Source organism: Pseudomonas tremae (assembly GCF_001401155.1).
GTDB classification, from domain to species: Bacteria; Pseudomonadota; Gammaproteobacteria; order Pseudomonadales; family Pseudomonadaceae; genus Aquipseudomonas; species Aquipseudomonas tremae.
Genome location: NZ_LJRO01000252.1, coordinates 1 through 57,671 on the forward strand (window position 1 = coordinate 1; position 57,671 = coordinate 57,671).

General features: G+C 56.4%; 40 protein-coding genes and 3 pseudogenes. 22 read left to right on the plus strand and 21 right to left on the minus strand.

The genetic code is table 11. The features are described from left to right. Positions 1-738, minus strand: a pseudogene (locus ALO43_RS15725) (N-acetylglutaminylglutamine amidotransferase); the annotation flags it as partial. A 236-nt stretch (positions 739-974) separates the two neighbouring features. Between ALO43_RS15725 and ALO43_RS15730 the strand changes: the two are divergent. Next, entirely contained in the window at positions 975-3,743 is a 2,769-nt protein-coding gene (locus ALO43_RS15730) for a polysaccharide lyase family 8 super-sandwich domain-containing protein (protein WP_005889579.1), read from the plus strand. A 29-nt stretch (positions 3,744-3,772) separates the two neighbouring features. Here ALO43_RS15730 and ALO43_RS15735 read toward each other — a convergent pair whose 3' ends face one another. The 4 genes from ALO43_RS15735 to mnmC form a co-directional block, all read right to left on the minus strand. Beyond that, positions 3,773-4,852, minus strand: a complete 1,080-nt coding sequence (locus ALO43_RS15735; RefSeq protein ID WP_042932177.1) for a lipocalin-like domain-containing protein — start codon at positions 4,850-4,852, stop codon at positions 3,773-3,775. Beyond that, on the minus strand, positions 4,842-7,322 hold the full coding sequence (locus ALO43_RS15740) for an ABC transporter permease (RefSeq protein ID WP_042932178.1): 2,481 nt from the start codon (positions 7,320-7,322) through the stop codon (positions 4,842-4,844). The genes ALO43_RS15735 and ALO43_RS15740 overlap by 11 nt, the downstream gene beginning before the upstream one ends. A 1-nt stretch (position 7,323) precedes the next feature. Next, entirely contained in the window at positions 7,324-7,992 is a 669-nt protein-coding gene (locus ALO43_RS15745; protein WP_005889582.1) for an ABC transporter ATP-binding protein, read from the minus strand. A 274-nt stretch (positions 7,993-8,266) separates the two neighbouring features. Further along, complete coding sequence (gene mnmC, locus ALO43_RS15750) at positions 8,267-10,249, minus strand: bifunctional tRNA (5-methylaminomethyl-2-thiouridine)(34)-methyltransferase MnmC2/FAD-dependent 5-carboxymethylaminomethyl-2-thiouridine(34) oxidoreductase MnmC1 (protein WP_024690183.1); 1,983 nt, start codon at positions 10,247-10,249, stop codon at positions 8,267-8,269. 149 nt (positions 10,250-10,398) lie between these two features. Between mnmC and pap the strand changes: the two genes are divergently transcribed. Next, a complete protein-coding gene (gene pap, locus ALO43_RS15755; RefSeq protein ID WP_024690184.1) occupies positions 10,399-11,895 on the plus strand; it encodes a polyphosphate:AMP phosphotransferase in 1,497 nt (498 codons plus the stop codon). Between the two features lie 58 nt (positions 11,896-11,953). On the opposite strand, the gene ALO43_RS15760 is transcribed toward pap, so the two are convergent. The 3 genes from ALO43_RS15760 to ALO43_RS15770 form a co-directional block, all read right to left on the minus strand. Then, the gene (locus ALO43_RS15760) at positions 11,954-12,187 is read right to left on the minus strand and encodes a hypothetical protein (RefSeq protein WP_054997778.1); all 234 of its coding nucleotides are present in this window, start codon (positions 12,185-12,187) and stop codon (positions 11,954-11,956) included. A 186-nt stretch (positions 12,188-12,373) separates the two neighbouring features. Further along, a complete protein-coding gene (locus ALO43_RS15765) occupies positions 12,374-12,775 on the minus strand; it encodes a YbaN family protein (RefSeq protein WP_024690186.1) in 402 nt (133 codons plus the stop codon). Positions 12,776-12,785: 10 nt separating this feature from the next. Next, positions 12,786-13,373 carry a UPF0149 family protein gene (locus tag ALO43_RS15770; RefSeq protein ID WP_024690187.1) on the minus strand — a complete coding sequence of 196 codons (588 nt, stop codon included), beginning with the start codon at positions 13,371-13,373 and terminating at the stop codon, positions 12,786-12,788. Positions 13,374-13,549: 176 nt separating this feature from the next. Here ALO43_RS15770 and recQ point away from each other — a divergent pair, with 176 nt between their 5' ends. The 3 genes from recQ (at position 13,550) to ALO43_RS15785 (ending at position 18,519) form a co-directional block, all read left to right on the plus strand. After that, positions 13,550-15,679 (plus strand): DNA helicase RecQ, encoded by a 2,130-nt coding sequence (gene recQ, locus ALO43_RS15775; protein ID WP_005889596.1) that lies wholly within the window; start codon positions 13,550-13,552, stop codon positions 15,677-15,679. Between the two features lie 93 nt (positions 15,680-15,772). Next, the gene (locus ALO43_RS15780) at positions 15,773-16,207 is read left to right on the plus strand and encodes a MarR family transcriptional regulator (RefSeq protein WP_005889599.1); all 435 of its coding nucleotides are present in this window, start codon (positions 15,773-15,775) and stop codon (positions 16,205-16,207) included. 95 nt (positions 16,208-16,302) lie between these two features. Continuing rightward, on the plus strand, positions 16,303-18,519 hold the full coding sequence (locus tag ALO43_RS15785) for a FimV/HubP family polar landmark protein (protein WP_024690189.1): 2,217 nt from the start codon (positions 16,303-16,305) through the stop codon (positions 18,517-18,519). Positions 18,520-18,556: 37 nt separating this feature from the next. On the opposite strand, the gene ALO43_RS15790 is transcribed toward ALO43_RS15785, so the two are convergent. Beyond that, on the minus strand, positions 18,557-18,898 hold the full coding sequence (locus ALO43_RS15790; RefSeq protein ID WP_005889605.1) for a topoisomerase DNA-binding C4 zinc finger domain-containing protein: 342 nt from the start codon (positions 18,896-18,898) through the stop codon (positions 18,557-18,559). Between the two features lie 455 nt (positions 18,899-19,353). On the opposite strand from ALO43_RS15790, the gene eprS reads away from it, so the two are divergent. The 3 genes and pseudogenes from eprS to ALO43_RS15805 all read left to right on the plus strand — a co-directional run bounded on the left by eprS (position 19,354) and on the right by ALO43_RS15805 (position 26,219). Continuing rightward, complete coding sequence (gene eprS, locus ALO43_RS15795; RefSeq protein ID WP_054997779.1) at positions 19,354-22,359, plus strand: autotransporter serine peptidase EprS; 3,006 nt, start codon at positions 19,354-19,356, stop codon at positions 22,357-22,359. 91 nt (positions 22,360-22,450) lie between these two features. After that, positions 22,451-25,566, plus strand: a pseudogene (locus ALO43_RS15800) (autotransporter domain-containing protein). A gap of 362 nt (positions 25,567-25,928) precedes the next feature. Continuing rightward, entirely contained in the window at positions 25,929-26,219 is a 291-nt protein-coding gene (locus ALO43_RS15805) for a hypothetical protein (protein WP_024669938.1), read from the plus strand. A 51-nt stretch (positions 26,220-26,270) separates the two neighbouring features. On the opposite strand, the pseudogene ALO43_RS28985 reads toward ALO43_RS15805, so the two are convergent. Then, positions 26,271-26,756, minus strand: a pseudogene (locus tag ALO43_RS28985) (BRO-N domain-containing protein). A gap of 337 nt (positions 26,757-27,093) precedes the next feature. Beyond that, the gene (locus ALO43_RS28990; RefSeq protein WP_024669936.1) at positions 27,094-27,513 is read right to left on the minus strand and encodes a very short patch repair endonuclease; all 420 of its coding nucleotides are present in this window, start codon (positions 27,511-27,513) and stop codon (positions 27,094-27,096) included. Between the two features lie 28 nt (positions 27,514-27,541). On the opposite strand from ALO43_RS28990, the gene ALO43_RS28995 reads away from it, so the two are divergent. From ALO43_RS28995 to ALO43_RS15825, 5 genes are all read left to right on the plus strand, one after another. Further along, positions 27,542-29,140 (plus strand): DNA cytosine methyltransferase, encoded by a 1,599-nt coding sequence (locus ALO43_RS28995; RefSeq protein WP_080268173.1) that lies wholly within the window; start codon positions 27,542-27,544, stop codon positions 29,138-29,140. A 193-nt stretch (positions 29,141-29,333) separates the two neighbouring features. Further along, positions 29,334-30,800 carry an ATP-binding protein gene (locus ALO43_RS15815; protein ID WP_083492180.1) on the plus strand — a complete coding sequence of 489 codons (1,467 nt, stop codon included), beginning with the start codon at positions 29,334-29,336 and terminating at the stop codon, positions 30,798-30,800. After that, on the plus strand, positions 30,797-33,523 hold the full coding sequence (locus ALO43_RS15820) for a Z1 domain-containing protein (RefSeq protein ID WP_054997781.1): 2,727 nt from the start codon (positions 30,797-30,799) through the stop codon (positions 33,521-33,523). Before ALO43_RS15815 ends, ALO43_RS15820 begins: the two co-directional genes overlap by 4 nt. Then, entirely contained in the window at positions 33,504-34,463 is a 960-nt protein-coding gene (locus ALO43_RS29000; protein WP_158491079.1) for a PD-(D/E)XK motif protein, read from the plus strand. The genes ALO43_RS15820 and ALO43_RS29000 overlap by 20 nt, the downstream gene beginning before the upstream one ends. 15 nt (positions 34,464-34,478) lie before the next feature. Next, entirely contained in the window at positions 34,479-36,566 is a 2,088-nt protein-coding gene (locus tag ALO43_RS15825) for an AIPR family protein (RefSeq protein ID WP_024669934.1), read from the plus strand. Positions 36,567-36,712: 146 nt separating this feature from the next. Here the strand turns inward: ALO43_RS15825 and ALO43_RS15830 are convergent, their stop codons facing one another. Together ALO43_RS15830 and ALO43_RS15835 are read right to left on the minus strand one after the other, a co-directional pair. Beyond that, complete coding sequence (locus ALO43_RS15830) at positions 36,713-37,960, minus strand: ribonucleotide-diphosphate reductase subunit beta (protein ID WP_003393710.1); 1,248 nt, start codon at positions 37,958-37,960, stop codon at positions 36,713-36,715. Positions 37,961-38,907: 947 nt separating this feature from the next. After that, positions 38,908-41,820: a ribonucleoside-diphosphate reductase subunit alpha gene (locus ALO43_RS15835; protein WP_024669920.1), complete on the minus strand. Its 2,913-nt coding sequence runs from the start codon at positions 41,818-41,820 to the stop codon at positions 38,908-38,910. Positions 41,821-42,513: 693 nt separating this feature from the next. Between ALO43_RS15835 and ALO43_RS15840 the strand changes: the two genes are divergently transcribed. The 3 genes from ALO43_RS15840 to fhuF are packed head-to-tail and all read left to right on the plus strand — an operon-like array spanning position 42,514 to position 45,576. Then, the gene (locus ALO43_RS15840) at positions 42,514-43,257 is read left to right on the plus strand and encodes a response regulator (RefSeq protein WP_024669919.1); all 744 of its coding nucleotides are present in this window, start codon (positions 42,514-42,516) and stop codon (positions 43,255-43,257) included. 4 nt (positions 43,258-43,261) lie between these two features. Continuing rightward, positions 43,262-44,872, plus strand: coding sequence for an ATP-binding protein (locus ALO43_RS15845; RefSeq protein ID WP_054997782.1), 1,611 nt, complete (start codon positions 43,262-43,264; stop codon positions 44,870-44,872). Further along, a complete protein-coding gene (fhuF, locus tag ALO43_RS15850) occupies positions 44,830-45,576 on the plus strand; it encodes a siderophore-iron reductase FhuF (protein WP_024690300.1) in 747 nt (248 codons plus the stop codon). The genes ALO43_RS15845 and fhuF overlap by 43 nt, the downstream gene beginning before the upstream one ends. Here fhuF and ALO43_RS15855 read toward each other — a convergent pair whose 3' ends face one another. Then, positions 45,577-46,302 (minus strand): 4'-phosphopantetheinyl transferase family protein, encoded by a 726-nt coding sequence (locus ALO43_RS15855; protein WP_217999775.1) that lies wholly within the window; start codon positions 46,300-46,302, stop codon positions 45,577-45,579. Positions 46,303-46,472: 170 nt separating this feature from the next. Then, positions 46,473-47,261: a dienelactone hydrolase family protein gene (locus ALO43_RS15860; protein ID WP_005889638.1), complete on the minus strand. Its 789-nt coding sequence runs from the start codon at positions 47,259-47,261 to the stop codon at positions 46,473-46,475. A gap of 177 nt (positions 47,262-47,438) precedes the next feature. On the opposite strand from ALO43_RS15860, the gene ALO43_RS15865 reads away from it, so the two are divergent. From ALO43_RS15865 to ALO43_RS15875, 3 genes are read left to right on the plus strand one after another with little or no spacing between them, the layout of a single operon-like run. After that, positions 47,439-47,789: a hypothetical protein gene (locus ALO43_RS15865; RefSeq protein ID WP_005889640.1), complete on the plus strand. Its 351-nt coding sequence runs from the start codon at positions 47,439-47,441 to the stop codon at positions 47,787-47,789. Positions 47,790-47,816: 27 nt separating this feature from the next. Beyond that, positions 47,817-48,494, plus strand: a complete 678-nt coding sequence (locus tag ALO43_RS15870) for a response regulator (RefSeq protein ID WP_005889641.1) — start codon at positions 47,817-47,819, stop codon at positions 48,492-48,494. Next, positions 48,491-49,837 (plus strand): ATP-binding protein, encoded by a 1,347-nt coding sequence (locus tag ALO43_RS15875; RefSeq protein ID WP_005889643.1) that lies wholly within the window; start codon positions 48,491-48,493, stop codon positions 49,835-49,837. The genes ALO43_RS15870 and ALO43_RS15875 overlap by 4 nt, the downstream gene beginning before the upstream one ends. 94 nt (positions 49,838-49,931) lie before the next feature. Here ALO43_RS15875 and ALO43_RS15880 read toward each other — a convergent pair whose 3' ends face one another. Further along, positions 49,932-50,654, minus strand: a complete 723-nt coding sequence (locus ALO43_RS15880; protein WP_005889645.1) for a hypothetical protein — start codon at positions 50,652-50,654, stop codon at positions 49,932-49,934. Next, complete coding sequence (locus ALO43_RS15885) at positions 50,648-51,670, minus strand: hypothetical protein (protein ID WP_005889647.1); 1,023 nt, start codon at positions 51,668-51,670, stop codon at positions 50,648-50,650. The genes ALO43_RS15880 and ALO43_RS15885 overlap by 7 nt, the downstream gene beginning before the upstream one ends. Before the next feature lie 676 nt (positions 51,671-52,346). Here ALO43_RS15885 and ALO43_RS15890 point away from each other — a divergent pair. After that, positions 52,347-53,699, plus strand: coding sequence for a dicarboxylate/amino acid:cation symporter (locus tag ALO43_RS15890; RefSeq protein WP_005889649.1), 1,353 nt, complete (start codon positions 52,347-52,349; stop codon positions 53,697-53,699). Positions 53,700-53,763: 64 nt separating this feature from the next. On the opposite strand, the gene ALO43_RS15895 is transcribed toward ALO43_RS15890, so the two are convergent. Then, entirely contained in the window at positions 53,764-54,258 is a 495-nt protein-coding gene (locus ALO43_RS15895; protein ID WP_024669912.1) for a SprT family zinc-dependent metalloprotease, read from the minus strand. A 195-nt stretch (positions 54,259-54,453) separates the two neighbouring features. On the opposite strand from ALO43_RS15895, the gene ttcA reads away from it, so the two are divergent. Continuing rightward, complete coding sequence (gene ttcA, locus ALO43_RS15900) at positions 54,454-55,278, plus strand: tRNA 2-thiocytidine(32) synthetase TtcA (RefSeq protein WP_054997784.1); 825 nt, start codon at positions 54,454-54,456, stop codon at positions 55,276-55,278. A gap of 6 nt (positions 55,279-55,284) precedes the next feature. Here ttcA and ALO43_RS15905 read toward each other — a convergent pair whose 3' ends face one another. The 3 genes from ALO43_RS15905 to arsC form a co-directional block, all read right to left on the minus strand. Further along, positions 55,285-55,956, minus strand: a complete 672-nt coding sequence (locus ALO43_RS15905; protein ID WP_005889655.1) for a DNA-3-methyladenine glycosylase I — start codon at positions 55,954-55,956, stop codon at positions 55,285-55,287. A 101-nt stretch (positions 55,957-56,057) separates the two neighbouring features. Next, a complete protein-coding gene (wrbA, locus tag ALO43_RS15910; RefSeq protein ID WP_005889657.1) occupies positions 56,058-56,663 on the minus strand; it encodes an NAD(P)H:quinone oxidoreductase in 606 nt (201 codons plus the stop codon). Beyond that, on the minus strand, positions 56,660-57,013 hold the full coding sequence (gene arsC, locus ALO43_RS15915; protein ID WP_005889659.1) for an arsenate reductase (glutaredoxin): 354 nt from the start codon (positions 57,011-57,013) through the stop codon (positions 56,660-56,662). The genes wrbA and arsC overlap by 4 nt, the downstream gene beginning before the upstream one ends. 131 nt (positions 57,014-57,144) lie before the next feature. Here arsC and ALO43_RS15920 point away from each other — a divergent pair, with 131 nt between their 5' ends. Next, positions 57,145-57,612 (plus strand): TlpA disulfide reductase family protein, encoded by a 468-nt coding sequence (locus ALO43_RS15920; RefSeq protein WP_005889660.1) that lies wholly within the window; start codon positions 57,145-57,147, stop codon positions 57,610-57,612. Positions 57,613-57,671: the final 59 nt, after the last annotated feature.

Sequence of the window (57,671 nt, forward strand, 5' to 3'; positions counted from 1 at the left end):
CAGCACGCGATCGCGCCAGTCTTCGAGGGTCAGGTTTTTTTCGTCTTCATGTGGGCCGTAAGGCAGGGTCCACCAGACTTTCTGCTCGACCTTGCCGCTGGCGTCGATGCGCATCCAGCTGGCTGGCGGAAGTTTTTCGACACCGGCCAGCAACGTGCGCGGTGCAGGCACCACAGCATGGAAGTTGAGGTAATGATTGAGCGCCACCGGATCAAGCATCCCGCTGATGTCGCCGCCCTTGAGCAGGGCTGGCAGCGAGGACGCGAAGCGCAGGCGCTTGTCGGTCTTGGACAGGTACAACGGCTTGACGCCGAGGCGGTCACGGGCGATGAACAGCTGCTTGCTGTCGCGCTCCCAGATGGCAAAGGCAAACATGCCATTGAGCTTGGGCAGCATGTCTGCGCCCCACGCGTGATAACCCTTGAGCAGTACTTCGGTGTCGCCACCGGAATGAAACTGATAGCCAAGGTTTTCCAGCTCGGCGCGCAATTCCGGGAAGTTATAAATAGCGCCATTGAAAGCCATCGACAGGCCAAGGTTGCCGTCGATCATCGGCTGCGCCGAGCCGTCCGACAGGTCCATGATCTTCAGTCGGCGATGACCAAGGGCAACTGGCCCCTGGCTGTGAAACCCCCACGCATCCGGGCCGCGAGGCGCCAGCTCATGGGTAATTCGTTCAACCGCGGCGAGGTCCGCTGGTTGATGGTCAAAACGTAGCTCACCTGCTAATCCGCACATAAGTCCTTACCGGGTTTCCGTTGGGGAGGTGACTGAGGAAGTGCAGTCACCCAGAAACTGACCTAGCAAGGGCGGGGTAGTTTTAGATCAAAAAGTTATAAGCCTTTGAGATTGGTCCCTTGCTGTAGCCCGGCGTGTGCGACTGGACCTATCAGAATTGCCAGTGATGGGTCGATGGCCGGGCAGCGCATGATTCAGCCAACGACACCCACAGCTACCAAGAAGGGGGATGTGCAATGGATGTAAACACTTGGGTTTCGATGAGAGAAATCAACTCTGAGCGGGACTTGGTCGCAGGGGAGAATTTGCAGGTCACTCTTGTCGATACCGCGACGGGGGAGCCGGTAGAAACCGTGCGGTTCTCCCCGACGCCTGCGGTAGGGCAGTACAACTGGACGAAAGCTTTCGCAGATTACATCAATGCCACGGCTACGCACCTGCGTGCAGGCGTCCAGCAGACCGACGGGACATTCGAGACCGAGCACAGCAGTTATTTGAATAAAATATGGACAGACTCAGCGAGTGCCCGAGTTGCGCTTACCAGTGCGTGCCGTTTCAGTCAGTGGTCGGATCTTTATACCGTCAATTCGGTAGGCGCGTTGCCTGAAGGCACAACGATCACCTGCCGTCTTCTCAACAAGTCGACAGGCGATGTCTACCAGACCGTCCAATGCCATATCCCGATTGAGCGTTTGGGAAAATATTGGTGGCCTGCCTATTTGAGCGAGACGATAAACAGCAGAGGAGAGTTATTACGTGCCGGAGAAAAGGATAACGCCCAGAAAACGTTCGTTCCAATTGGCAGCAGTTTTCGTAACCACCTTTGGGCTCCGGCCGGATTACCGCTGACGCTTGAATTCGATTTCGGCTTCTCGCCAGCCGCATTGGCAAGTGCCGCGCAGGTATTCAAGCGTCTTAGTGATCAGATACCGAAGTCTATTCCGTCTCAGAAGGACATAGACGCCTGGTTGACTGGTTTTTCTGACGGTAAGTTTCGAGACATCACCTACCCCGCGCCAGGTTCGACAGTCGGGGATATCAGTGGGCTCAATCTGCATCTGGACAGGGCCTTCAGAATCGCCTGCTATCTTTTCAGTCAGGCAGCTGCATCGCCTGCGCATTATCTGTCTCATGCGCTGGCAGCACTGAACTTTTACGCCCGGCAGGGCTACAACATCAGTTGGTGGAATCGACAGATTGGCCTTGCCAAAAAGGCTGGCCGCGCGGCTGTACTGCTCGCCAAGCATTTGACCGGCTCAGAGCTGATTGAGCAGTTCATTCCCTACGCCATGAAGACTACAAACACGTATGCCTACACCCAGACTGGCGCCAATCTGGCTGACTTTGCGTCCGTTCAGATTCTGTGGAGTGTCAGCGCGTGGAAGAACTCCGGGCAGGGCAACTATTTACTGTATCTGCGTGCTGCGGCAGATGTGCTGTCCGGACTGTGCCTGCCAGTCGAACGCGAGGGCAAGGAGCATGGAGAAGGGGTAAGCGTGGATTACGCTATCAATCAACACAATGCCCGTAATGGCAGTCAGTACTGCATGCAGCTCTATTCAGGATCCTATGGAGCTGAGTTGTTGAACAGAATAGTTGAAGGTTCTGCGGTGCTGGTTAACGAGTTTTCACTTACAACGACTGCACTGTCTGAGTTGGTAAATGTTGTGGTGGAGGGCATGGGCTGGATGGGTTACGCCAGCCATATGGATTTTCACGTCAATGGTAGGGCGATCAGTCGCGGTATTGCTTTCAATGCTCACATTGCGAAATGGGCTGAAGCACTGTTGCCCGTAGCTGATACTGCCAACAAAGAAGCACTTGATGAACTGATTCGACGCACGGGTGGCGATGAATCGAAAAATCAGCACTACAGAGGTGGACGTCTTTTTTGGGTCAATGACTATCTGGCCCATATAGGCTCGCAATACTGTGTGTGGGCCAAGGCGATTTCCACTCGTACAGTGGGTGGAGAAAGTGGCAATGGCGAGAATCCGAAAGGTTATTACATGGGCGCTGGCACTTATTTTCTGAGTCATCACGGCAAGGAGTATGAGGGAATCCAGCCTGTCTGGGACTGGCAACGTCTGCCGGGGACGACGGTCGAGCAAGTTGCGGATTTCAAATGGCCCAATACTGATTGGGGGGTAAACATGTGGGGATCTCACGACTTTGCAGGAGGCGTGAGTGATGGAAAGAGAACCGTTCTGTCCATGGAGTTGTCCAGAAAAAACGTGACTCATGCCTATAAGACAGTCATGGCGACCGATGATCGTGTGACCTGCCTGGGGACTGGAATTGATACTCGCTCTGCCGTGTTCCCGGTGGTTACCTGTGTTAATCAGTGCATTGCGCGCGGTCCGGTGAGGTACCTGACGATCGACGATCATGAGCATGCACTTGAACAGGGTTCGCTGACGGCTGACAATATCCGAGCGGTTTATCACGATGGTTTCGTCTATACGCTTGGTTTTTTCTGGTCTCGCCCCAGCGTGACTATCGAGGTGAAAAACCGAAGTGGTGCGTGGTCTGACATTAATATCAACGGCTCCCCCGATACCGTGACACTGCCGGTTTTTTCGCTTTGTATCAATCATGAAAAAGGTGAAAACGGCTTTTACCACTATAGCGTCAGTCCTTCAGAAGATCTCTCGGGCAAGGCGCTCCTGGCAACAGCTAGCGTACTCGAAGCCGGCATTGCCGATGTGCACATCGGGGCCGATGGCGAGGCTGTAATGGTGAGTTGTTTCGATGTGGAGTCAACGCGCAGAGGTGTGCAGGAAGCCAGCCATGGCCTCTATCCGGAACAACCTTGCGTCTATATTGCAGAACTACAGGACACGCAGGTTAAATTGACTTGCGCCGACCCCACGCAAACCTTGGAAAACTTGTCATTTGTCGTCAAGGCAGATGAACAGGGCACGCCATTGGTGCGGCTGGTAGTCAGCCTGCCGCAAGGTGATGAACGAGGGCGCTCTGTGACGGTTAACTTCCTGATTGATTAGTTGGTATCCGCGAGGAGACGTGACGGGAATCAATAGCCCGTCATCTCCAGATACCCGACTCCCACCTGACTACCGCTGAACCTCACCGGCCCTTCCCAGTAGGGAATACTTGTGCCCATCCAGGCCTTGGGGTTCAGCGCTTCGGTGGTAATGCTCAGGTTTTTGCCAGGTATGCTGATCGCCCAGCGAGTGGGTACCTGATGGTCACCGATCGAGGTGGTGTCGAGTGGTTCAAGGCTGATTTCATTGGCGTGCAGCAACGTTGTCGTGCCATCGGCGCTGATCCAGTTGCCGGTCAGGTAGGGCGTGCCATCCTTGTGGCGGATGCGGTAGAGCATCAAGCGGTCGCCATTGGCCAGTTGCAGGGAGAACCAGTCCCAGCCGCTCTGGTTGGCGGTCAATGGCTGACTGCTCCATTCCCGGTCCAGCCAGGCGTTACCGGTGACCTGATAGGTTTTTCCTTCAATTGCCACACTACCTTTGGCGTCGAAGAAAGGCTGGCTGTAATAGTAGGAAGCCTGGCCTGCTTCGGATTTCTGGCTGTAGCCCTTTTCGCCCTGTAACACCAGCGGCTTACTGGAGGTCAGGTGCAGGTCGTAGCGGAAGTCCTTGCCGCTGGCCTTGAGTTGCATCGAGGCGAGCGGGTCTGCGGTTTGAGCATTGCTGGTGAATGCCCAATCGTCGATCCACGCCGAGAAGGGCGCCGACGTCACGTTTGCCTGGCCGACTCCACCCCGTGCGTAACGCTCTGCCACGTAATGGCCGCTGCTCGATGTGGCTGCTGCGTGGCCCAGCCATATCGTGCCTTCATTCCAGCCACTGCCGGTGTGTGTGCCGGGTCGCAGGGCGCTGCGGAACAAGGTCCACTGCACACCGAATTGGCGGCCTGCATCGTCCTTCAAGGTGGCTGTGATGTACCACCATTCGATGCGAAAGCCGGGGTGCTGGCCGTGGTCCTCGGGGAATGAAAAGACCTTGCCTGGCGTGACCTGCGTGTATGCGTCGGCTTCATTGCCAAGCCCGGCGAAGCCGCTTTCGGGTTGCTGTTTGTCATCGCAGGCCGCGAGTAGCACCGCGACCGCCAGTGGCATCATCCACTTAATGTTCATTGGCGAATGTCCGCAGTAAATCCGCAGGTCGGCTGCGGTACAGCTTCAGCAGCGGCCAGGCTGAGGCCAGTAAAGTCGCCAGCATCGCCAGCGCCATGAGTTGCAGCAGTTGCATCGGAAACACCTGCAACGGCAGGCGCCAGCCAAAGGCCCGAACGTTGATGACCGCGTCCAGACACCATGCCAGCATCAGGCCCAACGGCAGCGCGAGCACCAGGGTCAGTACCGCCAGCAGCCAGGTCTGCCCCAGATTGAGCAGCATCAATTGCCGCCGCGTCACGCCCAGAGCCCACAACGGTGCGAGCTGTCCTAGGCGGCTCTGGCTCTGGGTCAGCAGGCTGATGAACAATGCTATTCCGGCCACGCCGAGTGTCAGACTGTTGAGCGCAGCGGTGGCCGCAAACGTGCGCTCAAACACCTGGCTGGACCAGCCTTTGAGCTGGCTCTGATCAATGATGTGGTTGTCGTCCAGCGTGAAGTTGTCCTGCAATCTGCTGATCAGTGGAGGCGTCGCCGCCCGGTCGATCCTCAGGTTGAAGCGAACCGGCGTCAGTTGCGGCCAATGAGTGAGCAGGTGTTTTGAGTTCACCAGCAAGTGGCCTTTGGGATTGCCGTAGTCGGCGTAGATCCCGACGATACGCACAGGCCACTGACCGTTGGGTATCGGGATGTTCAGCGTATCGTCCAGCCGCGCACCGAGACGGCGCGCGAGCTGTTCGCTGAGCATTACGCTGTCCTCGTCACGCAACAGATCCCACGGATCGCCCGCGACGGATTCGAGCAGTTTCCAGTGCTGGCGATAAGTACTGTGATCGATCACGCCAAACAGATCGGCGGGCCAGCCCTGGACCTGTACCGGCACCTGCCAGTTAGGCAGCACTGCGCTGATATCCGTTTGCTGGTTCAGCCAGGTTTGCAAGGGTTTGGCCTGCGCCGGATCTTGTGGGCTGACGTACAACTCGGCAGTCAGGCGTTGCTCCAGCCAGCTGTTGAAGGTCTCCCTAAAGCCCGATGTCATGCTGCCTGCGCCGATATTGGCAGCCATTGCCAGCAACAGCGCCATCAGCGCCAGGCTCAACGCTGGCAATTGCTGACGGCAGTCGGCGAGAAACCATTGTCCCAGCGCCGAGCGACTGCGCCGTAGCAGGCTGCCGAGCATGGCATCCAGCAGCACGGGAAGGCCCAGCGCAGCACTGAGCAACAGCGCGGACATCATCACAAAACCCAGCATCAGCGTGTTGCCGAACAGCAAGGCCGCCAAGGCAACTGCTGCTCCTATTGCCGCCACCCAGGCTTGCCTGCGCAGCCAGCGCGCATGGGCCTGTTGCCAGGCTTGGGCATTGGCGAGCGCCAATAGCGGCAGCCGTGCGGCGCGCAGCAGGCTGTTGGCACCGGCCAGCAACGCGCCAAGCAGGCTCAGGCCTATTCCGCTCAGCCACCACCATAGGCTCAGATTCAATTGACCGGCGACTTCAGCCCCGTACAGGCCTCTCAGGCTGGCCGCGACATCCGGCAGCAGCATACTGGCCAGAAAATAGCCGCTGACCACGCCAAAAATGCCGCCCAGCAAAGCCAATGCGCCCAGCTCAACGCTCAGCGCGGTAATCAGCAAACGAGCGCTGACCCCGCAGGCGCGCAGGTTGCGCAGCAGGCCCCGACGCTGTTCCAGTGCCAGGCCAATGGCGGCATGGACGATGAACAGCCCGACGATGAATGACAGCACACCCAGCGCATTTAGATTCAGGTGAAAGCTTTCGGTCAGACGCTCGAGGTTGTTCTCCTCACCGCTTTTCCTGATCACCAGCAGGTTGCTCAGGGCGGAAGGAAGCGTGGGGCTGCGGGCTGCAAAGTCCTTGGCCAGCAGCATGCGCGACAACTGTCCGGGCTGGCCCAGCAATGCTTGTGCAAAGCCGATATCTGTGAGTAACACGCCCGGCGCCATGTCTGGCTTGGCGCGCAGCGGAGGCAGCGCGGAGCCGTTTTCGGTCAGCGGCTGCTGGCCTTCCTGCAGCCCCAATGCCTGCAGCGTCTGCGGCGCGATCCAGGTCATGCCCGGTGGCGTGAGGAAGTCGACGATTTGGTTCGAATCCAGTGTTTGCCCGGCCAGTGCCGAGCCTTGGGGCAACGTCACCGGCTCGATGCCCATCAGTTGCAGACGACTGTCTTGCGCGTCCTTGAGCACGATGCGCCCTTGCAGCGCGGGCGACACCGGCCAACCTTCACGGCGCAACTGGATGAACAGGTCCTGAGCAAACAGTCCGCCGCCGGTCGCTGTAATGCTGGTCTGCGGTTCGCCGCCGATCAATTGGCTGGCTCGCTGGTAGCTTTCTCGCGCCTGACTGTTAAGCGCCTGTACGCCGGTCAGCAACGCGGTGGCCAGCCAAAGGCCCGTCAGCACGCTGAAAAACTGCACTGGATGCCTTCGCCAATGGCTCAGTAACGCACGCAGGGTCCAGTAGAAAACCCGCATCTCAGCGCTCGCCTTCGGTTGCCAGGCGACCATGATGCAACACCACCTGTCGCGCCAGGCGTTCGGCGACTCGCGGGCTGTGGGTGACCATCAGCAGGCTGGTGGTGCTGTCACCGAGCAGGTCCAGCAGCAGTTGCAGCACTTCGTCACTGGTGGCTTCATCAAGATTGCCGGTGGGTTCGTCGGCCAGCAACAGGCCTGGCCGTGAAGCGAGGGCGCGACCGATGGCGACACGCTGCTGCTGGCCGCCGGACAACTGTTCAGGGTAACGGTCAAGGAGCTCGCCGAGCCCGAGTCGCTCGGTCAATTGTGCCTGCCAGACGGGGTCGTGACGCCCTGCCAGTCGTGCCTGGAACGCCAGATTGTCAGCTATTTTCAGGCTGCCGATCAGGTTGAACTGCTGAAACACCAGGCCGATTTCGGTACGTCGCCAGTTGGCCAGCTGGCTTTCGCTCATCAGGTCCAGACGCTGGCCTGCGACCTCGATAGTGCCGCCATCGACCTGATCCAGCCCCGCCACCAGATGCAACAGCGTGCTTTTGCCACTACCGGACTCACCCATCAACGCCAGGCTCTCGCCCTTCTCAAGATGCAGATCAACACCCCGCAAGACATTCAGTGGTCCTTGTGCCGTGGTGTAGCGCTTGGTTACGTTTCGCACTTGCAGCATGTGTGGCTCAACTGTTCTGACTGAGTTCAAAGAGTAGCGCCTGAGCGCGTGCGCGTCGCGGCAGATGAGAATATCGTGCGACGCCCCCCATCGTCATGTCGTTCAGAACACTCTGCGTCCTGCTTTCGACGTAGAGCCTGGAGAGCTGCATTCCCGCGCTGAAGCGCAGGGAACGATAATCTCAACCATTGCGCGGATGCTCCACGTTAGTCCTGCTTTTCAGGCCTATCAGGGCTTGTGTATAACGCTTCGCATTGGCATGGGCACCATGAAGCTACTTCCCGCCACCGCGAATAATCCCGCGCAGGGCAAAGCGGTTGGGGTGGCACGCCTCGGCTACGCTGCGTGGCAAGGGCAGGGGCTCGTTGTCGACCCAGGCGGCGATCAGTTCGGCCGACAGCGGTGCCGTAATCAAACCGCGTGAGCCGTGGCCGCTGTTGACGTACAGGCCGTCCAGCCACGGGCAATCTATATCAGGTACTTGCCGTGCATCCTTGCCCAGCGCCGCGTATGCCTGCATAAATGCTTCGCGATCGGCCAGCGGGCCGACGATGGGCAGGTAATCGGGGCTGGTGCAACGAAACGCAGCCCGACCGCGCAATTGCTGCGCAGGCATGTCCGCTGTCTCAAGGCGAGACGCCAGGTCTGCGGAAATTTCCTGCAGCAGTGTCAGGTTGCCTGCGTGATCCGCCAGATTGGGGGTGAGATCAATGCTGTTGAAATCAAAACTGGCCCCTAACGTGTGTTCGCCCAGCCGTGCCGGCGCGACATAACCTTCGGCGCACACCACGCTGCGCAATGCAGCACTTGCGTCGGTTTGCGCCAAGCTCGTGATCTGACCGCGAATGCGCTTGAGCGGCAAGTCGGCGCTCTGCGAAAACTGCTTGATGTCAGCCGCCCCTGCCAAAACTACAACGGGTGCGCTGTCGATCAGTTGCTCATCACCCCAAACCTGCCATTGATCATCGACACGCTTTAACGCCAGCGCCTGATGATGGGCGATCAGACGGATATTCGGGTGTTGTACCTGTGCCTGACACAACGCAGGCGGGTGGACCCAGCCGCCCTCGGGATAAAACAGTCCACCGCTGTCGAGCGCAATGCCGCTTTGCGCTTCGGCTGCGGGGCGGTCAAGCAAGTGCAACAGCGATTCCGGGAAGGCTTCGGCCAGTTGCTTCTGGCGCAGCGCCTCCTTGTCGTCGAAGGTCAGCTGCAGCACGCCGCAAGCGTCCCAGTCCACACCTCGTTGCAGGCGTTCAAGCAGCCTGCGCGTGTGACCAAAACCACTCAGGATAAGCTGTGACAGCGCCGTGCCGTGCGCCGACAGCTTCAGGTACAGCACGCCTTGCGGGTTGCCGGAGGCCTCCTGAGCCGGTGCAGCATGGCGTTCCAGCAGGCTGACCTGCCAGCCGCGTTGCGCAAGACTCTGCGCAGTTGCGCACCCAGCCAGCCCGGCGCCGATCACCAGCGCTTTGCGCTCCCGTGCAATCAACGCAGGGCGGGCGAACCAGGGTTTGGCGGCGGGGGGCGGCGTGACGCCTTCTGGCGTGGCAATGAACGCACCGCGCAGCACTTCCCACTTGTGGCCGATTCCCGGCACGCGCTTCATCTTGAAACCTGCCGCGTTCAGCGAGCGCCGCACCCAGCCGGTACTGGTGAACGTGCCGATGGTGGTGGCAGGTGCAGACAGCCGGGCCAGTTCGGCAAACAGTTCCGGGGTCCACATTTCAGGGTTTTTCGCCGGGGCGAAGCCATCGAGAAACCAAGCATCGATCTGCCCGTCCAGTTGCGGCAGCATCTGCAAGGCATCACCGATCAGCAGCGTCAGGGTGACACGTCCGCCATCGAAGACCAGGCGCTGAAAACCCTCATGTATCGCAACATATTGCTCAAGCAACGGCTGGGCGACGCTCGACAGTTCCGGCCATAGCGCAAGCGCCCGTTGCAGGTCGGCGCGGCTCAGCGGGTACTTCTCGACGCTGACAAAATGCAGCCGTGCATCGGCTGGCGCGCACTCGTTGAACAACTGCCAGGTACAGAGAAAATTAAGGCCCGTGCCAAAGCCGGTCTCACCAATCACCAGTCGCCCGCCAGCCGGTAACTCGGTGAAACGCCGCCGCAGGTCGTTTTGCACCAGAAACACATGGCGTGTCTCGTCCAGGCCGGATTCGGTGGAAAAATACACGTCGGAAAAGTCGCGGGAACGCGGGTTGCCGTGTTCGTCCCAGTCGATCTGGGCGTGGCGGGTAATAGTCATGTCGGGCTCAGCGGAGGCAGTGGCTGCATTTTAGCCGTCTGCGCGGATAAAAGTGCTATCAAGGCTGCGCGGATTGACCGATGCCCCTGATCAGTGGTCACAATCACCATTGGGGCGTTCATTGAGCCACCACCCATCAGGAGTTGTGCATGTTTGAATCTGCTGAAATCGGTCATGCCATTGACGATGAAACCTACGAGGCGGCCCTGCCCGAGTTGCGCGAGGCGTTGCTGGAAGCGCAAATAGACCTTCACGAGCAGGCCGGGCGGCAGATCATTGTGCTGATCAATGGCATAGAAGGCGCTGGCAAGGGCGAGACCGTCAAACTGCTCAACGAATGGATGGACCCGCGCTTGATAGAGGTGCGCACCTTCGACCAGCAAACCGACGAAGAACTGGCGCACCCGCCGGCCTGGCGGTACTGGCGACAGCTGCCGGCCAAGGGGCGCATGGGCATTTTCTTTGGCAACTGGTACAGCCAGATGCTTCAGGATCGTGTGCATGGCCGCTACAAGGATGCGGTACTCGATCAGGCCATCAGCGGTGCCGAACGCCTTGAAAAGATGCTCTGTGACGAAGGCGCGCTGATCTTCAAGTTCTGGTTTCACCTGTCCAAAAAACAGATGAAGCTGCGCCTCAAGACCCTCAAGGATGACCCGCTGCACAGCTGGCGCATCAGCCCGTTGGACTGGCAGCAATCCCGGACCTACGGCAAGTTCGTGCGCTTCGGCGAGCGAGTGTTGCGCCGCACCAGCCGCGAGTACGCGCCCTGGCACGTGATCGAAGGCGTGGACGCCAACTACCGCAGCCTGACGGTGGGACGCCTGTTGCTGGAGGGCATGCAGGCTGCGCTCAACAAGGTCGAACCCGAGCCCAGCGCGCTCACGGTCGGGCCGCTGGCGATCCACAGTGATGAACGCACGCTGCTCGACAGCCTCGACCTGAGCCTGCAACTGAGCAAGGACTACTATCAGGAACAACTGATCACCGAGCAGGCGCGGCTGTCCGGCAACATGCGCGACAAACGCATGAAGAGCCATGCATTGCTGGCCGTGTTCGAAGGCAATGACGCAGCAGGTAAAGGCGGCGCTATCCGACGGGTTGCCGCTGCACTGGACCCGCGTCAGTACGCCATCGTGCCTATCGCTGCGCCGACTCAGGACGAACGAGCGCAACCGTATCTGTGGCGGTTCTGGCGCCAGATACCGGCGCGCGGCAAATTCACCATCTTCGACCGCTCTTGGTATGGCCGCGTGCTGGTCGAGCGGGTCGAGGGTTTTTGCAGCGACTCGGACTGGAAGCGCGCTTACGCCGAAATCAACGATTTCGAAGAACAACTCACGGAAGCGGGTGTGGTGGTCGTCAAGTTCTGGCTGGCCATCGATCAACAGACCCAGCTGGAGCGCTTTCAGGAGCGTGAAAAGATCCCTTTCAAGCGCTACAAGATCACCGAAGACGACTGGCGCAACCGCAAGAAATGGCCTGATTACCGCCAGGCAGTGGGTGACATGGTGGATCGCACCAGCACCGAAATCGCGCCCTGGACACTGATCGAGGCCAACGACAAGCGCTGGGCAAGAGTCAAGGTACTGCGCACGATCAACGAAGCGCTGGAAGCAGCGTTCGCCAGAGACAAGAAGAAATGATCACGCGTTGCGTCTATTGATCGGCTGAATAAATGCCCGACTACGTGGCGGGTGGCGGTCACTGAGGCGCATTCGCCACCTGCAAGGCGATCGGCTGCGGGGCCGTCACATCGTCCGCTTGCTGGAAGTCGCCGTTCAGGAGTCGAGTCAGGTCCGTGTGGGCAGTTGTGTGTCTTTTTGGCAATGGAGCACGTGGCTGAGGCTCAAGCTCGGGCTGCGGAGTCTGAGCATTTGGGGCCATTGCCTCCACAGCCTGCAGGACCGCAGCGTAAAGAGGGTTCAGGTCGCGCATGGTGTTCTCCTTGAAAGCGGGCTGCCCGACTGGTTTCTGTCGGTTTATCAGCCTCGATCCGTTCAAGGCTTGCCCTGAAGCCTATGCGAGTTTGAACGCGCCCTCAGACGCTTTTCGAATAGGCACCATGCCCGAAAAGCAGCTGTTTCATGAGTGATACACGGTGGCGCTGATAGCGCTATTGGATCAGCGCTTTTGCCGCGTCTTTTGCCGGAGGATATAAATCGTGACCAGTACTGCACTGGTGAGCATGAACGCGCGCGCCCAGAACGATGGCACCAGGTAGCACGACAGGCCGATGCTGAACCACATCGTGCCGATTGCCCACACTTTGCCCTTGAGGGGAATGCCGTTGCCTTCGAGGTAGTCGCGAATCCACGGGCCAAGCTGCCGATGGTTGATCAGCCATTGGTAGAAGCGCGGGGAGCTACGGGCGAAACAGGCGGCGGCCAACAGCAGAAAGGGCGTAGTGGGCAGCACCGGCAGGAAAATGCCGATGACGCCCAGTGCGACGCTCAACCAGCCGACCGCTACAAGCAGATAGCGCACCCACCAATGACGGCTGGTGCGCAGTGAGCCTTGCGCCATAGGCGCCGACTCAGTGGTGGCGGGGTTTGAGGATCGCCGGCTTCTCGTCCGGGGCCTGACACAACAGGTAGAGCGCTGTCAGTGCTTCCGGGATCTGCACGATCATGTCGTCCATCAGGTTGGCGTCCTGAGCGATGTCGGAGAATTCCGGCTGCTCGTCGAACAGGCCCGAACCCACCATGATCGGCAAGAGCATTTCGCTGACTTCTTCCTCGGCACTTTCGAACCAGGCGTTTTCACGCAGGAACACGCCTTCCATGAAGCCGATGCACCAGCCGCGAAGGTCGGAGTCATCAGGGTCGTCGCCCAGGTCCAGATCGCAGGGCAGCTCGAACTCTTCGTCCGACGCCAGCAGGCGAGCAATGTGCGCCTTCAGTGCAATAAGTGTTGCCTCGACTTCCGTCTGCTGCGCTTCACTGGCGTATTGCGGCGGCTCGGAGAACAGTGCGTCGATCCATTCGCGCTCCGGCACCTCCTCGGCACAGATGGACAGGGCAGTCAGGTAGCCATGCGCGGCCACGTAGTCCAGCGCTTCATCGTGCAGTTCATCTGCATCGAGGAAGACTTGCAGGCGGGTGAGTTGCTCAGCGAAGGACATGGAGGCACTACCTTGAAAATAAACGATGCTGGATTCTAGGCCCTGAGCGCCCGTGGCGCCAGCGCGCAGGCCAATTGCAGTTAATTTTGACCGCTGATGTCCCAGTCATCCATTGCCTGCGAGTGCTCGGGTATACTCCTGCGTTTTGCAGTGCAGCAGGATATTCCGGGGTTTTTATGCTTGAGCAGGCACAACGCGTACTTAAAGACATCTTTGGTTACGACAGTTTTCGTGGTCGCCAGGGTGCCATTATTGAGCGTGTGGCCAACGGCGGCGATGCACTGGTGCTGATGCCTACCGGGGGCGGCAAGTCCCTGTGTTTCCAGGTGCCGGGGCTGTTGCGTGATGGCTTGTGTGTGGTCGTATCGCCGCTGATCGCGCTGATGGACGATCAGGTTGCCACGCTGGACGAGCTGGGTGTTTCGGCTGCAGCGCTCAACTCTACCCTCAGCGCAGAGCAGCAGCGCGACCTGGCCAATCGCGTTCGTCTGGGCGAGGTCAAAATGCTGTACCTCGCCCCGGAGCGACTGGTCCAGCCACGCATGCTGTCATTCCTGCAAAACCTGAAAATCGCCCTGTTCGCTATCGACGAAGCGCATTGTGTATCGCAATGGGGCCATGATTTCCGTCCTGAATACCTGCAACTGGGGCAACTGGCCGAGCTGTTTCCGGATGTGCCGCGTATCGCGTTGACCGCCACAGCCGACAAGCGCACCCGAGAAGAAATCGTCACGCGTCTGCACTTGCAGAACGCCGAGCGCTTCCTCTCCAGCTTCGACCGTCCCAACATCTTTTACCGCATCGTGCCCAAGGAACAGCCGCGCAAGCAGTTGCTGGCGTTCCTGTCCGAGCGGCGCAGCGACGCTGGCATCGTCTATTGCCTGTCACGCAAGAAAGTCGATGAAGTGGCGGTTTTTCTCAGCGAGAACGGTTATCCCGCGCTGCCCTATCACGCAGGTTTGCCGTCGGAAACCCGCGCGGCCAACCAGAAGCGCTTCCTCAACGAGGAGGGGCTGATCATGGTCGCGACCATCGCGTTCGGCATGGGTATCGACAAACCCAACGTGCGTTTCGTCGCGCACATGGACCTGCCGAAATCCCTTGAGGCTTACTACCAGGAAACTGGCCGGGCAGGGCGCGATGGTCTGCCTGCCGATGCCTGGATGGCCTACGGCCTGCAGGACGTGCTGATGCTCAAGCAGATGCTGCAGAACTCCGAAGGCGACGAGCGCCACAAGCGGCTGGAGCAGCACAAACTCGATGCCATGCTGGCCCTGTGTGAAGAAACCCGCTGCCGCCGGCAGACCTTGCTGGCCTATTTCGACGAAGACATGCCCAACCCGTGCGGCCACTGCGACAACTGTGTCGACGGTGTGCAGACCTGGGATGCCACCGAGCCTGCGCGTCAGGCGCTATCCGCCATTTACCGAACCGGTCAGCGTTATGGCGTGGGGCATCTGGTGGATGTCCTGCTCGGCAAATCCAATGACAAGGTGGAAAGCTTCGGTCATCAGCACTTGTCGGTATTCGGTGTAGGCAAGGCGCGCACAGAAGCCGAATGGCGTTCGCTGTTCCGTCAGCTGGTCGCGCGCGGTCTGGCCGACATCGATCTTGAAGGCTACGGCGGTCTGCGCCTGAGCGACACCTGTCGGCCGTTGTTGCGTGGTGAAGTTTCTTTGGAACTGCGTCGCGATCTCAAACCACAAACCACTTCGAAAAGCAGTTCCGGCAGCCCGGCCAGCCAACTGGTGCGAGGCGAGGAGCGTGAGCAGTGGGAAGCCTTGCGGACCCTGCGGCGCAAACTGGCCGAAGAACACGGCGTGCCACCTTACGTCATTTTTCCCGACTCGACGCTGCTGGAAATGCTGCGTAGCAAGCCGGGTTCGATGGCCGAGATGGCGCGCGTCAGTGGCGTGGGTGCGCGCAAGCTGGAGCGTTACGGTGAGGCGTTTCTCGAAGTGCTCAGCGGCAAAGCCGAGGCGCCCAGGGTGGTGGCCGACATTCGCCACGAGTTGATCAGCCTGGCGCGTGCCGGTATGACGCCAGCACAGATCGCAGGCCAGTTGCAGTGCTCGGAAAAGAACGTCTACACCCTGCTGGCCGAGGCCATCGGCAAGCAGCAGTTGTCTATCGAGCAGGCGCTGGATTTGCCGGAAGATTTGCTGGGTGAAGTCCAGGACGCTTTTCTCGACGGCGAAGGCGAGTTGCCGCCGGTGTCGGCGATTGCCGAACAGTTTGCTGGGCGGGTCCCGGAGGGGGTGCTGTATTGCGTGCGTGCGGCGCTGCAATCGGAATTTGAGGTATAACGACGTGCAACGTAGCGTCACCGCCACTTGCTTGCCTGATCATAGGGACCATGCTTAGCTCGCTAACAATTAGTTTGAATCATGAGTTCCCTTATGCCATTGACTGATGAACACCGTTTCGGGATGCAACTGGGCCACCTGACCCGAGGCTGGCGCGCTGAGCTGGACCGCAGGCTGGTCGATCTTGGCCTGTCACAGGCTCGCTGGCTGGTTCTTCTACACCTTGCCCGTTTCAACCAACCGCCTACCCAGCGCGAGCTGGCGCAGAGCGTTGGTGTGGAAGGTCCGACCCTGGCCCGACTGCTCGACAGCCTCGAAAAACAGGGGCTGGTTCAACGAGTGGCGGTCGCTGAGGATCGCCGGGCGAAGAAGATACTGCTCTGTGATACCGCATTGCCCCTGATCGAGAAGATTGAGACCATAGCCAATGTCTTGCGTATCGAACTGTTAAAAGGCGTGAGCGAAGACGATCTGCGCGTCAGCATGCAGGTGCACTCACAGATTCTGGCCAATCTGGAAAGATCCTGAGACGAAGCAGCGAGTTCTCAACCATACTCTTGTGACGGATACTGACGTCCATCTGATTACGAGAGAAGCCTGCTGTGGTTTCCATAAGGGTTCGCATGCTGAAGAATTCCCTGGCTGCTGTCGAAGGTGCGGGTCGCACGGCGCGCGCAGTGTTTTGCAAGAGCGTTATGGCGGTCTCGCTGCTGGCCTGTTCCACCTTGGCGTCAGCACTGGGGCTGGGTGAGATAACCCTGCATTCGGCGCTCAATCAGCCGCTGAATGCCGAGATCGAGTTGCTGGAAACAGGCGGGCTGAGCAACGAGGACGTGGTTGCCAGGCTCGCTTCCCCTGAGGCCTTCGCCAGGGCTGGGATCGAACGGGTGTTCTTCCTCAATGACCTGCGCTTCACCCCAGTGCTGCGGGGCAATCGCGGGGTTATCCGGGTTGTGTCCAGCAAGCCGGTCACTGAACCTTACATGAGTTTTCTGGTGCAACTGGCGCGGCCCAACGGCGACCTGTTGCACGAATACACCCTGCTGCTTGACCCTTCCACGTCCCCCCAGGGCCTCGCGGCTACCCGCAGCCGCAATCAGCGCTCGACGGATACAGCACAGGAAAACCGCATGCCCGTTGCGCCGCCTGCTGCGGTGCAGGGCAAGCGTTACACAGTGGCTAGCGGCGACACGCTGAACGGTATCGCCAGCCGCCTGCAAGGGCAGGGCAGCAAGGTGTCGGCGAGCCAGTTGGCGGATGGTATCCGCTCGCTCAACCCGCAAGTGTTTGCTGGCGGCGCCGGGTCTGCACTTAAAGCCGGCCAGGACCTGTTGCTGCCGGATTCAGCGTCGCTGCCTACTGCCTTAGCCCCAGCCCCAGCCGCACCACAAGCGAAGCCAGCCGAATTGCAGCGTACCGCCGAACAGCTCTCGGCTGCAGCCATCGAAAACCAGCAGCTGGCGCAATCGCTGGAAGCCCTCAAGGCGCAGACTCAGGAGCTTCAAGAGCAGATGAGCGGCAAGGACAAGCAAATCACTGCCTTGCGCAGTGATCTGGCTCTGGCGCAGTCCGCCGCTCAGCCGCTTACGCCTGTCACGCCCGCCGCACCTGCGACATCGCCTGCCGTACCGCCCGCTGCCCCGTTTCAGCCTGCGGCGGTAGTAGCACCAGGCAGTGACTCGTTCGTCAGCCTGCCGACACTGCTTTCTGCTGTTCTGATCGTGCTTCTGCTGCTGGCATATGCCTATTCGAAACGACGCCAGCGACGCACTCTGGCTGCGGCAGCGCCGCTGACGCCGGATGATCCTTTGATCAAGCCTGCTCAGGCCTCGATGCTGCCGGTCTTTGAGGTGCCCGCCGTTGCACCGCAACCCAACCCTGATATAACGCCTGCGCCGGTCAGGCCGGCGGCGTCGCAACGCCAGGCGGGCGCGGCGCCCGATGCGCTGGACGGTGTCAGTATCTACATCGCCTACGGGCGTTTCAGCGAAGCTATGGGGATTCTGCGCAGCGCGCTCGAGACCCAGCCGCAACGTGGCGATATTCGCATCAGGTTGCTGGAACTGCTGGCAGAGCAAGGCGACGGCAGCGGGTTTGTCCGCGAAGAGCAAGCGGCGCTCGAGCACGGCGTAGACCCGCAGACCATCCAGGACATCCGCGACCGTTTCCCGCAAATCAAAGCCGCCGAAACACCCATCGCAGCAGCCTTCATGCCGGTTGCCGCCGGTGCCGCCACCGGGCTGTCCTTCGACAAGGTCGAGCCGGCGTCGACACAACGTGCTCAGCCTGACCTGCTGCCCGACCTGCAGCCCGAGCCGACAGCGCAACTGGATGAAACCACCGCTGCGGCCTTGAACCCTCTGCCTGCCGACGAATTCCAGTTGAACCTCGACGACCTGTCGATGGATGCCGACTGGGATCTGGTCGACCCGTTCGACACCCCGCCGCCGCGCAACAAGGCAAGTGCCACTAGCGCGCCTGCCGAGGTCGACCCCGGCTTCTCCTCTGACCTGACTCAGTTGCCGGAAGTCTTCGAACTCTCGGATGAACAATTCCTCAGCGACTTCTCGGAGCCTGAAATCATCGAGCCTGTCGAGGTGGTCATGCCCGCCGATGCAGGCGAGCTGAGCGATGAGTTCCTCGACAGTTTCATGAGTGACGATGCCGACTTTGACCTGCTGGACCTTGAAGAGCCGCCGCTCAGCCAGATCAATCAGGCTCAGGTGTTGATCGAGGAGGGCGAGATCGAGTCCGCCCGGGAAATTCTGCAACGGGTCATTGCCGAGTCAGACGATGAGCATCGGCGTATGGCGCGCGAGTTGCTGGGCAGGATCAGCTGACTTCGGCGTGCCTCTGACAGAGGAGCCGATCTTGCGCTCAGCGAAAGATCGGCCGAATACCCCGACACTTCGGATACGCCACACAGCCCCAGAACTCACCGGCATTCTTGCCCGTGCGGGCCACCTTGATCATCATGATTTTTTTGCAATGCGGGCATGAAGGCGCCGACGCAGGCTTTGCTGCGTCGGGCGCACGCGGCTTCTTGTGGATACGCTGCGCAGGTGCGGCATCGACAGGCTTTGCAGATGGCGTCGGCTCTACATCAGGCGTGTCCGGCTGGTGATGAGGTTCGCGAGTTGCGGGTGTCTCCGGGCCGCGCAAGAGGTTGCGTAACTTCCTGATGAGTCCCGCCAGCGCGGACGTCGTATCGCGTTTCATGAAAATGCCTGAGGTCGAATGCTGTCCAGCCTGGCATGGTGCAGACATCTCCGCGGCGATGCAAACGCCAGACTTGCCCGCTTAAGCACAGGCCATTCCTTGGATAGGACGCGGAGCGTCATCTCTTTTATGGGGCGCACGTCTGCCAACTTTTGGTGCGCTCAGGCAAGTAACACGCTTGGTGAGCTGTTACTGTAAACAGTGAGTGTAATGGCTGGAAAAACAAGTTGCGTGCAATTAAATAGCCACTATTAAGATCGCTAGTCATTAACAATGAAATATAAAAACTCAATGCATTCAAGTGCCTATCAGCGACATATATGTCCTGCGATGCGTTTTCCTTATGGCTTTAATGTTAGTGCAAGATTTGGCACAAATAGGTTGCCAAGTTTCAAGCTGCGGACTATGTTCTGGAATCGCTCAATCATGAGCCGACCATTAACAGGTGCGCAGGGATGCAAAAGTCGAAGTACGTAAGTGCTGTCCGTTATTCGTTCAAGCCTGTAGCAACTGGCGCACTTTGCGTCCTGTCTTTTTCATTTGGCTGTTCGGCCTACGCCGACTACACCGAGCTAGGTAAGTCAGGTGACGCTGCCAGCTGGCGCTCGGCAGAATTCCAGAGCGATTGGGGGCTTGGCCGCATTCAGGCTGATCAAGCCTATGCCGCTGGCATTACAGGTGCAGGCATCAAGATCGGTGCGCTGGACTCGGGGTTCGACCCTTCCCACCCAGAAGCCACACCGTCCCGCTACCACGCGGTTACCGCCAGCGGCACCTACGTTGACGGCTCGCCGTTCAGCATCACCGGCGCAATCAACCCGAACAACGATACTCACGGCACACACGTTACCGGCACCATGGGCGCAGCGCGCGATGGCGTCGGCATGCACGGCGTGGCTTACAACGCGCAAGTCTTCGTCGGCAACACCAATCAGAATGACAGTTTCCTGTTCGGCCCCAACCCCGACCCGCGGTATTTCAAGGCGGTGTACGGCGCATTGGCCGATGCTGGCGTACGTGCCATCAACAACAGTTGGGGCAGCCAACCGGCCGACGTGACCTACGCCACCGAAGCCGGCGTGCGCGCAGCCTACGCTCAGCACTACAACCGCGGCACCTGGCTGGACGAAGCGGCAAATGTATCGCGCAAGGGCGTGATCAATGTGTTCAGTGCTGGCAACAGCGGTTACGCCAACGCCAGCGTGCGCGCCTCTTTGCCGTATTTCGAACCGGACCTCGAAGGCCACTGGCTGGCCGTGTCGGGCCTCGACAGCAGCAACGGTCAACGCTACAACCAGTGCGGGCTGTCCAAATACTGGTGCATCACCATGCCCGGTCGGCTGGTCAACAGCACCGTGCCGGGTGGCGGTTACGGCATCAAATCCGGTACTTCGATGTCTGCACCGCATGCGACTGGCGCACTGGCACTGGTGATGGAACGTTTCCCGTACATGACCAACGAGCAGGCGCTGCAAGTGCTGCTGACCACCGCCACCCAGCTTGACGGCTCTGTCACTCAGGCACCGACCAACAGCGTCGGTTGGGGCGTGGCGAATCTGGAGCGGGCGATGCGCGGCCCTGGTCAGTTGCTCGGCACTTTCGACGCCAATCTCGGCTCGGGTTTGACCGACGTGTGGAGCAACAATATTTCCGATCAGGCGCTGATCCAGCGTCAGGCCGAAGACACCGCCGAGCAGGCCACCTGGCAGCAGACGCTGGTCAGCAAAGGTTGGCAAAACGGCGTCGCCAGCAGCGCCAGCCAGCAGGATCAGGCTGATTACGCAACAGGTACCGCGCGCGCCGCAGCAGCGGCAAAACGTCAGTACCAAGGCAGCCTGATCAAATCCGGCGCGGGTCGACTGATTCTGGAGGGCGCCAACACCTACCGTGGCGACACACTGGTTAACGGCGGCTTGCTGTCGGTGAACGGCTCGCTGGTCTCGGCCGTGCAGGTCAATGCCGGAGGTACGTTGGGCGGTAATGGGCAGGTCGGTGGACTGACTGCGCGCAACGGCGGCGTTGTCGCGCCGGGCAATTCCATCGGCACCTTGCAGGTCAATGGCAATGTCACCCTCGAGCCAGGTTCGACCTACGCCGTGGAGCTTTCTCCGACTGCGAGTGATCGCATCGTCGCCACCGGCAGCGCGACTGTAGCAGGCGCAAACATGGCGCTGGCGCTTCAAGACAACACGCCGATTGCCTTGAGCGCGGCGCCGGGTCAAAGCGTCGTGGGTCGTCAGTACGATGTGTTACAGGCCGCCAACGGCGTCAACGGACAGTTCGGCAGCGTGTCCTCCAATTACGCCTTTCTCGGTGGCCGTCTCGATTACACAGCCACCGGCGTTGTCCTGAACGTCGAGCAGACAAACGCCTTCAGTAGCGTCGCACAAACCCCTAATCAAGCTGCCGTAGCCACCGCAGCCGAACAACTCGGCGCAGGCAACGCGGTGTACGAAAACCTGTTGCTGACTCAAAGCGCCGCCGCTGCCCTCGACAGCTTTCAGCAATTGTCCGGCGAGATTTACCCGGCGATTGGCAGCGTGCTGATCAACGACAGTCGTCAGGTCCGTGATGCCGTCGGGGAGCGCCTCGGCGCCAGCGTGTTCGGTACCGATGGCAACACCACGGCACAGGACAATGTCTGGATCAAAGCTCTGGGTGCCTGGGGCAAAACCGACTCAGGTGATGACACTGCCGGTTACACCTCCTCGATTGGCGGCCTGCTGGCGGGCGTCGATGGCAACGTTGCCGACGACACGCGCTTGGGCGTCGTCGCAGGTTACAGCGATAGCTCGCTGAACATGGGCTCTGGCACGCATTCCCGAGCCTCGATAGACAGCTACCATCTGGGCGCCTACGTCGGTCACGAAATCGGCGCGCTGCGCCTGACCCTGGGTGGCACGCACAGCTGGCATCGCATTGACGCGCAACGCGACGTGCAGGTTGGCGGTGCAGCAGGCAAAGAGAAAACTAGGCACGATGCCCAGAGTACGCAAGTCTTCACCGAAGCGGCTTACCGCATTCACCTGCAACCCGCGACCGTCGAGCCGTTCGCCAATCTGGCTTACGTCCACCTCAACACTGAAGGTTTCACCGAGAAGGGGGATGCAGCGGCGTTGTCTGCGGGCAGTGACAACCGTGATGCGGTACTCAGCACCCTCGGCGTGCGTGCATTGAAAACCATCGCGATCACCGAGCGGCAGAAAGTCGACCTGTCCGGCAGCCTAGGCTGGCAGCACAACCTGAGCAACACCGACGCCGAACAACACCTGGCATTCGCCTCGGGTGGTGGCAGCTTCGGCATCGAAAGCTCGCCTCTGGTCCGCGACGCCGCGCTGGTCGGTGCGCATGCCAGCATCGCGTTGAGCAAGGACGCGAAGGTCAGCCTCGATTACAGCGGGCAGCTGGCCAGCCGTGAAAAAAGCCACGGAGTGGGCCTGAGCCTCAACTGGCAGTTCTAAGCAGCACTCAACCCTAAACCCAAAAGAACGACGCGCATGCAGATGCATGCGCGCGGAGATTTGTGCGCGTTAACTAAGGATGGTGGTTTTCATGAAAGATGCATCCAACACCCGCCACACCGCTGTAAAACCCCTGCACCAAGCCATTCGGGCGATCAATCGCGCCTCCTGTGGTGCGCTGGCCTGCTACCTCGCCAGCATGGGAGTGGCACATGCTGCGCCCTACGTGGAAGCCGGTCAGGCAGGCAACCCCGCCAGCTGGCGCAGTGCCGAATTCAATGCCGACTGGGGTGTTGGCGCGATCAATGCCGACCAGGCCTATGCTGCTGGTTACTCCGGCAAGGGCATCAAACTGGGCATCTTCGATCAGCCGGTCTACGCCGCGCACCCGGAGTTTTCCAGCGCCAACAAAGTGGTCAACCTGGTCACCAGCGGCATCCGCGAGTACACCGACCCTTATATCCCGGTGAAGGCGGGCGACGCGTTCCGCTACGACGGCGCGCCAAGCCTGGACTCCGGCGGCAAACTCGGCAACCACGGCACCCACGTGGGCGGCATCGCGGGGGGCGATCGTGATGGCGGACCGATGCATGGCGTGGCCTACAACGCGCAAATCATCAGCGCCGACAACGGCGACCCGGGCCCGGAAGATGGCATCGTACTGGGCAACGACGGCGCGGTGTATCAGGCTGGCTGGAACGCATTGGTCAACAGCGGCGCAAGAGTCATCAACAACAGCTGGGGCATCGGCATCACTGATCGCTTCGACAAAGGCGGTCGCGATCCGGCATTTCCGCACTTCACGGTGCAGGACGCGCAATTGCAGTTCGACCAGATCCGCCAGATCCTCGGCAGCCGTCCGGGCGGCGCGTATCAAGGCGCTATCGACGCGGCGCACAGTGGTGTTGTCACCATCTTCGCCGCAGGTAACGACTACAACCTCAACAACCCCGACGCGATGGCCGGGCTCGGCTACTTCGTGCCGGAAATCGCCCCCAGCTGGCTGACGGTCGCCGCCTTGCAACAAAACCCCAACGCAGCCGCAGCGGCCACCACGCCGTATACGCTCAGCACCTTCTCGTCGCGTTGCGGCTACACCGCCAGCTTCTGCGTCTCGGCACCGGGCACGCGCATCTACAGTTCGGTGCTCAACGGCACCAGCCTTGCAGACCTGACCATCGGCTGGGCCAACAAGAACGGCACGTCGATGGCCGCACCGCACGTGGCCGGCAGCATGGCCGTGCTGATGGAGCGCTTTCCGTACATGACCGGCGCGCAGGTTGCCGACGTGCTGAAAACCACCGCCACCGACCTCGGCGCACCCGGTGTCGATGCGCTGTACGGCTGGGGCATGATCAACCTCGGCAAAGCGGTCAACGGCCCAAGCATGTTCGTGACTGAGGCCGACATTCCTGCCGAGTTCCGCATCGAAGGCGCGTACGGCGACAGCCAGTTTGTGGCTGACCTGCCTGGCGTCGGCGCAATTGTCGATGCCGGCAAACCGACCCAGCGCACCTGCAGCGGGCCGCAATGCGGACTGGACGTATGGAGCAACAACATCTCCGGCCACGGCGGCCTGACCAAGCAAGGCATCGGCACCCTCGTGTTGACCGGCGCCAACAGCTACAGCGGCCCGACACTGGTCAATCAGGGACGTCTGGCCATCAACGGTTCGCTGGCCTCGACCGTCACCGTCAACAATGGCGGCATACTGGGCGGCAATGGCAGCGTCGCGTCGCTGACCGCCAACCGCGGCGGTACCGTTGCGCCGGGCAACTCCATCGGCACCTTGCAAGTGGCGGGCAACCTAAATCTGGCACCGGGTTCGACCTACGCGGTCGAGTTCTCGCCCACTGCCAGCGACCGCATTGTGGTCGGCGGTATCGCGACCGTCAGCGGCGCCAACATGGCCCTCACGCCGGAAAACGACAACGCCGCACTGCTCAGCAGCAACCAGACCAGCAGCGTACTCGGCCAACAGTTCAACGTACTGCAAGCCGCTGGCGGTGTTCAGGGCCAGTTCGGCTCGGTGACAGATAACTACGCGTTCCTTGACGGCAACCTGGCCTACAGCGGCACCGGCGTGACACTGGCGCTCGAGCGCAACGGCGACAGCTTTGCCAGCGCCGCACAAACCGACAACCAGCGCAGCGTGGCCCAGTCCATCGAGCAAATGAGTGCGGGCAACTCAGTCTACGAGAGCATCATCCTCAGCCAGGATACCGCCAGCGCACGCCGCGCATTCACCCAACTGTCGGGCGAGGTGCACCCGGCCATCGCCACGCAATTGATCAACGACAGCCGCCAACTGCGCGATGCCGTAGGTGATCGCCTGCGTGTAGAAGGCTTGTACGACCAGCCAGCACCGGGCAGCGAAGACAACTCGGTGTGGGTCAAGGCGCTAGGTGCCTGGGGCAAAAACAGCGGCAGCAGCGACAGCGCCAGCTCGACCTCATCCTTGGGCGGTCTGCTCGCCGGTGTCGACGGCCTGATCAGCGAGCACACCCGTTTGGGTGCGATGGCAGGTTACAGCGACACTTCACTGAGCCTGGGTGACGACACCCACTCGCGTGCCTCGGCGGACAGCTACCACCTGGGCGCCTACATCGGCCACGAACAGGGTGCGCTGCGCCTGACCGCAGGCGCCTCGCACAGCTGGCACCGCATCGATGTGAAACGCGACCTGCAATTCGGGGTGTTCTCCGACCGCCAGAAGGTCAAGCGCGACGCCCAGTCGAGCCAGGTGTTCACCGAAGCCGCCTACCGCCTCAACCTGCAACCGCTGACACTTGAACCGTTCGCCAACCTGGCTTACGTGCACTTCGACAGCGACAGCTTCACCGAAAAGGCGGCGCCACGGCCCTCAAAGGCAGTGACGACACCCGCGACACCGTGCTCTCGACCCTGGGCATGCGCGCCGGTAACCGCTTCAACCTCAACGACACACAAAAACTCGACGTCTCCGCCACCCTCGGCTGGCAGCACAACCTGAGCGACACCTCGGCCGAACAACACTTGGCTTTCGCCAGCGCAGGCAACAGCTTCAACACCCAAAGCGTCTCCATGGACCGCGACGCCGCCGTAGTCGGCGCCCGCGCCAGCCTGGCGCTGGGCAAGGACGCGCGCATCAACCTGGACTACAACGGGTTGCTGGGTGCGCGGGATAAAACCCACGGTGTCGGCTTGTCGCTGGATTGGCAGTTCTGATGCATAACGCCTGCGGGGTGCAGTAGCCCCGCAGGCTATCGCGTCCATAGCTCCGCGTGGGCATGCATTTCGTGACGCTCGGCGTCACATTCAAGCCATCACTCATAAATCCAGGCTTCTGCCCGTAGGGCGTAGGAGCGAACTTGTTCGCGATCTGCCGGGAGCCGGCAGCAAAACCTGTGTATACGTTACGTCCTTGGCAACCAAATCTCAGATTGGCCTAGCCATGCCTCATTGCCAAATAGGCTCATCGAACAACCCGAATTCCCAAAAGCCACCTCAAAAAACAAAATTTGATGGCTTATTACCATCATGGTAAAACCTTGCAACAGACATCCGTCTGCACTCGCTAAGGAATAGCCATGAAAAAGACAGGGACAGGCTTCGTCGCCATACTCGCATTGCTCTGCGCCTTCTCCGCACACGCCAGAGAAACCCAAGTCACAGACGCCTCAATCGTCAACGCCATCATCCAGGAATCCATCGACAGCTATTCCGGCAACTGCCCTTGCCCCTACAACGCTGCCCGCAACGGCAGCCGATGCGGCAAGCGCAGCGCGTATAGCCGTGAAGGAGGGGAGGCGCCCACCTGCTACAAGGAAGACGTCACCAAAGAAATGATCAACGACTATCGACGCCGCCTGAAAGACTGATCCAGCAAAACACGATGGTCGTCACCCGCCGCCACGACCATCACGCGACATTTAACCCAGCCGAGAGCAACCCAATCTAGAGACAGGCAACACAGCCCGCCACCACGACTTCGCCAAGCGATGCGGCCGCGCATCAGCCTGCATCTGCGGATGCGCCAACACCTTCGGCATATCCCGCAACCGTATCCACGGCTCGCTGTGCCAGTGCAACATACTCACCGACAACCCCGGCCACTGCCGCAACCCGCGATTCTCCGCGTGATAGTGATGCACCATCATCGCGTACGTCCCCGACTCACTGACCATCAGCTCTGGCTCGGCTTCGCCGTGCAGGTCGAGCGTGATCATTCGGTGCTGGTCTGCGTCGAGCTTGCGCAGCGTCCGCTAGTTCAACGGCCAGCCGATCATGCGACCGAGATCGCGGGCGCTGAACCAGGGTTGGTTTTCGAGGAGGAGGGCGAGGAGCTGGCGGTTGTGGCGGTGGAAGGGGGTTGGGGTGTGGGGCGTTGTCTGATTTAGGCTTGCGATGTGAGGCATCTAGGTAATCTCTACATTTTTAGCTTTTTGAGAGCTAGGCGTCGGGAGCTAAGAAACCCCAATGTAGAAAAGGCCGGACGTATTCCCCTTGCGGGTCTTGTATTGGTCCACTCCCGACATATCAGAGATTTTAGGACGCGCAGCCGAAGGCCGCAGGTACCAAAAGCCGCATTTTATCGGAAGCGGTCAGGCCGCTACATTTGAGTTTCTTGGGCGTTTCTTAGGCGCGGTGCAAGGGTATGAGGCATTAGGTCGATGGGCAAGGTCTTATCGCGTAGGACTTTTCTGAAAATACTCACATCAAATGCTAACGTGAGTGATGCTTAGGTTTGCGAAATCACTCGTCTAGAGTCTTCTTTAGATCCTGAAGATAGGCGCTTGTATCTAGCTCTGGCGCCTTAAGCTGACACTCCCATATTATTATCGTCCTCCAGCCTAGCTGCCTGAGAGCTAAGATTGACCTAGCATCTCTAGCAACGTTCTTGGAAAATTTTTCTGTCCAGAATTCGGGTCTTGTCTTAGGCATCGTTGCGTACCGACATCCCGGGTGCCGATGCCAAAAACATCCATGTACAAATATACAGGTCTTTAGTTTCGGCAGTACAATGTCGGGATTTCCAGGTAGGTCCTTCCGATGGAGCCGGAACCGAAAACCATGAGCATGAAGAAATTTTCTCACCAACAGTTCGGGACGAGTGTTCTTCCCCCTGATACCAGACATCATTCTCGATCGCGTTGCACTGTCCACGATGTCCATTACGCTCACCCCTTGGCAGACTTGACAAATGAAAAAAGTTGAACCTTTGCAGGTTGTGGACCTTTTTGCTGGTCCTGGCGGCCTTGGCGAAGGCTTTTCTTCCTTAAATAATGGAAGAAGCTTTGAGGTATTAGTCTCCGCAGAGATGGATCCGTTCGCAAGAAACACGCTTAGACTGAGGGCTTTTTACCGCGCTTTGAAAAAACAAAATCCGGATGCTTTAAAAGACTATTATAGATTTTGTGAAACAAACAGCGCTGTCCAACCATGGACGGGAGATAGTTACGAGCAGTGGAAGTATGCTGACGGCGAAGCGCGTCAAATAAAATTGGGCAGCATTGACGGAAATGCAGAACTTGATGCAATACTCGAGGAAAAGTTAGATACTAGCAAGCCATGGGTTTTAATTGGTGGGCCTCCATGCCAAGCTTATTCTCTTGTGGGGCGTGCACGAAATAAAGGAAACTCTGAATATAAAGCTGAGGACGATAGTCGCCATTTTTTATATAGAGAATATTTGAGAATAATTCAAAGTAAAAAACCTGCCGTATTTGTGATGGAGAATGTAAAAGGTATTCTCTCGTCAAAAATAGCAGGAGAACAAATATTTCCTCAGATACTGAAAGATTTGTCAGACCCTGACTCTGCTTTAGGTATTAAAACTGATAGCGGCTCTAAATATAAGATTTTTTCATTAGCTTCCGATGATGTATATGAGTCGGGGATGAATACTGATGATATTAATCTAAGCAGTTTTATTGTTCGTTCAGAAAATTATGGAATTCCCCAGAGCCGACATCGAGTAATATTGGTTGGTGTTTCTGACGACTATGTAAGTGGGCTGGACAACCTTAAGCTATTACCAGCTAAAGGTGCCACTGTAAGTGAGATGATTGGTACTTTACCACCACTTCGTAGTATCTTATCTAGAGGGAAAGATACTGCCGATGTTTGGTGCGGTGACATTTTAACGCATCTAGATGGCCTATATAAAGATTTAACTGCATCGCGAAAGCGTGATCTCTCACTTGAAATAGAGTTGAAAATTGTAAGGGAGGCATTTTCAGGTGGGCGACTTAATAAAGGTGGTTTACGGGTAAAGAAAGATAAATTTTGGGATGGTAGTATAAAAGATAGTGGTTTAAATGAGTGGTATCTGGATTCTCAGTTGGGAGTTTGGTTAAATCATGAAGCCCGTGGGCATATGAGCGCAGATTTAAAGCGTTATGTATATGCCGCAACATATGCTCAGGCGCATAACATATCGCCAAAAGGTCATCATCAATTCGATTTGCCGGGTTTAGCACCTTTGCACAAAAATTGGGAGACTGGAAAGTTTAGTGACCGCTTTAGGGTTCAGGTGAAAAACCAAACCTCATCCACAATCACCAGTCATATTTCCAAAGACGGCCACTATTTTATTCATTATGATCCTAATCAATGCCGGAGCCTGACAGTTAGAGAGGCTGCCCGTCTTCAAACCTTCCCAGACAATTACTTTTTTCTGGGCAACCGTACTCAGCAGTACCACCAAGTCGGTAACGCCGTACCCCCTCTTCTAGCAAGAAAAATTGCCACCGTAATTGAGCGCATTATCGCTCAGAAAAGCACTGCCGCGGGTAGATAAGCTTTAAGGACGAATATGAGCTTGCGCTCCCTCTTATTTTATGAGATGAATGCTGGCGAAAGGGTGGCTCTTGACATCAGGTGCAAAACGCCTTTGGTTTGTGGGGCGAGGCACGCGGATAATGTACATGAGGACATGGAATGTTGAATAAAAGCGGTTCTACTAACAGTGCATTGTATTTGGTGTACGGGTTATGAGAGAGATTGATAACCCGCCTAATGCAGCATCACTTCTCGAATCCATGCGGTCTATTGGCTATACATTGGAATCTGCTTTAGCAGATCTGATAGATAACAGTATTTCAGCGCAAGCTAAAACTATAAATATTGAATTTAGGCCATATGACGATCCTTATGTAGCCCTGATCGACGATGGCATTGGAATGTCTTCCGACGTCCTTCACAATGCCATGAGACATGGAAGCGCGAGCCCTATCTATGAGCGAAAGTCTGATGACATGGGGCGGTACGGGCTGGGTCTTAAGACTTCATCCCTGTCTCAATGCAGGCGTCTGACTGTAGTTTCAAAGTATGAAGGGTGCGTGAGTGCATTTTGTTGGGATCTAGACGTTGTAATCGATAAGGGTACTTGGATAATGCTGGCCCTTGACCCCGCGGATTATGAAGTTCTTCCGCATTACAATGATCTAAGAAAAAAAGATTCTGGTACAGTCGTACTTTGGCAAAAGCTAGATAATTTGGTTGTAGGAGAAAAATCTGTTGAGTCTGCCTTAGGCGAAAAAATGCTATATGTGCGAGACCATCTCTCTTTGGTGTTTCACAGGTTTATTTCAAGCTATCAAACGAAACAGCGTCTGAGCGTTTTTTTGAATGGCGCGCCCTTACAGGCGATAGATCCTTTCTGGGCCGATCATAAAGCAACTCAGATATTGGATGAAGATAACTTTACAGTTTCGGGTCAAAGGGTTTCGGTAAAGCCTTATATATTACCGCACGTTAATAAAATGTCTTCTTCGGAAGTGCTTCATGCTGGGGGAGCTGAAGGAATAAAAGCGCAGCAGGGCTTTTATATTTACCGTAATAAAAGACTTATTATCTGGGGTACCTGGTTTCGACTGGCGAAAAAAGATGAGCTGAGTAAGCTGGCTCGGGTCAGAGTCGATATCCCAAATTCATTAGATTATCTGTGGACTCTGGATATAAAAAAATCCGCCGCGCATCCTCCTGAAGCGGTAAGGATTAATCTGAAGAGAACAGTAGAAAGAATCAGAGAGGCCAGTGGTAGAACAATTAAATTTAAGGGCAGGAAGGTTGAAGGCTCAAAGACGTCTCCCGTCTGGCATGAGGTTATTGCTAGAAGAGGAGTGCGTTACGATATAAATCGTGAGTATCCAATGATTGTTGAATATAGGAAGGGTTTGGAAAAATCTAATGTTCCATTATTTGATTTGTTGTTGAGTGTGATTGAAAATTCGTTTCCAGCGGAAGCTTTGTATTCACAAATGGCAGGAGATATTCGCTCTGGATTTAACGATGACGAATCGATGGAGCGATTGAGAGAGCTAGTTGGAAATCTTTTTTCCCAACTTCCTAAAAATCCGGATGCACGTTTTAGGTTGTTGTCGACGTTGCATTTGCTTGAGCCATTCAGTTTACATCCAGGTTTAACTAAAGATATTATAAAGGAATATGAAATATGAGCAGTGATGCCAGATATCAGTTGTCACCTAATGGTCGCAGATTAGAGTTGGGTGTTATTACCGCATTAACAGTTGATGGTATTCCCACTGAGCTTGAGATTCTTGAGCTTGCGACCTGCTTGAGAGCGATACCGATATACGCAGTTTCAGATTCCGAATTCGAAAATGTTATAAAAAGATTACATGTTGCTTTGACTCTGGATATGGGCTTAGGCAGCTATGTGTATGATGAGCATAACCCTTGGCTACGTGCGCGAAAGGCTGACATTGATCCTTTCTATTGGGAGCGTTACCAAACTGATCTGCTCAAGCAGGGGTGGGGGCCAAAAGTTGTCAGCTCTTTAGATAAGGTTACTGATGAAATACTGGACTTATTAGGTAATCCCAAAGAATCTGTTGGTTGGCCTCGTCGGGGTCTTGTAATGGGCGATGTTCAGTCCGGTAAAACTTCAAACTATACTGGACTGATTTGTAAGGCTGCGGATGCCGGGTACAAGCTGGTTATTTTGCTTACTGGAACTTTGGAAAGTCTAAGGAGACAGACTCAAGAACGGCTTGACTCAGGTTTTGTGGGCTTGGACAGTTCTGGTGTTGTAAATAATCGAAAGCGTCATCGTAAAGAAATTGGTGTTGGGCTTATCGATGCTGCTAGGTCCGCAGGCGTTTTTACGTCTACAGTCGGGGATTTCAAGGCCGCTACTGTAAATCAATTAGGTTTTAAGCTTAAAGACTATAAAGAGCCTGTTCTTCTTGTGGTTAAAAAAAATAGGAGAATATTGGAAAATCTTGCTGACTGGCTAGTCACTTTTAATGCTAGTGGATCTGGCAGTATAGATTTGCCACTTTTGCTTATAGATGATGAGGCCGATAACGCATCTATTAATACTAACCCTAAAAAAGCTACTGCAATTAACTCGGGTATTAGGGGGTTGCTTAAAGTTTTTCCGCGCTCCAGTTACGTAGGCTTTACTGCAACTCCTTTTGCTAATGTCTTCATAAATCCAGATACTACAACCGAAATGGAAGGCGATGATCTCTTTCCACGAGACTTCATATATGCATTAGATGCTCCATCCAACTATGTTGGCGCACATCGGATATTTGGTGAGGATGCAGATTTGAAGTGTGTTGAGCCTATTTACGATGCGGAAGATTATTTTCCAAAGGGGATGTCTTCTGATAGCATCGTCGATGCAGTCCCTGACAGTATGCTTGAGGCGGTATCGTGTTTTTTTATAATAAACACGATTATGGACCTTCGTTCTGTAACGTCTAAGCATAGATCAATGTTAGTAAATGTTAGTTACTTTACATTTGTTCAGAACCAAATTAGAGATATTTTGGATCATGAAGTTAGATTGATGCAGTCTGACATAAGAAACTATGCTTCGCTTTCGACAACAGAAGCATTACGAAATAACTCTATTCGAAAGTTATACGCTTGTTACAATAAGTTCTACAGCACTCTAAGTATACCTTGGGCTAAAATTCAAGCCGGATTGGCTGCAGCTAATTTGCCTATACAGGTTGTAGCAGTCAATCAGAAAAGTGGTCCTGCAAGCTTGGATTACTCATCTTATAAAGAGGATGGACTAAGGGTGGTTGCGGTAGGTGGGAATAGTCTTGCTAGGGGGTTGACTCTTGAAGGACTTTGTATCAGTTACTTCTTCCGTGGTACGCAGATGTATGATGCTCTGCTCCAGATGGGTAGATGGTTCGGGTATAGAACAGGCTACGAAGACCTATTTAAGATATGGATGTCCGATGAAACCTTCGATTTTTACTCTCATATATCTCAAGCTACTGATGAGCTGAGAGGAGAGGTCAGACGCATGCAGGTTTCTCGACTTAAACCAATAGATTTTGGACTGAAAGTCAGATCCCATCCTGAGTCGCTACTGATCACTGCAAAAAACAAGATGCGGTACACTGATGAAATCGTACAGACAATATCTATTTCTCAAGAGAGTTTAGAGTCGCCTAGGCTGCTAAAAGACCCTGCAATTATTATTGGCAATTATAAAGCTGCGCAAAGTTTTGTCCTAGAAGTTATGGGTAGTAATGTACAGGAAGAGAAAAAGTTTCCGATTTGGTACGGGGTTTCAAAAGCGCTTATAGTTAAATTTTTGAGAGCGTTTGTAAATCATCCTTTAAGCGTAAAATTGCAAACCTCGAGTTTAGCTGATTTTATTGAAAAGTCTGAAGATGATAAGCTCAAAAAATGGGATGTCGCAATCCCTAGTGGAGAAGCTGATAGTTATAATTTTGTCCCTGGACTCAGTGTAAAGCCAAGGCGGCGCAATATAACTGAAGATGAATCTATCCGTGCTTTGTTAATTAATGGTAGTAAATTACGAGTCGGTTCTGCTGCTGATGAAAAAATAGGATTAACTTCGTCAGAGATTAAAAGTGTAGAGGCTTTGTTTCGTTCGGACTCCAAGAATAAATCAAAGACTGTTCCAGGCAGTAAGTATACTGCGGTTCGCCAAAGACCGTTATTGCTTCTCCATCTTATACAGTCAAAAGACACCGATAATAGCGCCGCATCTTTTACTCCTCAAGGATGCGACGCACTGGTAGCGATCGGTCTCAGTTTCCCCGAACTAGATATTGCAAGTCATCGAATTGCTTATAGGATCAATCTTATTGAGCTGAGAAATATACTTTCAGGTGATACCTCTAGCATTGAGTCGGATGATGAGGATGACCAAGACGATGAATAACTCAGTGTTTATTTGGAGTTCAACTTCGTCGGATTCTTCGGGGGGATTAGGCACCGGCTTCAGTAGAATAGATGCTTCACACTTACTGAGCTTCTATCTTGGTTTCGACAAGGATGGTAGACACACTCTACTTCTTATCTGCACTAATCGGCCGGATTTTCAGAGCGACTTAAAGCTGGTGCGAGTAAAGTGTGTGGCACGCGATGACGGTCGCTGGTCCTTGTTGTTGATACTTGAAGAGATTGCTCTACTTGAAATATTTTCTTTGTTATGTAGCGATTTAATAGAGTCATCACGTGATATTTCGGATGCAGAGGAAGCGTTAGCGTTTGTCTTTCAGAGATTAGCTAGTTGGCGGTTGCTTTTCGAAAGAGGCAATTTAGGTCTTTTGTCGGAGTCGGAAGTCAGAGGTTTATGCGGCGAACTATTACATTTATACAATTTAAATGAAAACTATGGCTGTAGTTTGTCTGTATCGAGTTGGGTTGGGCCTTACTTGGCTGATCAGGACTTTCAGATGGACACTATCGCATGGGAAGTAAAAACTGTGCGGCCAAGTGTTTCTGATATATTGATTTCGTCGGAGCGACAACTCGACTCATCAGTACGAGAAGTAGTGCTGGTTGTTTATGAAATAGCTAACTGTTCCGCTATCTCTGTGGGTACCTTTACATTGAATTCTTTAGTCAAAAAGCTTAGGGCATCAATCAACGCCTCCTATGATTCCAGAGTTGTATTTGATAAAGCACTATTCAGAGCAGGATATATAGAGCGTTCAGAGTATGATGAAATAAACCTTGTTGTAAGAGGGGTTTCTAGTTATAGCGTAGGTCTAGGATTTCCTTGTATCACTAAGACGATGCTGCCAAATGGCATTAGTGAAACAAAGTATAAGCTGGATATGTCGCTGTGCGAGACTTTCAAAGTATCTGACGCCTGAGTTGGAGGGTAGATAATGGAGTTGGAAGGATTTCATCGAGAGTTTATCGAAACAGTTAGGGCCAGAGCTGAGTCAACGAAAGATTTTATTCGTGCAGTGTTTGTTGAAGAGTGCGGTGATCGCCTTATAGATGCTGAAGAGTTTTTTTCTTTCGAGAGTTGCCGTTTTGAAGGTGTAGGCGCCAAAAAGAAAAGGCTACGTGTAGATGGCTACTATTACGATGATGCTGATAGTTCTCTGACGTTAATGGTGGCCGAGTTTTTTAATGATGACGAAATGGGAACGTTCATTGCTCAAGACGTAAAACGTGCTTTTGAGCAACTTCGCTCCTATTTAGAGGAGGCTCTTAGTGGAACTTTAACTGACGGATCAGTTGATGAGAGTAATCCTGGATACGGTCTGGCTTGTGACTTGATGGATTGGCATTCAAAGATTACAAAATATAAATTTTATTTTGTTACTGATAGGGTTTCAAAAAGTAGACAAAAGGATTGGTTTGAAGAGGAAGTTAAAGATGTTCCTGTGGAGCTGCATATCTGGGACATAGCTCGTTTTCATTCTGCATATGTGTCCGCTACTGGACGCGATGAGCTTTTTGTAGATTTTTGTACCGCCGATAGCCTTGGCCTGCCATTTTTAGCCGCAGTCCAATCCGGCGACGAGTATGATGCTTATCTGTGTATGATATCTGGAGATTCTTTGGCGGATATCTATGATAAGTACGGAAGTAGATTGTTGGAAGGTAATGTTCGGACTTTTCTAAGCACCAAAGGTAAAGTGAATTCTGCTATACAAAATACTATACGTCATCGTCCGGAAATGTTTTTTGCTTTCAATAATGGAATAGCAGCTACTGCTGAAAACGTCGTAATCCAAGAGACCCCAGCGGGATTGCGTATAACAAATGTTACTAATCTACAGATTGTTAATGGTGGGCAAACTACCGCTTCGCTAGCCTATGCAAAGCGTGGATCTCCAGGAAAGAAGGATTTTGCTGATCTTTCTCAAGTAATGGTCCAAATGAAGTTGTCAATTCTCTCTCCCGAGCGGGTTGGTATGCTCACGCCGGAAATCGCTAGATATGCTAACAGTCAGAATAAGGTAAGTGACGCTGACTTTTTTTCAAATCACCCCTATCACATTCGACTGGAGGAGTTTTCTCGCCGTATTTTTACTTCCCCTATCGGTGGGGCTCAGCATGGCACGCACTGGTTCTATGAACGTGCACGTGGACAGTATGCGAATGAGCAAGCTAAGCTTACGGCTGCCCAAAAAAATCAGTTTCTTATTCAAAATCCCAAATCGCAGTTATTTAATAAAACTGACGTGGCCAAATATGAAAATAGTTGGCGAGAAATGCCTCATAAAGTAAGTATGGGAGCTCAAAAGAACTTCATGCTTTTTGCAGATATTATTTCTAAGCTCTGGGCTAATGATGGAAAGATCTACAATGAAGATTATTTTCGCTCGCTTGTTGCGCTAGCTATAATTTTTAAAAGGTTAGAAGCACTTGTAAGCCAGCAACCTTGGTATCAAGGAGGGTACAGAGCTAACATTGTGACCTACACAGTTGCCAAACTACATAATATGATATCCGAACAAGCGTTAGGGAAACAGTTGGATCTTCGTGCTATTTGGGATCTGCAATGTGTTCCAGATTGGCTTGTCAGTCAGCTCGTAGTAGTTACTAAAGGTGTCTTTGAAGTTTTAACTGATTCTGAACGACCTAAAGATAACGTGACTGAGTGGGCTAAAACGCAAGCCTGTTGGGAGCAGGTGAAACTGCTTAATATACCTTTTAAAAACGACTTCTATGAAAGGCTCGTCGATGTGAGCTCGGTGGTTGATGAAGGTAAGAAGTCCAGAAAAACTCAAAAAGCCGATGATGGAATTGAAATTCAGATTCAGGTCACTAGTGTGCCTGGTGCGGAGTGGAATCGCATGCTTAATTGGGGGGGGAAGCATAACCATTTAACGCCTAAACAACACAGTCTTTTAATGATAGCTTCTCAGATACCTAAAAAGTTACCCACTGAGAAGCAATGTATCGAGATATGGAAAATTCGTGATGCGATGATCAATGAAGGATTTATTGCTATGTGAGTTTTTGTCGCGGTAAAGATTATAAGATGTTTTGACCTAAGGCTTTATTTGAGTCCTTTAAGTTCTTGTTATTATTCTGATTTATATAGAAAAAAAAGGCCAAGAAACATTCACTTCTTGGCCTTTCTAATTCAAATCTTAGCCCATCAATCCCAGCTCAACGCCCCACCCGTCTGATACTCAATAACCCGAGTCTCAAAGAAATTCTTCTCTTTCTTCAAGTCCATAATCTCGCTCATCCAAGGAAACGGATTCGTCGTCCCTGGGTACTCTTCCTTCAAGCCAATCTGGCTCAGACGACGGTTAGCGATGAATTTCAGGTAGTCCTCCATCATCGCCGCGTTCATGCCCAGCACGCCGCGGGGCATGGTGTCACGGGCGTATTCAATTTCCAGCTGGGTGCCTTGCAGGATCATCTGCGTGGCTTCTTCTTTCATTTCGGCATCCCACAGGTGCGGGTTTTCGATTTTGATCTGGTTGATCACGTCGATGCCGAAGTTCAGGTGCATGGACTCGTCGCGCAGGATGTACTGGAACTGCTCGGCGACGCCGGTCATCTTGTTGCGGCGGCCCATGGAGAGGATCTGCGTGAAGCCGCAATAGAAGAAGATGCCTTCCAGTACGCAGTAGTAGGCGATCAGGTTGCGCAGCAACTCTTTGTCGGTGTCGACGGTGCCGGTTTCGAACTTCGGATCGGAGATCGAACGGGTGTATTTCAGGCCCCAGGCTGCCTTTTTGGCGACCGACGGGATCTCGTGGTACATGTTGAAGATCTCGCCTTCATCCATGGCCAGCGATTCGATGCAGTACTGGTAGGCGTGGGTGTGGATCGCTTCTTCGAAGGCCTGACGCAGGATGTACTGGCGGCACTCCGGGTTGGTGATCAGGCGGTACACGGCCAGTACCAGGTTGTTGGCAACCAGTGAGTCGGCAGTGGAGAAGAAGCCCAGGTTACGCATTACGATGCGGCGCTCGTCGTCGGTCAGGCCTTCGGGGTTTTTCCAGAGGGCGATGTCGGCGGTCATGTTGACTTCTTGCGGCATCCAGTGGTTTGCGCAACCGTCCAGGTACTTCTGCCAGGCCCAGTCGTACTTGAAAGGCACGAGCTGGTTGAGGTCAGCGCGGCAGTTGATCATCATTTTTTCGTCAACGGCGACGCGGGCGCTGGCGCCTTCGAGTTCGGCGAGGCCTTCAGCTACGTCCAGTGCGTCCAGCGCTTTCTTGGCGCGAATCAGGGCAGCGGAGTCGGCGGCGGTCACGGCGCGGGCCTCTTGAGCCGCGAGACCGCCGGCGCTGTCGAGGCGGTCCATGTTGGCTTCGTTGGCGTGACCGGCGTTGGTCGCTTTGGCGACTACTTCGCCGTCTTCTTTGTCGAATTCGTCCCAGCTCAGCATGGTGATGAAACTCCTGCTTAGGGGTCGCCTTGGCGCCCGTGATTAGATTTCAAGATGTGGTGCGCCGACGTCACGTGGGAGACGAAGGCACTGGAATATGGGAATTACCTGATTACTGATGTTGCGATTGACCGGCTATTGGGTGGTCGGTCGTTCGCTCGATTTGCTGCCGTGGCAACGCCCGACAGGCGAGCAAAGCGGATGGTCTGGATTGCTTTGAGGTGAGCCAGCTTTGCGTGTGCAAATGGTCATTTGAGTACCCTGAAGCGAGCGCGGGATTATACAGATTTTGCCCGGCACTTGGTTATCCATGAGTAATTTTCGGCGAGAGGTTCACGCTTTTTCTTACCCGTTTCAGCATCGGATCAGGTGGGGCTAAAATACTGGGGAAATTCAGTTGAATCCCTTATCTAGTGTTTTTTACATTTAGAAACGCAGGATATAGTGTCGATTGCATTTCGGCAACCGGATCGTTTGTCGCACCTCAGTGCGGTCTTTTTGACTTTTTTTGGCTTCATCGTTTTCGGTAATGCGTTCACGCTATGGCAACCGGGCGCTTGCGAGTAGATGACTTTTTGAAGGGGGCGATTTGCAGTCTGTTGTCGCTGAATTTCACGCTGTTGAAAAAAAGCTGATTCGACGAGCGGTTCAGGTTTTAGGGGCAGATTTAGGCAATGAAGCCGCCTCTGAATGCGTCGGTTGTTTCATGACGCTTGGCATTATCTGATTGCGCAACTGAATAGCAATCGGATCTCGGCTAGCGGGCGGATCAGCTCAACAGGGGTGTTATGGCGAAGATGTGACGCAGAGCGTCACGAAAGGCATTCCCCACGCGGAGCGTTGGAACGATCATTACGGTTGTCTGAACAGCGTTTCCCTTCACACAGCAAAAAGCCCCTTTACAGGGGCTTTTTGCATATTGCCGTCAGGTGCTTGAACGCTAGACCTTACTGGCAAGCCTCACAATCCGGCTCATCAATCGCGCAAGCCTTTGGCACTGGGGCCGGGCCGGCGGGTGCTGCTTCGGTTGGGCGCGGGGCGGTGATCGCCGAGTCGTCCGGGCCGTGGCCGCCGCTCGATACTGCGTTGAGCTTGCCGGTGTTGACGGTGGATTTCTCGGTGCTGGTCGCGGCCAGGGCACGGAGGTAGTAAGTGGTTTTCAGACCACGGTACCAGGCCATGCGGTAGGTCACGTCCAGCTTCTTGCCCGAGGCGCCAGCGATGTACAGGTTCAGCGACTGAGCCTGGTCGATCCACTTCTGACGACGGCTTGCTGCGTCGACGATCCACTTGGTGTCCACTTCGAAGGCAGTCGCGTAGAGCTCTTTGAGCTCCTGCGGGATGCGCTCGATCTGCTGTACCGAACCGTCGTAGTACTTCAGGTCGTTGATCATGACCGAGTCCCACAGGTCGCGGGCCTTGAGGTCGCGAACCAGGTAGGGGTTGATCACGGTGAATTCGCCCGACAGGTTCGATTTCACATAGAGGTTCTGGTAGGTCGGTTCGATCGACTGCGACACGCCGGTGATGTTGGCGATGGTGGCGGTCGGTGCGATGGCCATGATGTTCGAGTTACGGATACCTTTCTGTACGCGGGCACGAACCGGCGCCCAGTCGAGGGTTTCCTTCAGGTCGACGCTGATGTACTTCTCGCCACGCTGCTCGATCAGGATCTGTTGCGAATCCAGCGGCAGGATGCCTTTGGACCACAGCGAACCCTGGAACGTCTCGTAGGCACCGCGCTCGTCGGCCAGGTCGCAGGACGCCTGGATGGCGTAGTAGCTGACCGCTTCCATCGAGGTGTCGGCGAACTGCACGGCAGCATCGGAACCGTACGGAATGTGTTGCAGGTACAGCGCGTCCTGGAAGCCCATGATGCCCAGGCCGACCGGACGGTGGCGCAGGTTGGAGTTCTTGGCCTGCGGCACGGAGTAGTAGTTGATGTCGATAACGTTATCGAGCATGCGCACGGCTACATCGACGGTGCGCTTGAGCTTGTCGGTGTCCAGCTTGCCGTTGACGATGTGGTTCGGCAGGTTGATCGAGCCCAGGTTGCAGACCGCGATCTCGTCCTTGTTCGTGTTCAGGGTGATCTCGGTGCACAGGTTCGAGCTGTGAACCACGCCCACGTGCTGCTGCGGGCTGCGCAGGTTGCACGGGTCTTTGAAGGTCAGCCAGGGGTGGCCGGTTTCGAACAGCATCGAGAGCATCTTGCGCCACAGATCCTTGGCCTGGATGGTCTTGAACAGTTTGACCTTGCCCGGGTATTCGGTCAGCGCTTCGTAGTACTCGTAACGCTCCTGGAAGGCCTTGCCGGTCAGGTCGTGCAGGTCCGGCACTTCGGAAGGCGAGAACAGGGTCCACGGGCCGTCGTCGAAGACGCGCTTCATGAATAGGTCAGGGATCCAGTTGGCGGTGTTCATGTCGTGGGTACGACGACGATCATCACCGGTGTTCTTGCGCAGCTCGATGAACTCTTCGATGTCCATGTGCCAGGTTTCCAGGTAGGCACAGACAGCGCCCTTGCGCTTGCCGCCCTGGTTGACCGCAACGGCGGTGTCGTTGACCACTTTGAGGAACGGCACGACGCCTTGCGATTTGCCGTTGGTGCCCTTGATGTACGAGCCCAGCGCACGAACCGGTGTCCAGTCGTTGCCCAGGCCGCCTGCGAATTTGGACAGCATGGCGTTGTCGTGGATCGCATGGTAGATGCCCGACAGGTCATCCGGCACGGTGGTCAGGTAGCAGCTGGACAGCTGTGGACGCAGGGTACCGGCGTTGAACAGCGTCGGGGTCGAGGACATGTAGTCGAACGACGACAGCAGGTTGTAGAACTCGATGGCGCGGTCTTCACGGGCTTTCTCTTCGATCGCCAGGCCCATGGCCACACGCATGAAGAAGATCTGTGGCAGTTCGAAACGCACGCCATCCTTGTGGATGAAGTAACGGTCGTACAGGGTTTGCAGGCCCAGGTAGGTGAACTGCTGGTCGCGCTCGTGGTTGATCGCCTTGCCGAGTTTTTCGAGGTCGAATTCAGCCAGCACAGGGTTGAGCAGTTCGAACTTGATACCGGTAGCGACGTAGGCAGGCAGCGCCTTGGCGTACAGGTCGGCCATTTCGTGGTGGGTGGCGCTGTCGGCGACACCGAGGAAACCCAGGCCTTCGGCGCGCAGGGTATCCATCAGCAGGCGGGCGGTGACGAACGAGTAGTTCGGTTCGCGCTCGACCAGGGTACGGGCGGTCATGACCAGTGCGGTGTTGACGTCTTTCAGCGCAACGCCGTCATACAGGTTTTTCAGGGTTTCGGTCTGGATCAGGTTGGCGTCGACTTCAGCCAGGCCTTCGCACGCTTCGGTGACGATGGTGTTCAGGCGACCCATGTCCAGTGGCGCAAAGCTGCCGTCGGCGAGGGTGATGCGGATGGAAGGGTGAGCCTGGACTTGCTCGTCGGGGGCGCGAACGGCACGCTCCTTGGCGCGCGAATCACGATAGATGACGTAGTCGCGAGCCACTTTCTGCTCGCCGGCGCGCATCAGTGCCAGTTCGACCTGATCCTGGATTTCTTCGATGTGGATGGTGCCGCCCGAAGGCATGCGACGCTTGAACGTGGCGCTGACCTGTTCGGTCAGGCGGGCAACGGTGTCATGGATGCGCGACGAGGCGGCAGCATTGCCGCCTTCAACTGCAAGAAACGCCTTGGTGATGGCAACGGTGATCTTGTCATCCGTGTAAGGGACGACAGTGCCGTTACGCTTGATCACGCGCAGTTGACCGGGAGCAGTGGCCGACAGGTCCTGTGGGGCCTGGCTTGCCTGCGGAGCGCCGGTCGGCGAGTTCTCGCGAGTTGTGTCTGTTTGCATGTGTGACTCCACGTTCCTTTAAGTTTGTTCGGGCATTGCTGCCCACCGTTTCGTTTCGAGCAGTAAGTCGCAAAGGGCGACTCAAGGGCTCCAAAACGAAGGCGGAAGCGGAATCTGTGACCGCTACCAGGTTTTGAAGCCAAAAAGGACCGGGCCAGGCCCGATCCTTTGAAAATCTGATGAAGAATGCGTGTTCGATGTTGCAAACCGTGTACAGCGTGGCTTTGCTCCCCGCGCGAACGAACGCGTAACGAAAACGACTTTAATTTCAACCCCGCAAACGCAAGAAAAGTGCTTGAGTTTCTCGATTGAGTTGTGCTGGGTTTTTTGCAGGAAACCCTACATGTAGGGTGTCCCTCGCCGTCGGGCTACAAGATAATGCGTTTTGGACATGAATTGCAACGCACGGCCTGTGGATAAAGTGTGTGTAGTTTGTGTATGGAACGCTGGTCATGCGTGTAGGCCGCAGAACTACTGGATCGTGACCGTTTGTCACCGAATTTGTAGGCACTGGCCGCGCATTGAAGATTTTTTGAGGGCGCGAACCCTATCACAAAAAAACCTCTGAAAAGGGCCATCTGGCATGTCGTGTGCTAAGCGGTGTGATATTGCAGACGCTTGCTACACTCGCCTGCGACCGAGCGCCGCAGCCGTGCCTTGGAACACCACCCGCTTCAAAAACAACAAGGGGAGATTCTTTTGCAGCCACACACCTGGCACGTCCTGATCGTCGAAGATGACCAGCGACTCGCCGAGCTGACCTGTGATTATTTGCAGAACAACGGCCTGCGCGTGAGCATAGAAGGCAATGGCGCGCTGGCAGCGGCGCGGATTATTGCCGAGCAGCCTGATCTGGTGATCCTCGACCTGATGCTGCCGGGCGAAGACGGTTTCAGCATCTGCCGCAGCGTGCGTGACCGTTATGACGGGCCGATCCTGATGCTCACTGCGCGCACCGATGACACTGACCATGTTCAGGGGCTGGACACCGGTGCCGACGATTTTGTCTGCAAACCGGTCCACCCCCGCGTGCTGCTGGCGCGCATTCATGCCTTGCTGCGCCGCAGTGAAGCGCCGCAAGTGCCGGCCGCCGAGCTTCGCCGTCTGGTGTTCGGGCCGCTGGTGGTGGACAACGCGTTGCGCGAGGCCTGGCTGCGCGAACAGAGCATCGAGCTGACCGGTGCCGAATTCGATCTGTTGTGGCTGCTGGTAGCCAATGCCGGGCGCACGCTGTCCCGCGAAGAGATCTTCACGGCGCTGCGGGGCGTGGGTTATGACGGGCAGGATCGCTCCATCGACGTGCGTATTTCGCGTATCCGCCCGAAAATCGGCGACGATCCCATCCATCCGCGTCTGATCAAGACCTTGCGCAGCAAGGGCTACCTGTTTGTGCCCGAAGCGGCGCAGGACATGAGCGGCCACGTGTTCAGCGGCTGACCTGATGAACTCTATCTTTCTGCGCATCTATGGCGGGGTGCTGGGCGTATTGGTGCTGGTTGCGCTGCTGGGCGTGCTGGCGCTGCATGTGCTCAATCAGGCGCGCGGCGAGCAATACCGCGAGCGCCTGGCCCACGGCACCTTTACGATAATGGCCGACAATCTGGTGTCGCTCGACGATATCGAGCGCCGCCGCGCCCTGGCGGTCTGGGAGCGTTTGCTGGGCATACCCCTGAGCTTGCAAAGCCCCGAACAGGCGCAACTGGACAGCGGCGCGCGAGCAAGGCTGGCACGTGGGCAGGTGGTGGTCGAGCAAATCGGCCCGCATGCCGCCAGGGTCTACCGCCAGTTGAGCGACAAGGAGCCGCTGCTGTTGACCGGCGAAGTGCAGCAGATCACCGAGCAACTGGCGCGAGCGACTATCTATCTGTTGATCGACGAGCTGGTGCGTTTTCCGGTCGACGAGCAGCCAGCGCGTCTGCAGGCCCTGCGCATCGACAAGGGGTTCGGTTTTGATCTGCAGTTGCTGGCGCTGGATCAAGCGGACCTGGATGACGATCAGCGCCGCCGCATCTATGAAGGCGACACGGTTATGGCGCTGGGCAAGGGCGGCGACTCGATCCGCGTGCTGGCCGGGATTGTCGACACCAACTGGGTGCTGGAGATCGGCCCGCTGTACCAGATGAACCCTTATCCGCTGCACTGGCTACTGCTGATTGCGCTGTTGGGGCTGTGCTTTATCGGTCTGGTTGTGTACTTGCTGGTGCGGCGTCTGGAGCGACGGGTGCTGGAGCTGGAAGCGGCTGCCACGTTAATCGCGCAAGGCAGCCTGCAAACCCGCGTGCCCACCGAGGGTTCCGATTCGGTAGGGCGGCTGGCGGCAGCGTTCAACAGCATGGCCGAGCACCTGCAACGCTCGCTGATGATTCAGCGCGAACTGGTGCGCGCGGTGTCTCACGAACTGCGCACGCCAGTGGCGCGCCTGCGTTTTGGGCTGGAGATGGTCAGCGACGCCATCACGTCCGAGGCGCGGCTCAAGTACATGCGCGGTATGGATAGCGATATTCAGGACCTCGACAAGCTGGTCGATGAAATGCTCACTTACGCGCGCCTGGAGCAGGGCGCGCCGACCCTGAATTTCCAGCGTATCGATCTGGACGCGCTGATCGATCAGGTGATCGCCGAGCTGGCGCCTTTGCGCGCCGATGTAAGGGTTTCGCGGGGCGAAGGCCTCAGGCCGGGGGAGGGCGAAGCTGCCTGGGTCGAGGCCGAGCCGCGCTATCTGCATCGGGCGGTACAGAATCTGGTGAGCAACGCAATGCGCCACGCCGAGAACGAGGTGCGGATCAGTTATTGGCTGGGTTCGCAGCAGTGTCGTATCGACGTGGATGATGATGGCCCTGGCGTTCCGGAAGAGGCGTGGGAGCAGATTTTCACGCCATTCATGCGCATCGATGACAGCCGCACACGTGCTTCGGGCGGGCATGGGTTGGGCCTGTCGATTGTGCGACGGATCATCAACTGGCACGAAGGCCGTGCACAGGTTGGCCGCAGCGTCAGCCTGGGCGGGGCGTGCTTCAGTCTTTCTTGGCCACGCACGCAGGTGCCGCAGTGAATTCGCAGTTGTATGCCGGAGGGTTGGCGCCGTTTGGGCGCACATTGCTGGCGGCGAGTGATTTACGCCCGGTGTTAGCGTTGCCTGATCTGCTGCTGCCTGAGCGGCTCGATCAACTGCTGCTAAGTGTTTACGGGCCGCAATTGATGCCCAGCCAGTTGCCGGTGCTGGTCTCGCAGTGGGCCAAGTTCTACTTCATGCAGATTATTCCGCCAGTGCTGGTTGCCAGTCTGGCGCATGCCTGGCATTGGCCGTTGGTGCTTGGGCAGGTCGGGTTGGTGCTGGACGAGCGTGGCGTGCCTTGTGGTGTCAGGTTGCTGGAGCAGGGCGAGGTTTGGCGGGATATTCCAGTCGATCCGTTTCAGCGCTTTGCAGGTTTGCTTGACGATAATCTGCAGCCCTTTATTGCCGCGCTAAGTGCGTATGGCGAACTGCCTGGCGCAGTATTGTGGAGCAGCGCCGGGGATTACCTGGAAGGGTGCCTTGTGCAACTGGCTGGCTGCAGCGATGTGTCGCTGGCAGCGGGTATGGCGTTGTTGACCGAGCGACGAAGGCCAGACGGCCGGGCCAATCCGTTGTATCAGGCGGTGCGTTATGTGGCGCAGGCGAAAGGTGCTGAACCGCGTCGGCAGCGGCGCGTGTGTTGTTTGAGTCATCGGGTCGAGTGGGTCGGGCGCTGCGAGCATTGTCCGCTGCCCGAGTGATCAACCCTGAACGGCGATCAGGCTCAACAGATGATCGCCCAGCACACTGAACTGACCGTCCAGCTCCTTGCCTGCGTGCCATTCGCTGGACAGGTCTGTCAGCAAGCGCAGGCGGGCGTTGCCGTCGGCGGACCACTCCAGCAGTTGTGCATCTTCGAAATAGAAGCGCTTCTGCACGATAGGGTAAAGCGCCTTGAACAGCGCTTCCTTGATCGAGAACGTCAGGGTGACGCGCAACGCCACCTGATCCTGCGCGCCTGCTGCCATGTCGGCCAACTCGGCGGCAGTCAGAATCTCCCCGGCCAGACGCGAAGCGCGGTCGTGGCTCAGCAGGTTTTCCGTGTCGAGCCCCAGCCCGCGCCATTGCTGCTTGTGCGCCACCACGGCAGCGGCCCAGCCGGTGCTGTGGGTGATCGAGCCGCAGACATCAGCGGGCCAGATCGGCGCACGGTCTTCACCCAGCGTAGGAATGTGTTCACGTCCATCCAACTGGCGCAGTGCTCCACGCGCGCAAAGACGACCTGCCAGAAATTCGGCCTGACGCTTGGCGACCGAGCGCTGAATGCTCGCCGGTTGCTGCACCGCACAACGCTGAAAGTCGCCCTCAGCCAGCTTGAGCGGATCAAAACGCCCACTGACCAGCACCGCGCCTGGGAGGGAATGGGGCAGCGGCCAGTGCTGGACAAGTTCGGGGCAGCAGGCGGGGAGAATGGGGGGCTGAGTCATGGGCGGCATTTTGCCGGGTGATTGGGTTGGAGGGAAGGGTGCAGGCTGTCACTAATCTCAACTGTCGTGAAAGGCATTCCCACGCTGGAGCGTGCGGAACGATAATCCCAACTATCTTGCCGATGCTCTGCGTCTTCGTGGCGACGCAGAGCGTGAGCGTCGGTCAGTGATCAGCCAAATATCTTCTTGAAAAACTTCTGCATGTCCGCCCATGAGCTCTGGTCGGCGGCTTTGTCGTAGCCGATGTCCGGGCCACCATGTTCGCCGTGGCTCAGGCGGTCGGCGTCGGGGTTGGTGAAGCCGTGTTTGGCGCCGTCGATGCTGACGAATGTGTAGTCAGCCTTGGCGTCGTCCATTTCCTTTTTGAAGGCGACGACGTTCTCCGGTGTGACCATGCTGTCCTTGGCGCCATGCTCGACCAGCATCGGCACCTTGATGCCCGGTTTGGCCGGGGTGTTGGTCACCAGCGCGCCGTGGAAGCTGACCACGCCCAACAACGGTTCGCCGCGACGCGCTGCGTCCAGGACGATCTTGCCGCCGAAGCAGTAACCGATGGCTGCAATCTTTTTCGGGTCGGTCTGTGGCTGTTTCTTCAATTGCTCAAGCCCGGCGTCGAAGCGCTTGTCGGACGCATCGCTGTCCTTCAATGCTGCCTGCATGAAGCCCATTGCGTCTTTCGGGTGCTCGGTGTTCTTGCCTTCGCCATACATGTCGATGGCCATTGCGCTATAACCCAGTGCCGCCAGATCGCGGGCGCGACGCTTGGCGTAGTCGTTCAAACCCCACCATTCATGAACCACCAAAATCCCGGGGCGCGGGCCTTTGATGGCGTCGTCGTAGGCGTAATAGCCCACCAGTCTGGTGCCGTCAGCACTTTTGTAATCGACCTGTTCGGTTTTGATCGCGGCTTGGGCGAGCCCGGTCAGGCCCATCATGATCATTGCAATCCACAAACGCATGTGCAGCTCCTTCTACGGGGGTGTACAGGATGAAAGGCCAACAATAGCCGATTCTGCGACAGGTGGCGCGCAGGACTGTTCAGCACCGGTTCATGCAGTGTTCAGTCGGGGTTCAGCCCGGCACGCTTACTGTTGAGCCCTACCTTGACAGCGTGCCCGAGCGCAAAAGGAGTCGATATGTTGAATCTCAACAAGTTTTTCCTGGCATTGGCTTTTCTGGGAGGCAGCGCGGCGGCGCAGGCTGGCGACAGCAAACTTGAAGTGGCCCGCATCGAGTTCGCGAAGACCAGCGAAAGGCTCGACGACACGCACAGCTGGGGGCACGCGCTCGGGGAGCAGGGGCAAACCAATGCATCGGCGGGGACGCTATATTCCCTGCCGGTTTACGGAAGTCTGACGGGGACCCACAATGGCCTGCCTGTCAGCCGCGAAATCCTGCTGGGCAGCTATGATGTGACACAGCATGTGCCCGTCAGCGCCCACCTGTTGAGTACTGATGCGACGATGTCGTTTCATTCTTTGTCTTGAGGCTGCGATTGTGCCTGGGAGAGCTGCATGAAGTTGTTGGTAGTTGAGGATGAAGCGCTGCTGCGCCACCACTTGCGCACCCGTCTGACCGAAGCGGGGCATGTGGTGGAGGCAGTGGCCAACGCCGAAGAAGCGTTGTATCAGGTCGCGCAATTCAATCACGATCTGGCGGTGATCGACCTGGGGCTGCCGGGCATCGGCGGGCTGGACCTGATTCGTCAGCTGCGCACCTTGGGCAAGGCGTTTCCGATCCTGATCCTGACCGCACGCGGCAACTGGCAGGACAAGGTCGAAGGACTGGCTGCCGGCGCTGACGACTATGTGGTCAAACCTTTCCAGTTCGAAGAGCTGGAAGCCCGGCTCAATGCCCTGCTGCGGCGTTCCAGTGGCTTTATTCAATCGACCATCACGGCTGGCCCATTGCTGCTGGACCTTAACCGCAAGCACGCTGCACTGGCCGAACAGCCACTGGCGTTGACCGCGTACGAATACCGCATTCTCGAGTACCTGATGCTCCATCACCAGCAGGTGGTGCCCAAGGAGCGTCTGATGGAGCAGCTCTATCCTGACGACGACGAGCGCGATCCGAATGTGATCGAAGTGCTGGTCGGCCGCTTGCGCCGCAAGCTAGACGGCAGCGTGGCCTTCAAACCGATCGAAACCGTGCGTGGCATGGGCTACCTGTTCAATGAGCGCTGTACGTGATTCGTTCGCTTCGCCTGCGCCTCATGCTGGGTGCCGCCACGCTGGCGGTGATCTTCATGTTGCTGATGCTGCCTGCTTTGCAGGGCGCATTCAGTCTGGCGTTACGCGGGGCGATCGAGCAGCGGCTGGCTTCCGACGTCACCACCATGATTTCTGCCGCGCGGGTCGAAGACGGCCATCTGATGATGCCTTCGGTGCTGCCGGGCGAACAATTCAATCTGCCTGGCAGTCGCTTGCTGGGCTACATCTATAACCGCCAGGGGCAGATGGTCTGGCGTTCGCTGTCCACCGAAGGCGAAGACATCGACTATCGCCCGCAATATGACGGGCAAGGTAGCGAGTTCACCAAGATCAAGGAAATCAATGGAGACGAGTACTTCGTCTACGACGTCGAGATTCGTCTGCTTGGCGGCCGTAACGCTGCATTCAGCATCGTCGCGGTGCAGCCGTTGCGCGGTTATCAGGAAACCATCGACGGCTTGCGGCGCAAGCTCTATCTGGGCTTCGGCGCTGCATTGGCAGTCTTGCTCGGGTTGTTGTGGATGGGCCTGACCTGGGGGCTGCGTGCCTTGCGTGGCTTGAGTCAGGAACTGGATCAGGTGGAGTCGGGCGTGCGCGACAGCCTCAGCGAAGAGCATCCCAGCGAATTGCTGCGCCTGACCGACTCGCTCAACCGCCTGCTGCGCAGCGAACGTGAACAGCGCATACGCTACCGCGACTCACTGGACGACCTGGCACACAGCCTGAAAACACCGTTGGCGGTATTGCAGGGCGTCAGCGAGAACATCGCCAAGCGTCCCGAGGACGTCGAGCAGGCACGCGTGCTGCAATCGCAGATCGAGCGCATGAGCCAGCAGATCGGCTATCAACTGCAGCGCGCCAGCCTGCGCAAGAGCGGTCTGGTACGCCATCACGTGATGCTGCGGCCGGTGGTCGAAAGCCTGTGCAACACGCTTGATAAGGTCTACCGCGACAAGCGGGTCAAGGCCACGCTCGATCTGCCGCAGGATTGCCAGGTCCACATGGAGGAGGGCGCGCTGCTGGAAATGCTCGGTAACCTGTTGGAAAACGCCTACCGGCTGTGTCTTGGCGAAGTGCGCGTCAGCTTCACACGCTCAGCGGACGGCGATGAGCTGTGTGTCGAAGATGACGGCCCCGGTGTCCCGCAAAGCCAGCGTGCGCGCATCCTTGAGCGGGGCGAACGGCTGGACCGGCAGAATCCCGGACAGGGTATAGGTCTGGCTGTGGTCAAGGACATTATCGAAAGCTACGGCGCGCAGCTGACCCTGGGAGATTCAGCGCTGGGTGGCGCGGCGTTCAGGATTCATTTTCTGGCGCAGTGAGCGAAGGGCGTAAAGCAATGCGCGAGCCCCCGTAAGTGTCTGTGACGGGCCCGCGTTGTTAAATTAATCTTGATAGCCCATCAGTTGCTACCTATCAAATGCCTGGTTTGCTGCGATGAGATGTCAGCCAGTTAAACAGTCGGCTGAGCCACCACTTGCTACGCGCTTCACGAATCTCTTCAATATTGGCGAACGTGTAAGGCCCCGTTTTTTTCTCTTTCGCCACAAGCGCCACTAGGCCGCGTATGGGGAATCGATAATGAAACACAAGATACAGTGTCAGTGCTGTCGAAGTGAAACCGACCAAAAGGCCAGTGCTCGCGGCCCCGAAGGTTTTGAGGATAATGCAGGAAATGAGTGTGGCTACCCCAGCAATTAGCCCATGTTGTACGCTGTAGTGATTGAGCTCTGTCATTACTTTGCCATCTTGAGTCTTGAAAGGCAGCGACTCGTGATTAAAACGGCTCTTAATGATTATCAGGATCTCGATCAGGACAAGCAGAAAAGGGAGTCCGCCCCAGAGTACTGCCGCTACAGAATCTAGATGAAGCTCTTTTTTGGACGCGGTATAAACACTTCCCACGCTAATGATCGTAAACGTCAGTATTATTCCGGCATAAAATTGCGTGGCAAAAGCAGAAAATCGCTCATTCACATAAATCAGGAACAGCGTGCGCCCCAGAAATATAAAAAATGAACCCGTTGCGAGCCAGAGAAGAAGGGGGGAGCTGGATGACAGTACGAATATAAAAAAGTACAGTAGCAATGTATTGGCATAGAGCACTTTCCTGATAGAGTTGGGTTGTGTATCTACCATGAGGCTCTCCACCGTTTTAAACGTTCTGCAATGGATTTATCCCAGCCGGACTCTCCCATAAAGTACTGTGCGGCCATTCCAGCGGTTATTCCTGCAGCAATAATGATGACGAGCGGTGCGCTTGTCCCTATCACTACTGTGGCTATAAAGCCAGCGCCAAACGCGGCGAGGTTCGTGGGTTGTGTGTCGGCAGACTTATCTAAAAACTCTCCCATCGAGTTGGAGCTTTTAGCATCCATATAAGCCTGCGGTCCTACAGCCAAAGCCAGTCCTATTATGTTGCCACCGATAAGTTTTGGGACCCCTCTAGCGCCCTTTGAGTGTAACCTCGCAGAAGAGTTTAACGCCTTCGCGGTGCCTGTAGTGGGTATATGTACCGCTCGGCCAGCATTGGCGCCAAATATTCTATATTTAATGGCTTCTGCTGTAAGTGGTACCTCCAGGTGCAGCTTGCCGTTAATTCTGATAATCTTAAGTCTGCCTTTAAATTTTTTATTAACAGTACTAAAGTTTTCGGAGCCTTTGGTTTTTGCCCATTTGTTCAGGGTTTTTTGCAGTCCAGGGGGAAGATCTACTAAGTCCGAAACTTTTTTTGTCTTTAATGCCGCAGAAATTACGCCGCCCACCCCGGCAACTGTACCGGGAAGATTGCTTGTAGAAAATAACAGAGGTCCGACTACAGGGATACTTATAGCTTCTTTTTGAAGGTTCGCTAGCGCTTCGGCTGAGACCTCCGATGCGTTCTTCATGTTTGCAATAAGATCGTTCAAAAAAAGGACGGACGACTTCAGTTCTGTTTCGTTCAAACCCGACTCTGGATCCTTGAGTTCACTAATAAGGATCATGGCAGCGCTGAAATCATCAATAGCGTAATAGCCGCCAAACGTCATTAGCGCTGACGTTCGTGGAGCTGGTCGCTCGCTAGGAAAGGTCATTTGCCCTTGGCCTAGCAAGCCTGCTTGACGAGTAGGGCCGCGGTTCATGGCTGCAGTGCGCGGTAAAAGCCTCTCATCCATGGCTATCACTCCTTTGCTTTGAGATTCATTCATCAGGTGTTTGACGTCGCTCGCATCAGCAACGCTTTCAAAGTTCGTGGCCTTGATGTCAATACGCTTTCAGTACGTGTATCAAGCTTGGCTCAGATGCAGATAGCAATTATAAATCAGTAATGATGTATACAAAATGCTCTGCAAGGGTGCCCGATTTTTTTGAAACAATGAAGAGATCCGATTAAAGATTTTTGGGCTGATACCTCTATCAATCCACGATTCGAGCTGACATCAGGTTTTGCTGAAACGTCTGCTTCTGGGATCGGTGTCATTCAGGCGCTCTTGCAGCTCCTAATATTCCAGGCAGTCGTGCGCATCTGCTCGCTGAGCAAGAGCGAGCTGCACGCTCATTCTGTGTCACTCAAAGGCGGATATCCGCCACTGACGCCCCTACGTTTCCTCTATGCGGCGGAAAACCGCCACATCTCCTTTCGCTCCCCGACTACTGTTACCCTTTTAAGCCTTGCCAGGCGGGGGTCTTGATATCACTTTGATTCTATGGCACGCCTATTGCTACCCAGAGGGTAGATGCCTGCTTTGCGCAGCTCGACAAAACAAATCCCTCCAGTGCAGGAGGGTTAGCGCTTTATAGGCCCGCGTGCATCAGGTAAAGATGCCGACGGCGCCCTTGAGGAAAACTGCAATGACGACTCGTCAGCCCATCTACAAGTCCCTCTATTTTCAGGTAATCGTAGCGATTGTCATCGGTATCCTGATCGGTCACTTCTACCCGGACACCGGCAAGGCTTTAAAGCCGCTGGGTGACGGGTTCATCAAACTGATCAAGATGGTTATTGCTCCGATCATCTTCTGTACCGTTGTCAGCGGCATCGCCGGCATGCAAAGCATGAAGTCGGTTGGCAAGACCGGCGGTTATGCGCTGCTGTATTTCGAGGTTGTTTCGACCATCGCCCTGCTGATCGGCCTGATCGTGGTCAACGTGGTTCAGCCGGGTGCCGGCATGAACATCGACGTCAGCACGCTCGACGCCTCGAAGATCGCGGCTTACGTGACTGCGGGTCAGGACCAGAGCATCGTCGGCTTCATCCTCAACGTCATTCCCAACACCATCGTCGGCGCATTTGCCAATGGCGATATCCTGCAAGTCCTGATGTTCTCGGTGATCTTCGGCTTCGCCCTGCATCGCCTGGGTTCGTACGGCAAGCCGGTTCTGGACTTCATCGATCGCTTTGCCCACGTGATGTTCAACATCATCAACATGATCATGAAGCTGGCCCCGCTGGGTGCGTTCGGTGCAATGGCTTTCACCATCGGTGCCTACGGCGTTAGCTCGCTGGTGCAGTTGGGTCAGTTGATGATCTGCTTCTACATCACCTGCGTGCTGTTCGTCGTGTTTGTGCTGGGCGCAATCGCCCGCGCTCACGGCTTCAGCATCTTCAAGCTGATTCGCTATATCCGTGAAGAGCTGCTGATCGTGCTGGGTACTTCCTCGTCGGAATCTGCCCTGCCACGCATGCTGATCAAGATGGAGCGTCTGGGTGCCAAGAAATCCGTTGTGGGTCTGGTTATCCCGACTGGCTACTCGTTCAACCTGGACGGTACGTCGATCTACCTGACTATGGCTGCTGTGTTCATCGCCCAGGCGACCAACACGCACATGGACATCACTCATCAGATCACCCTGCTGCTGGTTCTGCTGCTGTCCTCTAAAGGTGCTGCCGGCGTAACCGGTAGTGGTTTCATCGTACTGGCCGCGACCCTGTCGGCTGTCGGTCACCTGCCGGTTGCCGGTCTGGCGCTGATTCTGGGCATCGACCGCTTCATGTCCGAAGCCCGCGCCTTGACCAACCTGGTCGGTAACGCTGTAGCCACCGTCGTGGTTGCCAAGTGGGTCGGCGAGCTGGACACCGATAAGCTGCAATCGGAGCTGGCTTCCGGTGGCAGTGCCATCCTGGAAACCCGCCCGGAAGACGACCTCGGCGTTGCCGAAGGCGCGACTCCTGCCCATGCAGTGAACACTACCAAGACCGTCTGATAGTTTCAGGCCATAAAAAACCCATCTTCGGATGGGTTTTTTTATGCCTGTGAGTTGTCGAGCGTTATTCCGTGCGGGTTTCGCCGCTGAATACCAACGGCTCGCGGCAACGACGGCACAGGTAGCGCCGGCCCTTGCGGATCATGCTGTGGCGCTGAGCCGAGAACGGGAAGTCGCTGTCCGGGCATGGGCAACGGTAGATGTAGCGGATCACGCTGCGGCGCTTGACGGCGTAGGTATGGCAGCGGTTGGGCGGCAGTTCATAGACGCCGCGCATGATCAGTTGCCACTCTTCACCGTGCGGCTGAATGCCGCCGCCGAACAATTGATGGGCGATCAGATGCGCGACTTCGTGCGGCACGGTCTGGCGCAGAAAGTCCTCGGCATTTTCCTTGTAAAGCTGTGGATTGAAGCGCAGCAGGTTTTCATGCAAATGCGCGACGCCAGCCTTTTGGCCGCGTAGCTGAAAACTGACCACCGGGCGTTTGAAGGTTCGCTTGAAAAACGCTTCGGCCTGCTGATAGCAGGTCTCGACGCGGGCATTGAGTTGTTCGGGCATGCTTTGGGGTTCTCCAGTGCGTCAAGTATGCCGCAATGTGGCTACGCTCTGAAAATGCCGACTGCCCGGTGGTCATTTCTGATCCGGTTCCGTTGCCAGCCTGAACCGCAGCAGCGCAGCCTGTTTAACGATGCATCGGTTATGCGTAAAATGCCTGCCTTTTCTCACGTCACCGTTAGCGGATACCTCTCATCAATGGGCACCCTTTCAGTCAATCAGAACAAACTGCAGAAGCGCCTGCGTCGGCTGGCCGGCGAGGCGGTTGCCGACTTCAACATGATCGAAGAGGGTGACAAGGTCATGGTCTGCCTGTCGGGTGGCAAGGACAGCTACACCATGCTCGACGTCTTGATGCACCTGCAGAAAGTGGCGCCGATCAGGTTCGAAATTATTGCGGTCAACATGGACCAGAAGCAGCCCGGCTTCCCCGAGCATGTATTGCCTGCCTACCTGAAGGAACTGGGTGTCGAGTACCACATCGTCGAAAAGGACACGTATTCGGTGGTCAAGGAACTGATTCCGGAAGGCAAGACCACCTGCTCGCTGTGTTCGCGGCTGCGGCGCGGCACGCTGTACACCTTCGCGGACGAGATCGGTGCTACCAAGATGGCGCTGGGGCATCATCGCGACGATATCGTCGAGACGTTTTTCCTCAACATGTTTTTCAATGGATCGCTCAAGGCCATGCCGCCCAAGCTGCGTGCGGATGACGGTCGTAACGTGGTGATTCGTCCGTTGGCGTACTGCCATGAAAAGGACATTCAGGCCTATTCCGACCTCAAGCAGTTTCCCATCATCCCGTGCAACCTTTGCGGTTCGCAGGAAAACCTGCAGCGTCAGGTGGTCAAGGACATGTTGCTGGACTGGGAGCGCAAGACGCCGGGGCGTACTGAAAGCATCTTCCGCGCCTTGCAGAACGTACAGCCGTCGCAACTGGCCGACCGCAATCTGTTCGACTTCAGCAGCCTGCGCATTGACGAGACTGCTGCATCGCGGTTCGTCAATGTGGTCAATATCTGATTTTGGTCAGTGGTTGACGGTGAAGGACAGCATCGCTGAAAGCTGGCACATCGGCCTGCCGCTTTCGGCATGCCACTGGTTGAACACGTCCTGCACGATGGCCTGATCGCGTTTGCTGGTCGGCACGCGGTCGACAATATCCTGAGCGTTCAAGGCGGCGACCACGTCCCAGGTCGGGATGAAGGTGTCTTTGCCGACCATGCGCAGAAAGCGCGGCGACGACAGGCCGCCCATCTGATTGCCGTGTTTGGCGAGGTACTGCCAAAGGCCGGTGATGTTATCGACCGGCCACTCGGCAATGAATTTTCCGAAACTGTCATGCTCTTGTTCGATGTCCAGAATCAGTTGCGCATTGCGCGGCACGCTCTTGAGCTTGCCCAGGTGGCGAATGATGCGCGCATCCTGCATCAGCCGCTCCAGATGGTCGGCCCCCATCAGCACGACTTTTTCAGGGTCGAAGCGGAAAAACACTTCCTCGAACGCCGGCCATTTGGAGTCCACCAGGCTGTGTTTCAGGCCTGCACGAAACACGCGCAGGGCCATGGTCGACAGGTAGCGGTCGGCACTGATGGCGCGCAATTGTTTTGGGGTCTTGGGGGTGGGCAGGTGGGCTTCCAGTGCTTTGGCGGAACCGAATCGATTCAGGCAATACTCGTTCAGCCATTTGTAGTCGTGCATCGGTTCTCCAAAGAATTAAACAGGCAGTTCAAGGGCTCAGACCGGCCCTTGCGCTGCAAGTTTGCGATTTAACTAAGCGCGTCAGACGACCCTGTGCCGATTCAGCTGCGCGGCGTGTCGAGTTGCAATGCCGTTTTCGCCAGGCGCTGACCGAGTGCGCGACACAGGTCGGTTTCGTGACGATCCAGCGGGCGCTTGCCATCGGCTCCGGCGTGATGGCTGGCGCCATAGGGCGTACCGCCACCGGTGGTTTCCACAAGCGCCGATTCGCTATATGGCAGGCCCATGATCAGCATGCCGTGGTGCAGCAGCGGCAGCAGCATGGACATCAGCGTGGTTTCCTGGCCGCCGTGCAGGCTGGCTGTTGAAGTGAACACGCCAGCTGGCTTGCCAACCAGAGCGCCGGTCAGCCAAAGGTTGCTGGTGCCGTCCAGAAAGTACTTCAACGGCGCGGCCATGTTACCGAAGCGGGTCGGACTGCCCAGCGCCAGGCCGGAGCAGTTTTTCAGGTCGTCGAGGGTTGCGTAGAGTGCGCCGTTTTCCGGGATCTCGGGGGCAGTTGCTTCGCAGTCGGTGGAAACAGCGGGGACGGTGCGCAGCCGTGCTTCCATGCCACCCAGCTCGATGCCGCGGGCAATCTGCCGGGCCATTTCGCTGGTGGAACCGTTGCGGCTGTAATACAGAACCAGAATATAAGGTGTGCTCATGGCAGCAGCTCCAGAATGTTCTCGGGTGGACGGCCAATTACAGCCTTGTCGCCGGCGACCAGAATCGGTCGTTCAATCAGTTTGGGATGGGCGGCCATGGCGGCAATCAGTTGCTCGTCGCTCAAGCCCGGGTCGGCCAGATTGAGTTGCTTGTAATCATCTTCACCGGAGCGCAGCAGTTGCCGGGCACCGATGCCCAGCTTGCCGAGCAGCTCGCGCAAGGTGGCGGCGTCGGGCGGGGTTTCAAGATACAGAACGACGTCCGGGGTCAGGCCGCGAGCCTGAAGCAGTTCCAGCGCGCCGCGGGATTTGCTGCAGCGCGGGTTGTGATACAGCGTCAGATCGGTCATTTGCAGGTCGCATCTTGTATGGGGTGGGGCGTATTCTACCCAGTGATGACGCTGTTCGACATATCGAATGGTCAATAGTCGTGGCTTGGGTATAAGTCATTGCAGGTTGAACAGGGCGAGGAAAGAAGCAGATGGCAAGGCGATTAACAGCAGCGGTGATACTTTTCGGCAGCTTGCTGCTCAGCGGTTGTGGCGTGGACCTGGGCACTGACCAGAACGGTCAGAAGGTTGCCAGCGAGCAGATCAAGGGGCATTGGCTGGTAGTGAACTATTGGGCCGAATGGTGTGGCCCGTGTCGGACCGAGGTTCCGCAATTCAATGCATTGTCCGAGCAGCTCAAGGACAAGAAGGTGACAGTGCTGGGCGTCAACTTCGATAACCTGCAGGGCGACGAGCTTAAAAACGCCGCGAACGCGCTGGGTATCAAGTTCACCGTACTGGCCCAAGACCCGGCCGAGCAATACAACCTGCCGCCTTCCGAAGCGCTGCCGGTGACCTACATAATCGACGACAAGGGCAAGATGCGCGAGCAACTGCTGGGTGAGCAGTCGGCCGCGACCGTGATGCAGAAGCTCAATGCGCTGCGCGGGGAAGGCTGATAAGGGCCGCTCTCTTTGGCTGAGCCCCCTCATTTACTGCGCTCAGGGGCGAAGATGCA

What these genes read in the sequence shown, in the direction of transcription:
- ALO43_RS15730 (WP_005889579.1), top strand. Translation starts at nt 975, where the DNA reads ATGGATGTAAACACTTGGGTTTCGATGAGAGAAATCAACTCTGAGCGG.
- ALO43_RS15735 (WP_042932177.1), bottom strand. Translation starts at nt 4,852, where the DNA reads ATGAACATTAAGTGGATGATGCCACTGGCGGTCGCGGTGCTACTCGCG.
- ALO43_RS15740 (WP_042932178.1), bottom strand. Translation starts at nt 7,322, where the DNA reads ATGCGGGTTTTCTACTGGACCCTGCGTGCGTTACTGAGCCATTGGCGA.
- ALO43_RS15745 (WP_005889582.1), bottom strand. Translation starts at nt 7,992, where the DNA reads ATGCTGCAAGTGCGAAACGTAACCAAGCGCTACACCACGGCACAAGGA.
- mnmC (WP_024690183.1), bottom strand. Translation starts at nt 10,249, where the DNA reads ATGACTATTACCCGCCACGCCCAGATCGACTGGGACGAACACGGCAAC.
- pap (WP_024690184.1), top strand. Translation starts at nt 10,399, where the DNA reads ATGTTTGAATCTGCTGAAATCGGTCATGCCATTGACGATGAAACCTAC.
- ALO43_RS15760 (WP_054997778.1), bottom strand. Translation starts at nt 12,187, where the DNA reads ATGCGCGACCTGAACCCTCTTTACGCTGCGGTCCTGCAGGCTGTGGAG.
- ALO43_RS15765 (WP_024690186.1), bottom strand. Translation starts at nt 12,775, where the DNA reads ATGGCGCAAGGCTCACTGCGCACCAGCCGTCATTGGTGGGTGCGCTAT.
- ALO43_RS15770 (WP_024690187.1), bottom strand. Translation starts at nt 13,373, where the DNA reads ATGTCCTTCGCTGAGCAACTCACCCGCCTGCAAGTCTTCCTCGATGCA.
- recQ (WP_005889596.1), top strand. Translation starts at nt 13,550, where the DNA reads ATGCTTGAGCAGGCACAACGCGTACTTAAAGACATCTTTGGTTACGAC.
- ALO43_RS15780 (WP_005889599.1), top strand. Translation starts at nt 15,773, where the DNA reads ATGCCATTGACTGATGAACACCGTTTCGGGATGCAACTGGGCCACCTG.
- ALO43_RS15785 (WP_024690189.1), top strand. Translation starts at nt 16,303, where the DNA reads ATGCTGAAGAATTCCCTGGCTGCTGTCGAAGGTGCGGGTCGCACGGCG.
- ALO43_RS15790 (WP_005889605.1), bottom strand. Translation starts at nt 18,898, where the DNA reads ATGAAACGCGATACGACGTCCGCGCTGGCGGGACTCATCAGGAAGTTA.
- eprS (WP_054997779.1), top strand. Translation starts at nt 19,354, where the DNA reads ATGCAAAAGTCGAAGTACGTAAGTGCTGTCCGTTATTCGTTCAAGCCT.
- ALO43_RS15805 (WP_024669938.1), top strand. Translation starts at nt 25,929, where the DNA reads ATGAAAAAGACAGGGACAGGCTTCGTCGCCATACTCGCATTGCTCTGC.
- ALO43_RS28990 (WP_024669936.1), bottom strand. Translation starts at nt 27,513, where the DNA reads ATGGACATCGTGGACAGTGCAACGCGATCGAGAATGATGTCTGGTATC.
- ALO43_RS28995 (WP_080268173.1), top strand. Translation starts at nt 27,542, where the DNA reads ATGAAAAAAGTTGAACCTTTGCAGGTTGTGGACCTTTTTGCTGGTCCT.
- ALO43_RS15815 (WP_083492180.1), top strand. Translation starts at nt 29,334, where the DNA reads ATGAGAGAGATTGATAACCCGCCTAATGCAGCATCACTTCTCGAATCC.
- ALO43_RS15820 (WP_054997781.1), top strand. Translation starts at nt 30,797, where the DNA reads ATGAGCAGTGATGCCAGATATCAGTTGTCACCTAATGGTCGCAGATTA.
- ALO43_RS29000 (WP_158491079.1), top strand. Translation starts at nt 33,504, where the DNA reads ATGACCAAGACGATGAATAACTCAGTGTTTATTTGGAGTTCAACTTCG.
- ALO43_RS15825 (WP_024669934.1), top strand. Translation starts at nt 34,479, where the DNA reads ATGGAGTTGGAAGGATTTCATCGAGAGTTTATCGAAACAGTTAGGGCC.
- ALO43_RS15830 (WP_003393710.1), bottom strand. Translation starts at nt 37,960, where the DNA reads ATGCTGAGCTGGGACGAATTCGACAAAGAAGACGGCGAAGTAGTCGCC.
- ALO43_RS15835 (WP_024669920.1), bottom strand. Translation starts at nt 41,820, where the DNA reads ATGCAAACAGACACAACTCGCGAGAACTCGCCGACCGGCGCTCCGCAG.
- ALO43_RS15845 (WP_054997782.1), top strand. Translation starts at nt 43,262, where the DNA reads ATGAACTCTATCTTTCTGCGCATCTATGGCGGGGTGCTGGGCGTATTG.
- ALO43_RS15855 (WP_217999775.1), bottom strand. Translation starts at nt 46,302, where the DNA reads ATGACTCAGCCCCCCATTCTCCCCGCCTGCTGCCCCGAACTTGTCCAG.
- ALO43_RS15860 (WP_005889638.1), bottom strand. Translation starts at nt 47,261, where the DNA reads ATGCGTTTGTGGATTGCAATGATCATGATGGGCCTGACCGGGCTCGCC.
- ALO43_RS15865 (WP_005889640.1), top strand. Translation starts at nt 47,439, where the DNA reads ATGTTGAATCTCAACAAGTTTTTCCTGGCATTGGCTTTTCTGGGAGGC.
- ALO43_RS15870 (WP_005889641.1), top strand. Translation starts at nt 47,817, where the DNA reads ATGAAGTTGTTGGTAGTTGAGGATGAAGCGCTGCTGCGCCACCACTTG.
- ALO43_RS15880 (WP_005889645.1), bottom strand. Translation starts at nt 50,654, where the DNA reads ATGGTAGATACACAACCCAACTCTATCAGGAAAGTGCTCTATGCCAAT.
- ALO43_RS15885 (WP_005889647.1), bottom strand. Translation starts at nt 51,670, where the DNA reads ATGGATGAGAGGCTTTTACCGCGCACTGCAGCCATGAACCGCGGCCCT.
- ALO43_RS15890 (WP_005889649.1), top strand. Translation starts at nt 52,347, where the DNA reads ATGACGACTCGTCAGCCCATCTACAAGTCCCTCTATTTTCAGGTAATC.
- ALO43_RS15895 (WP_024669912.1), bottom strand. Translation starts at nt 54,258, where the DNA reads ATGCCCGAACAACTCAATGCCCGCGTCGAGACCTGCTATCAGCAGGCC.
- ttcA (WP_054997784.1), top strand. Translation starts at nt 54,454, where the DNA reads ATGGGCACCCTTTCAGTCAATCAGAACAAACTGCAGAAGCGCCTGCGT.
- ALO43_RS15905 (WP_005889655.1), bottom strand. Translation starts at nt 55,956, where the DNA reads ATGCACGACTACAAATGGCTGAACGAGTATTGCCTGAATCGATTCGGT.
- wrbA (WP_005889657.1), bottom strand. Translation starts at nt 56,663, where the DNA reads ATGAGCACACCTTATATTCTGGTTCTGTATTACAGCCGCAACGGTTCC.
- arsC (WP_005889659.1), bottom strand. Translation starts at nt 57,013, where the DNA reads ATGACCGATCTGACGCTGTATCACAACCCGCGCTGCAGCAAATCCCGC.
- ALO43_RS15920 (WP_005889660.1), top strand. Translation starts at nt 57,145, where the DNA reads ATGGCAAGGCGATTAACAGCAGCGGTGATACTTTTCGGCAGCTTGCTG.